The organism is Ruegeria discodermiae (genome assembly GCF_030758345.1).
Classification (GTDB): Bacteria; Pseudomonadota; Alphaproteobacteria; order Rhodobacterales; family Rhodobacteraceae; genus Ruegeria_C.
Window position 1 is genome coordinate 168228 of sequence record NZ_JAVAMO010000004.1, and the last position, 55697, is coordinate 223924.

58 protein-coding genes, 1 tRNA gene, 1 other RNA gene and 1 pseudogene (2 of these 61 cut by a window edge) are annotated in these 55697 nt (G+C 60.5%); 36 read left to right on the forward strand and 25 right to left on the reverse strand.

Going from position 1 to position 55697, the window contains the following annotated elements; all coding sequences use genetic code 11:
• The 4 genes and pseudogenes from Q5Y75_RS11950 to Q5Y75_RS11965 form a co-directional block, all read left to right on the forward strand.
• Positions 1-113, forward strand: the 3' portion of a protein-coding gene (locus tag Q5Y75_RS11950) for a DUF1127 domain-containing protein (RefSeq protein ID WP_306197586.1). Its footprint begins 97 nt before the window's first position; only the last 113 of its 210 coding nucleotides appear in the window; its start codon lies off the left edge, out of view; the stop codon is at positions 111-113.
• Positions 114-284: 171 nt separating this feature from the next.
• On the forward strand, positions 285-1064 hold the full coding sequence (locus tag Q5Y75_RS11955) for a Bax inhibitor-1/YccA family protein (RefSeq protein WP_306197589.1): 780 nt from the start codon (positions 285-287) through the stop codon (positions 1062-1064).
• Positions 1065-1304: 240 nt separating this feature from the next.
• A pseudogene (locus Q5Y75_RS11960) lies at positions 1305-1564 on the forward strand (IS5/IS1182 family transposase); the annotation flags it as partial.
• A 342-nt stretch (positions 1565-1906) separates the two neighbouring features.
• Complete coding sequence (locus Q5Y75_RS11965) at positions 1907-2914, forward strand: D-cysteine desulfhydrase family protein (protein WP_306197592.1); 1008 nt, start codon at positions 1907-1909, stop codon at positions 2912-2914.
• A 9-nt stretch (positions 2915-2923) separates the two neighbouring features.
• Here Q5Y75_RS11965 and Q5Y75_RS11970 read toward each other — a convergent pair whose 3' ends face one another.
• Positions 2924-3880, reverse strand: coding sequence for a LysR family transcriptional regulator (locus tag Q5Y75_RS11970; protein WP_306197595.1), 957 nt, complete (start codon positions 3878-3880; stop codon positions 2924-2926).
• Positions 3881-4007: 127 nt separating this feature from the next.
• On the opposite strand from Q5Y75_RS11970, the gene Q5Y75_RS11975 reads away from it, so the two are divergent.
• The 4 genes from Q5Y75_RS11975 to Q5Y75_RS11990 all read left to right on the forward strand — a co-directional run bounded on the left by Q5Y75_RS11975 (position 4008) and on the right by Q5Y75_RS11990 (position 9320).
• Entirely contained in the window at positions 4008-5018 is a 1011-nt protein-coding gene (locus Q5Y75_RS11975) for a TAXI family TRAP transporter solute-binding subunit (protein ID WP_306197596.1), read from the forward strand.
• A 97-nt stretch (positions 5019-5115) separates the two neighbouring features.
• Positions 5116-7329, forward strand: coding sequence for a TRAP transporter permease (locus Q5Y75_RS11980; RefSeq protein WP_306197597.1), 2214 nt, complete (start codon positions 5116-5118; stop codon positions 7327-7329).
• A gap of 4 nt (positions 7330-7333) precedes the next feature.
• Positions 7334-8608, forward strand: a complete 1275-nt coding sequence (locus Q5Y75_RS11985; protein ID WP_306197598.1) for an NAD(P)/FAD-dependent oxidoreductase — start codon at positions 7334-7336, stop codon at positions 8606-8608.
• Positions 8601-9320: an aspartate/glutamate racemase family protein gene (locus Q5Y75_RS11990; RefSeq protein ID WP_306197600.1), complete on the forward strand. Its 720-nt coding sequence runs from the start codon at positions 8601-8603 to the stop codon at positions 9318-9320. Before Q5Y75_RS11985 ends, Q5Y75_RS11990 begins: the two co-directional genes overlap by 8 nt.
• A gap of 41 nt (positions 9321-9361) precedes the next feature.
• Here Q5Y75_RS11990 and Q5Y75_RS11995 read toward each other — a convergent pair whose 3' ends face one another.
• A complete protein-coding gene (locus Q5Y75_RS11995) occupies positions 9362-9493 on the reverse strand; it encodes a hypothetical protein (protein ID WP_306197603.1) in 132 nt (43 codons plus the stop codon).
• A gap of 308 nt (positions 9494-9801) precedes the next feature.
• Between Q5Y75_RS11995 and Q5Y75_RS12000 the strand changes: the two genes are divergently transcribed.
• Positions 9802-10272 carry a GNAT family N-acetyltransferase gene (locus Q5Y75_RS12000; RefSeq protein ID WP_306197606.1) on the forward strand — a complete coding sequence of 157 codons (471 nt, stop codon included), beginning with the start codon at positions 9802-9804 and terminating at the stop codon, positions 10270-10272.
• 22 nt (positions 10273-10294) lie between these two features.
• Here the strand turns inward: Q5Y75_RS12000 and Q5Y75_RS12005 are convergent, their stop codons facing one another.
• The 4 genes from Q5Y75_RS12005 to rpmG form a co-directional block, all read right to left on the reverse strand.
• A complete protein-coding gene (locus Q5Y75_RS12005) occupies positions 10295-10804 on the reverse strand; it encodes a hypothetical protein (protein WP_306197608.1) in 510 nt (169 codons plus the stop codon).
• Between the two features lie 52 nt (positions 10805-10856).
• Entirely contained in the window at positions 10857-11339 is a 483-nt protein-coding gene (locus tag Q5Y75_RS12010; RefSeq protein WP_306197610.1) for a GNAT family N-acetyltransferase, read from the reverse strand.
• Positions 11336-11860 (reverse strand): AAA family ATPase, encoded by a 525-nt coding sequence (locus tag Q5Y75_RS12015; RefSeq protein ID WP_306197612.1) that lies wholly within the window; start codon positions 11858-11860, stop codon positions 11336-11338. The genes Q5Y75_RS12010 and Q5Y75_RS12015 overlap by 4 nt, the downstream gene beginning before the upstream one ends.
• A 75-nt stretch (positions 11861-11935) precedes the next feature.
• On the reverse strand, positions 11936-12103 hold the full coding sequence (gene rpmG, locus Q5Y75_RS12020; RefSeq protein WP_039682682.1) for a 50S ribosomal protein L33: 168 nt from the start codon (positions 12101-12103) through the stop codon (positions 11936-11938).
• A 234-nt stretch (positions 12104-12337) separates the two neighbouring features.
• Here rpmG and Q5Y75_RS12025 point away from each other — a divergent pair, with 234 nt between their 5' ends.
• Positions 12338-13018 carry a hypothetical protein gene (locus tag Q5Y75_RS12025; RefSeq protein WP_306197614.1) on the forward strand — a complete coding sequence of 227 codons (681 nt, stop codon included), beginning with the start codon at positions 12338-12340 and terminating at the stop codon, positions 13016-13018.
• A 69-nt stretch (positions 13019-13087) separates the two neighbouring features.
• On the opposite strand, the gene Q5Y75_RS12030 is transcribed toward Q5Y75_RS12025, so the two are convergent.
• The 7 genes from Q5Y75_RS12030 to Q5Y75_RS28490 form a co-directional block, all read right to left on the reverse strand.
• Complete coding sequence (locus Q5Y75_RS12030) at positions 13088-13795, reverse strand: DUF533 domain-containing protein (protein ID WP_306197616.1); 708 nt, start codon at positions 13793-13795, stop codon at positions 13088-13090.
• Positions 13796-14031: 236 nt separating this feature from the next.
• Positions 14032-14450, reverse strand: an RNA gene (rnpB, locus tag Q5Y75_RS12035) — RNase P RNA component class A.
• 118 nt (positions 14451-14568) lie between these two features.
• A complete protein-coding gene (locus Q5Y75_RS12040; RefSeq protein WP_306197618.1) occupies positions 14569-15234 on the reverse strand; it encodes an N-acetylmuramoyl-L-alanine amidase in 666 nt (221 codons plus the stop codon).
• 3 nt (positions 15235-15237) lie between these two features.
• Positions 15238-16014, reverse strand: coding sequence for a hypothetical protein (locus Q5Y75_RS12045; protein ID WP_306197620.1), 777 nt, complete (start codon positions 16012-16014; stop codon positions 15238-15240).
• Between the two features lie 35 nt (positions 16015-16049).
• A complete protein-coding gene (gene gatA / locus Q5Y75_RS12050; RefSeq protein ID WP_306197622.1) occupies positions 16050-17537 on the reverse strand; it encodes an Asp-tRNA(Asn)/Glu-tRNA(Gln) amidotransferase subunit GatA in 1488 nt (495 codons plus the stop codon).
• Complete coding sequence (gatC, locus tag Q5Y75_RS12055; protein ID WP_306197623.1) at positions 17537-17824, reverse strand: Asp-tRNA(Asn)/Glu-tRNA(Gln) amidotransferase subunit GatC; 288 nt, start codon at positions 17822-17824, stop codon at positions 17537-17539. Before gatC ends, gatA begins: the two co-directional genes overlap by 1 nt.
• Before the next feature lie 175 nt (positions 17825-17999).
• Positions 18000-18482, reverse strand: a complete 483-nt coding sequence (locus Q5Y75_RS28490; RefSeq protein WP_371933259.1) for an acyl-CoA thioesterase — start codon at positions 18480-18482, stop codon at positions 18000-18002.
• Here Q5Y75_RS28490 and Q5Y75_RS12060 point away from each other — a divergent pair.
• Complete coding sequence (locus Q5Y75_RS12060) at positions 18363-18764, forward strand: tautomerase family protein (protein ID WP_306197625.1); 402 nt, start codon at positions 18363-18365, stop codon at positions 18762-18764. The two genes, Q5Y75_RS28490 and Q5Y75_RS12060, sit on opposite strands and share 120 nt — an antisense overlap.
• A 330-nt stretch (positions 18765-19094) precedes the next feature.
• Here Q5Y75_RS12060 and Q5Y75_RS12065 read toward each other — a convergent pair whose 3' ends face one another.
• Entirely contained in the window at positions 19095-19772 is a 678-nt protein-coding gene (locus tag Q5Y75_RS12065) for a ceramidase domain-containing protein (protein ID WP_306197626.1), read from the reverse strand.
• Positions 19773-19829: 57 nt separating this feature from the next.
• Between Q5Y75_RS12065 and Q5Y75_RS12070 the strand changes: the two genes are divergently transcribed.
• Positions 19830-20522 carry a metal-dependent hydrolase gene (locus tag Q5Y75_RS12070; RefSeq protein ID WP_306197628.1) on the forward strand — a complete coding sequence of 231 codons (693 nt, stop codon included), beginning with the start codon at positions 19830-19832 and terminating at the stop codon, positions 20520-20522.
• A complete protein-coding gene (locus tag Q5Y75_RS12075) occupies positions 20522-21694 on the forward strand; it encodes a M24 family metallopeptidase (RefSeq protein ID WP_306197630.1) in 1173 nt (390 codons plus the stop codon). Before Q5Y75_RS12070 ends, Q5Y75_RS12075 begins: the two co-directional genes overlap by 1 nt.
• On the opposite strand, the gene Q5Y75_RS12080 is transcribed toward Q5Y75_RS12075, so the two are convergent.
• Positions 21691-22140 carry a nucleoside deaminase gene (locus Q5Y75_RS12080; protein WP_306197633.1) on the reverse strand — a complete coding sequence of 150 codons (450 nt, stop codon included), beginning with the start codon at positions 22138-22140 and terminating at the stop codon, positions 21691-21693. The two genes, Q5Y75_RS12075 and Q5Y75_RS12080, sit on opposite strands and share 4 nt — an antisense overlap.
• A 61-nt stretch (positions 22141-22201) precedes the next feature.
• Here Q5Y75_RS12080 and Q5Y75_RS12085 point away from each other — a divergent pair, with 61 nt between their 5' ends.
• The 13 genes from Q5Y75_RS12085 to Q5Y75_RS12145 all read left to right on the forward strand — a co-directional run bounded on the left by Q5Y75_RS12085 (position 22202) and on the right by Q5Y75_RS12145 (position 35613).
• Complete coding sequence (locus tag Q5Y75_RS12085; protein ID WP_306197635.1) at positions 22202-23023, forward strand: pseudouridine synthase; 822 nt, start codon at positions 22202-22204, stop codon at positions 23021-23023.
• A gap of 176 nt (positions 23024-23199) precedes the next feature.
• On the forward strand, positions 23200-24108 hold the full coding sequence (locus Q5Y75_RS12090; RefSeq protein WP_306197638.1) for a 5-bromo-4-chloroindolyl phosphate hydrolysis family protein: 909 nt from the start codon (positions 23200-23202) through the stop codon (positions 24106-24108).
• Positions 24109-24138: 30 nt separating this feature from the next.
• A complete protein-coding gene (locus Q5Y75_RS12095; RefSeq protein WP_306197641.1) occupies positions 24139-25329 on the forward strand; it encodes a toxic anion resistance protein in 1191 nt (396 codons plus the stop codon).
• Between the two features lie 6 nt (positions 25330-25335).
• On the forward strand, positions 25336-26310 hold the full coding sequence (locus Q5Y75_RS12100) for a DUF2927 domain-containing protein (RefSeq protein WP_306197643.1): 975 nt from the start codon (positions 25336-25338) through the stop codon (positions 26308-26310).
• Between the two features lie 27 nt (positions 26311-26337).
• Positions 26338-27486: an SPFH domain-containing protein gene (locus tag Q5Y75_RS12105; RefSeq protein WP_306197645.1), complete on the forward strand. Its 1149-nt coding sequence runs from the start codon at positions 26338-26340 to the stop codon at positions 27484-27486.
• A 24-nt stretch (positions 27487-27510) separates the two neighbouring features.
• Entirely contained in the window at positions 27511-27987 is a 477-nt protein-coding gene (locus Q5Y75_RS12110; protein ID WP_306197647.1) for a protein tyrosine phosphatase family protein, read from the forward strand.
• Positions 27987-29093: a TFIIB-type zinc finger domain-containing protein gene (locus tag Q5Y75_RS12115; protein ID WP_306197649.1), complete on the forward strand. Its 1107-nt coding sequence runs from the start codon at positions 27987-27989 to the stop codon at positions 29091-29093. The genes Q5Y75_RS12110 and Q5Y75_RS12115 overlap by 1 nt, the downstream gene beginning before the upstream one ends.
• 45 nt (positions 29094-29138) lie before the next feature.
• Entirely contained in the window at positions 29139-29783 is a 645-nt protein-coding gene (locus Q5Y75_RS12120) for a nitroreductase (RefSeq protein ID WP_306197651.1), read from the forward strand.
• 19 nt (positions 29784-29802) lie between these two features.
• Complete coding sequence (gene dtd, locus Q5Y75_RS12125; protein ID WP_306197964.1) at positions 29803-30252, forward strand: D-aminoacyl-tRNA deacylase; 450 nt, start codon at positions 29803-29805, stop codon at positions 30250-30252.
• Positions 30253-30605: 353 nt separating this feature from the next.
• On the forward strand, positions 30606-32198 hold the full coding sequence (locus tag Q5Y75_RS12130; RefSeq protein WP_306197653.1) for an ABC transporter substrate-binding protein: 1593 nt from the start codon (positions 30606-30608) through the stop codon (positions 32196-32198).
• A gap of 12 nt (positions 32199-32210) precedes the next feature.
• On the forward strand, positions 32211-33167 hold the full coding sequence (locus Q5Y75_RS12135) for an ABC transporter permease (RefSeq protein WP_306197655.1): 957 nt from the start codon (positions 32211-32213) through the stop codon (positions 33165-33167).
• Positions 33164-33979, forward strand: coding sequence for an ABC transporter permease (locus tag Q5Y75_RS12140; protein WP_306197658.1), 816 nt, complete (start codon positions 33164-33166; stop codon positions 33977-33979). Before Q5Y75_RS12135 ends, Q5Y75_RS12140 begins: the two co-directional genes overlap by 4 nt.
• Positions 33976-35613, forward strand: coding sequence for an ABC transporter ATP-binding protein (locus tag Q5Y75_RS12145; protein ID WP_306197660.1), 1638 nt, complete (start codon positions 33976-33978; stop codon positions 35611-35613). The genes Q5Y75_RS12140 and Q5Y75_RS12145 overlap by 4 nt, the downstream gene beginning before the upstream one ends.
• 67 nt (positions 35614-35680) lie before the next feature.
• Here Q5Y75_RS12145 and Q5Y75_RS12150 read toward each other — a convergent pair whose 3' ends face one another.
• The gene (locus Q5Y75_RS12150; protein WP_306197662.1) at positions 35681-36238 is read right to left on the reverse strand and encodes a TlpA family protein disulfide reductase; all 558 of its coding nucleotides are present in this window, start codon (positions 36236-36238) and stop codon (positions 35681-35683) included.
• Positions 36239-36355: 117 nt separating this feature from the next.
• Here Q5Y75_RS12150 and Q5Y75_RS12155 point away from each other — a divergent pair, with 117 nt between their 5' ends.
• Positions 36356-37195, forward strand: coding sequence for an alkaline phosphatase family protein (locus Q5Y75_RS12155; RefSeq protein ID WP_306197663.1), 840 nt, complete (start codon positions 36356-36358; stop codon positions 37193-37195).
• Positions 37196-37237: 42 nt separating this feature from the next.
• Here Q5Y75_RS12155 and Q5Y75_RS12160 read toward each other — a convergent pair whose 3' ends face one another.
• From Q5Y75_RS12160 to Q5Y75_RS12190, 7 genes are all read right to left on the reverse strand, one after another.
• Positions 37238-38161 (reverse strand): alpha/beta hydrolase, encoded by a 924-nt coding sequence (locus tag Q5Y75_RS12160; protein WP_306197664.1) that lies wholly within the window; start codon positions 38159-38161, stop codon positions 37238-37240.
• Positions 38162-38173: 12 nt separating this feature from the next.
• Positions 38174-40063 (reverse strand): acyl-CoA synthetase, encoded by a 1890-nt coding sequence (locus Q5Y75_RS12165; RefSeq protein WP_306197666.1) that lies wholly within the window; start codon positions 40061-40063, stop codon positions 38174-38176.
• Positions 40064-40225: 162 nt separating this feature from the next.
• Complete coding sequence (locus tag Q5Y75_RS12170) at positions 40226-42034, reverse strand: ABC transporter transmembrane domain-containing protein (protein ID WP_306197669.1); 1809 nt, start codon at positions 42032-42034, stop codon at positions 40226-40228.
• 272 nt (positions 42035-42306) lie between these two features.
• Positions 42307-42380: transfer RNA gene (locus Q5Y75_RS12175), tRNA-Gly, on the reverse strand.
• A gap of 155 nt (positions 42381-42535) precedes the next feature.
• Complete coding sequence (locus Q5Y75_RS12180) at positions 42536-43528, reverse strand: MBL fold metallo-hydrolase (protein ID WP_306197671.1); 993 nt, start codon at positions 43526-43528, stop codon at positions 42536-42538.
• Positions 43529-43651: 123 nt separating this feature from the next.
• Positions 43652-44605 (reverse strand): LuxR C-terminal-related transcriptional regulator, encoded by a 954-nt coding sequence (locus tag Q5Y75_RS12185; RefSeq protein ID WP_306197674.1) that lies wholly within the window; start codon positions 44603-44605, stop codon positions 43652-43654.
• Between the two features lie 110 nt (positions 44606-44715).
• Positions 44716-45636, reverse strand: a complete 921-nt coding sequence (locus Q5Y75_RS12190; protein ID WP_306197677.1) for a LysR family transcriptional regulator — start codon at positions 45634-45636, stop codon at positions 44716-44718.
• Between the two features lie 167 nt (positions 45637-45803).
• Between Q5Y75_RS12190 and Q5Y75_RS12195 the strand changes: the two genes are divergently transcribed.
• From Q5Y75_RS12195 to Q5Y75_RS12235, 9 genes are all read left to right on the forward strand, one after another.
• On the forward strand, positions 45804-46820 hold the full coding sequence (locus Q5Y75_RS12195; protein ID WP_306197680.1) for a TRAP transporter substrate-binding protein: 1017 nt from the start codon (positions 45804-45806) through the stop codon (positions 46818-46820).
• Positions 46821-46892: 72 nt separating this feature from the next.
• A complete protein-coding gene (locus Q5Y75_RS12200; RefSeq protein ID WP_306197682.1) occupies positions 46893-47453 on the forward strand; it encodes a TRAP transporter small permease in 561 nt (186 codons plus the stop codon).
• Positions 47453-48793 carry a TRAP transporter large permease gene (locus Q5Y75_RS12205; protein ID WP_306197684.1) on the forward strand — a complete coding sequence of 447 codons (1341 nt, stop codon included), beginning with the start codon at positions 47453-47455 and terminating at the stop codon, positions 48791-48793. The genes Q5Y75_RS12200 and Q5Y75_RS12205 overlap by 1 nt, the downstream gene beginning before the upstream one ends.
• 21 nt (positions 48794-48814) lie before the next feature.
• A complete protein-coding gene (locus tag Q5Y75_RS12210; RefSeq protein ID WP_306197685.1) occupies positions 48815-49306 on the forward strand; it encodes a universal stress protein in 492 nt (163 codons plus the stop codon).
• Between the two features lie 33 nt (positions 49307-49339).
• Positions 49340-49726, forward strand: a complete 387-nt coding sequence (locus Q5Y75_RS12215; RefSeq protein WP_306197687.1) for a nuclear transport factor 2 family protein — start codon at positions 49340-49342, stop codon at positions 49724-49726.
• 30 nt (positions 49727-49756) lie between these two features.
• Positions 49757-51163 carry an NAD(P)/FAD-dependent oxidoreductase gene (locus Q5Y75_RS12220; protein ID WP_306197689.1) on the forward strand — a complete coding sequence of 469 codons (1407 nt, stop codon included), beginning with the start codon at positions 49757-49759 and terminating at the stop codon, positions 51161-51163.
• 42 nt (positions 51164-51205) lie between these two features.
• On the forward strand, positions 51206-52984 hold the full coding sequence (gene xsc / locus Q5Y75_RS12225; RefSeq protein ID WP_306197691.1) for a sulfoacetaldehyde acetyltransferase: 1779 nt from the start codon (positions 51206-51208) through the stop codon (positions 52982-52984).
• Between the two features lie 137 nt (positions 52985-53121).
• On the forward strand, positions 53122-54156 hold the full coding sequence (locus Q5Y75_RS12230; protein WP_306197693.1) for a YeiH family protein: 1035 nt from the start codon (positions 53122-53124) through the stop codon (positions 54154-54156).
• 58 nt (positions 54157-54214) lie between these two features.
• Positions 54215-54580, forward strand: a complete 366-nt coding sequence (locus Q5Y75_RS12235; RefSeq protein WP_306197695.1) for a cupin domain-containing protein — start codon at positions 54215-54217, stop codon at positions 54578-54580.
• A 31-nt stretch (positions 54581-54611) separates the two neighbouring features.
• On the opposite strand, the gene Q5Y75_RS12240 is transcribed toward Q5Y75_RS12235, so the two are convergent.
• Positions 54612-55376: an SDR family oxidoreductase gene (locus tag Q5Y75_RS12240; protein WP_306197967.1), complete on the reverse strand. Its 765-nt coding sequence runs from the start codon at positions 55374-55376 to the stop codon at positions 54612-54614.
• A gap of 2 nt (positions 55377-55378) precedes the next feature.
• Positions 55379-55697, reverse strand: the end of a protein-coding gene (locus Q5Y75_RS12245; RefSeq protein WP_306197697.1) for a zinc-dependent alcohol dehydrogenase. The gene runs 722 nt beyond the window's last position; the window shows 319 of its 1041 coding nt (coding positions 723-1041); its start codon lies beyond the right edge, outside the window; its stop codon occupies positions 55379-55381.

Genomic DNA, 55697 nt, shown 5'->3' on the forward strand with positions numbered 1-55697 from the left:
GATTGCTGCAACTGGACGATGCCGCGCTCAAGGATATCGGCATCACCCGTAGCGAGGCCTTGGCTGAGGCGCGCCGCTCGTTCTGGGACGCGCCAGAGACCTGGCGGTCGTGAGCCTGCCTTCCCGGGCGATCCTGATTGGCCGGATCGCCCGGATTATTGGTGAAAACTCGCCAGATTTCCGACGGAAATACTTGAATTACCTCGTCAGCTTGCCGATATTCCCAAGGAAAGCTGCCGGTCACTCGCCGGCGGGGAGAGAGTTTTTGCTGATGGAGAGCTTTAATGGCTGAATTCGACACGATCCGGTCAACGGCGGCAGGCGCACGCACTGCCGAGATTGACGCGGGTCTGCGCGCGCATATGAACAAGGTCTACGGCACGATGTCCGTGGGCATGCTGATCACCTTTGCCGCTGCCTGGGCGATCTCGGGGCTGGCGGTCACCTCCGATCCGTCGGCGGCCACGGCGCAGCTGCGCGAGGGGCTGTACCTGACCTCGTTCGGTTATGCGATCTACGGCTCGGCCCTGAAATATCTGGTCATGTTCGCCCCGCTGATCTTCGTTTTCGGCTTCAGCGCTGCGATCAACCGGATGTCGGCGGCCACGGCGCAGACGGTGTTCTATGCATTCGCCGCTGTCATGGGCCTGTCGATCAGTTCGATCTTCCTGGTCTTCACCGGCCAGTCGATCATTCAGGTCTTCCTGATCACCGCGATCGCCTTCGCGGGCCTGTCTCTTTGGGGCTACACCACCAAGAAGGACATCTCGGGCTGGGGCAGCTTCCTGATCATGGGCGTGATCGGCCTGATCGTGGCGTCGATCATCAACATGTTCTGGCCGATGCCGGGCATGGCCTTCGCGATCTCTATCCTGGGCGTTCTGATCTTTGCGGGCCTGACCGCCTATGACACCCAGAACATCAAGACCACCTACCTGCAGATGGCCCATGCGGGCGATCAGGAATGGCTGGGCAAAGCCGCCATCATGGGCGCGCTGAGCCTCTATCTGGACTTCATCAACATGTTCATGTTCCTGCTGCAGCTTTTGGGGAACCGAGAGTAAAGCTCTCGTCACCTGAGCTTTTCGAAAGCCCCGCCGAACAGCATGTTAGGCGGGGTTTTTTTGTCGCTGAAGTAGCTCTTGAAGATCCAAGATACGCTTAAAACCTCACACCACAAAAGTGTAAGACGAGCAGCTCCAGGAAAGCATATATCTTCAGCTATATAGAGTGAGGCCTCGCATCGCAGCGGGGAAAACGGGCATCGGCGTACATCTGATCCATCAAGGAACGCGCTCGCTTATGTGAAAGCCACCCGCTCTATCCGACAAGTCGCGAACGGATCGAACAAGATCATGCTGAAACGTGTGAAGGCGAAGTTCGATCTGCATCCAGAACGGCTGATCGCAGACACCGCCTATGGTACTGGGCCACTTCTGGGTTGGTTGGTCGACCGACAGAATGCGCCGCACATCCCATCTTCGGCAAAGCAGGCCGATCCGATGGCACATGGTGCCGTGCTGACTTCGAGTGGGACGCCGAGAACGATCAATACATCTTTCCCGCACCGCAGCAAACGGGCAAAACCTGATCGGCATGGCGCTTGCGCCGTGTTCAGATCACTATTTTCTGCGCCGGCAGCACGTTGTTTTTCAACAGAACCGGCGTGTTTCGACCAGTCGCTGCAGTTGCGATGGCGAAATGTCGAAATCCGTCAAGCGACCTTTCGATATCCTATGTCTCGCTTAGAGATCTCGGTCATCCCGTTGTGTCCACCCCAACCCAAACCAATTTTGGGCAAGCAAAACATGATCAAGCAACCGCACAGGTGACTGGCAGCTCTTGGCAGAGTATCGCGTCATGATGTTTGATCCCCTAAAGCACCCCAAGATAGGCTGAACCAGGAATGAGCAGTTTAGATCCCCTCGCTTGCCGAGCGTCCCTTCTTCACGAGGAAACGCCGCTGCATCCGCTGCCTGCGATATCGGAATTGCTTGGCATTGATCTGCATATCAAGCGGGATGATCTGTGCGGCGCGCCTTTTGGCGGCAACAAAACCCGCCAACTTGAGCATTATCTGGGGGCCGCGCAGGCACAGGATGCCGATACGGTCCTGATTACCGGTGCCGTGCAGTCAAACTTCGTGCGGACCGCCGCCGCCGCGGCCATGTCGCTTGGAATGCAGGCCGTCGTGCAATTGGAAGATCGCGTGCCGGACGTGGACGCGTTCTATCGTCGCTCGGGAAACGTTCTCTTGCTGCGCGTTCTGGGCGCAGAGATCATGCATTATCCAGATGGTGAGGACGAGGCCGGTGCGGATGCCGCCTTGCGCGCCCGAGCCGAGGAATTGCATCTGGCCGGGCGGCGGCCCTATGTGATTCCGTTGGCAGTGGATAACCCACCCTTGGGGGCGTTGGGCTATCTGCGCTCCGGGCTCCAGATCGCTGGTGAGGACGCCGCCTTCGACTATGTGATTGTCGCCTCGGGCAGTGGCGCGACCCATGCCGGATTGCTTGCCGGGCTGCGCGCTGGCGGCAGCGCGGCACAGGTCATCGGCAGTTGTGTGCGCCGTGCGGCAGACCCGCAAAGGGCCAGGCTTGCCGAGGTTCTCAGGCGGCTGCGTGATCTGACCGAGGCTGCGAACGCGGCAAGTGACGCGGATATCGCGGTTTGGGATGGCGCGCTCACCCCTGGTTACGGGCGCCTCGGGCCGGTCGCTACAGATGCCATGCAACTCATGGCGCGACAGGAGGGTATCCTGCTGGATCCGGTTTACACCGCAAAAGCATTTGCTGCGATCCCCGCTCTGGTTGGGACCGGAAAAATCGAACCCGGCAGTCGCGTGCTGTTTGTGCACACCGGAGGCCTTGCCGCGCTATTTGGGTATCAAAATGACCTTGAGACCGCGTTTTGATCTTCAGCCCTATAGCTCCGGCTCGATCAGTTCGATCCTTGGGCTGGCGCCGACGCCATCGAGCAGCGCGATGACCTCGTCTCGCCAGCCGTCCTTGATCTGGCTGGCGAGTTGCGACAGGGGCCGGTAGAGCGGCGACAGCAGCGCATATTCATAGCGGAAAAGGCCATGCATCGGGCGGAACACCACCCGGCCTGCGGTCGAGTTCATCTCGGTCTCGGTCACCATGGTCAGCGGATCGACGATCGAAAAGCAGCGACCCGCGCTGATGAATTGCATCAGGGGCAGGAAGTACTGGCTGTCAAGAACGATATTCGCGCTCACGCCCGCCTGGCTCAGCGCCTCAATCGTCCTTTTGTGCATCACATGCGTGCTTTGCAGCGAGCCGAGGGGCACGCCGTCCAGATCGCAGCACTGGATCGCGTCATGTGCAGCGAGCGGATGATCGTGGGGTATCGCGCAATAACAATCGGCGGTGATCAGCTCTTGTTTATAAGTCTTGGACGCGCTGACGTCATCGACCAGATCGGCAAATCCGAAGTCGAAGCTCTGCGTTGCCGCCAGTTCCCGGATCTGAAGCGAGGTGCGTGACGAGAGCGATACCCTTATGTCCGGATTGTCCTGTGTGGCGCGGCTGATGTAGCGCGGCAGCAGAAAGGTCGAGGGACCCGGCATCGAGGCGATGTTGAGCTGCCCGCTCTGGCCACTGATCAGGCCTTTCATGGTGCCTGCCACCGCCGACAGGCGGTCGAGGATGTCGCTGGCCTCAGTCAGCAGGTAGTGGGCCTCGGGCACCGGCACCAGTTGCCGGCCTCGTCGCTCGAAGAGCTTGAGGCCCAGCGTATCCTCCAGCGAGCGAATCGCGAGGCTGACCGCAGGCTGGGTACGGCCCAGCTTTTTGGCGGCTTCTGACAGCGAAGCAGAGTTCATGACCGCCCGAAACGCGGTAATTTGGGACAGATTCATGCCTTTTTATAAGAAAAACTTTTATTGTACTAAAGTATTCAAATTTGTTTTTATCAAAAACTTCCCTCATCGTAGTTGCATGACAACCGGGCCAGCAAAGCCCGGACCAAACCAGAGGGAGACAACAATGACTTTGATCAAGACGTTCAGCGGCGCGCTGGTTGCCGCCGCGCTGACCACGGGCACCGCCTATGCGCAGGACCCGACCTTTTTCCGCATCGGCACCGGCAGCGCCGGGGGCACCTATTTCCCCATCGGCGGCACCATCGCCAACGGCATCTCCGCCCCTCCGGGCTCGCGCCCCTGTGACGAGGGCGGGCAATGCGGCGTGCCGGGCCTTATCGCTATCGCGCAATCCACCACCGCCTCGGTGTTCAACAACACCGCTGTCGAGAACGGTGAGCTTGAGGCCGGGCTGGCCGCCGCCGATGTGACCCGGTCGATGTATCTGGGCGAGGGCAAGTTCGAAGGCAAGCCGCATCCCAAACTGCGCGTGGTCGCCAACCTCTTCCCCGAGGATCTGCATCTGGTGCTGCCGAAAGGATCGTCAATCGACAACCTCGGCGATCTTGCGGACAAGCGCGTGGGCATCGCGCAGGCTGGCTCGGGTACGCAGGTGGCCGTATTGCAGATGCTCGAAGCCTGGGACGTCACCCGCGACAACATGGACGAGGCCGAGCTGAACAACAGCCAGTCCGCGGAACGTCTGGCCGACGGTCAGATCGACGCTTATTTCTACGCCGCCGGCTGGCCGGTTTCGGCCATGGTGCAACTGGCCACCACCAAGGGGATGGAGCTGCACAGCTTCACCGATGAAGATCTGGCCAAGATCAACGAGATCATTCCGGCCTATATTCCGTCCGCTATTCCGGCAGGTGTCTATGAAGGCGTCGATTATGAGGTGAAGACCCCGGCGGTTTCGGCCTTGCTGGTCGTCTCCTCGGACCTGTCGGATGAGTTGGTCTATGGCATCACCGAAGCCATGTGGAATGACAACACCCGCAAGCTGCTGGACAATGGCCATGCCAAGGGCAAGCAGATCACGCCGGACACGGCGCTTGATGGCATTGCCGCGCTCGGCGTGCCGCTGCATCCGGGGGCGGAGAAGTTCTACAAGGAAGCAGGGCTTCTGCAATAAAGCCACATCTCCCCGGCTTTATTGATCGACGGGCGGCGGGCCCACCTGCCTGCCGCCCGACTGATCCTTCACGACATATCTTGCGAGAGGGCGGGCCATGAGCAACGCGCCAGATCAGAACACCCCCGAACTGTCGGCCGAAGACTTGGCCGCCATCGAGGAAAAATTCGACGAGGGCGCGGCGACGCGTCAGGTGACGGATCGGTTTGGCCTGTTCCTGCGCTATTTCTCGCTGCTCTTCGCGACCTATCACTACCTGACGGCAGGGTTCGGTCTGCCGCCCGATTACTGGCATATGGGCTGGCACCTGTCGGGCCTCTTTATCCTGATCTACTCGCTCTATCCGCATATCAAGACGAAATCCTCGTTCGACCTGAAGACCGGCGCCTTCCGATTGGGCGGGGTGCCTTACCTGGACGTCATCCTGATGGTGCTGGGGGTGATGTCGGCGCTCTATATCGGCATGGCCTGGCACGGTATCCCGTTTCTGGGGATCGAGGAACAGACTTTCCGCATGGGCAACCCCAACACCTATGATCTTGTGTTCGGCTGTATCCTGATCGTGCTGGTGTTGGATATCGCACGGCGCACGCTGGGCTGGATCCTGCCCTTCATCATCTGCATTTTCATGGCCTATGCGCTGTTCGGGCCGCTCTTTCCCGGCATTCTCACGCATCCGGGTGTGAAGTTCAAAACCTTTGTCTCGTCGATGTATTTCCCGCAGGAGGGCATCTTTGGCGTCACGCTCTGGGTGGTTTCGACCATTGTGTTCCACTTCGTGCTGTTTGGCGTGATCGCGCAGCGCACCGGGCTGGGACAGCTCTTCATCGACAACGCCACCATTCTGGCCGGGCGCTATACGGGCGGTCCTGCCAAGGTCTCGGTGGTGTCTTCGGCCTTCTTCGGCACCATCTCGGGCTCATCGGTGGCCAACACGGTGTCTACGGGCGCGCTCACCATCCCCAACATGAAACGGTTGGGCTATCCCGGCCATTTCGCGGGCGGGGTCGAGGCCGCGGCCTCTGCCGGTGGCCAGATCACCCCACCGATCATGGGGGCCGCTGCCTTCATCATGGCCGAGTTTCTGGAGGTGCCCTACACCACGATCGTGATCGCCGCGATCTTCCCTGCGCTCTTGCACTATACCGGCGTGTTTGCCGTGGTGCACCTGATGGCCAAGCGGTTGAAGCTGGAAGGCATGACAAAAGACATGCTGCCCAAGTTTGCCGAGGTCTGGCGCGATGGCTGGGCCAATATCGTGCCGCTCGTCGGCCTACTGGTGGTGCTGTTTTCCGGCTATACGCCTTACATGTCCGCCTTCTGCGGCATCTCGCTGGCGCTGGTCGCAGGTATGAGCCGGTTCAGACAGCCGATCACCTGGGTCTATCCCGCCTTCTTCATCGGCTTCGTGATCTGGAAATACATGGGTGACGGGTTCGACCTGCCCATGGCGCTGATCCTGATCGCAGGGGCTATGATCGCCAGCTTCAACCCGCAAGAACGCACGACGATCCCGCAGATGACCGACACCATCGAGACCGGCGTGAAATACGCGCTGGCTGTGGGGGCTGCTGCGGCTGCCGTGGGCATCGTGATCGGGGTGATCAACACGACCGGCGTTGGCTTCCGCATCGGCTTTATGGTGACCCAGGCCGCATCGAACCTTGGCAGCGATCTCTATGCGCTCTTCAATATCGGCGGGTTCGAGCTATTTCAGGTCGAGGACCTGACACTCTTCATCAGCCTCGTCTTCATCGCGCTGGCCTGTATCCTGATGGGGGCAGGGGTTCCGACCACGGCGCTCTACATCATGCTGGTTTCGGTGGCGCAGCCCGCGCTGGCGCAGCTGGGTATTCCGCCCATCGCGAGCCACATGTTCGTGCTCTATTACGGGGTGGTGGCCGAGATCACGCCACCGGTCTGCACCTCGGCCTATGCCGCCGCCGCCATCGCCAATTCCAACCCGTTCCGCACCGGCATCTCGGCCTTCTCACTGGGGCTGGGCAAGGTGGTGGCCCCCATGGCCTTCGTCTATGCGCCGGTCCTGCTCTTCGTGTCCTCGACCGGGTTCGACCTGTTCGAGTTCACCTATACCGCCGCCAGCTGCATCGCCGGGGTTCTGGCCCTGTCGGTCGCGGTGGTCGGCTACTGGCTGGCCCCGATGGGCGTGGTGTTCCGCATCCTCATGGCCGTGGCCGGGCTGGTCTTCATCGCGCCTTCGCCACAGGCCGATCTGGTGGCGCTGCTGATCGCAAGCCCCGCAATCCTGAGCCAGCTCCTCGCGCGTCGCGCCCAGGCCAACCCGGTCTGACCACATGGCCCAAGACGTAACCATCCTGGGCGCAGGTGCCGTTGGCATTTGCACCGCCCTCTCGCTGGCCGAGCGTGGCCTGTTGGTACGGCTGATCGATCGGGGCGATCCGGGGCAGGAGACAACCTTCGGCAATGCCGGTGTGATCTCACCCTGGTCTTTCATCCCGCAATCGCTGCCGGGCCTCTGGCGTCAATTGCCAAAGCTGATGATGGGGAAGCACCGCCCTCTGAGCGTGCGCGCCCGCTACTGGCCACGAATGGTGACATGGGGGTTGGCGTTTCTGCGTCAGGGCACCCCCGCCCGCGTTCAGCAGGTCGCCGACGCGATGGAGACGCTTTGCGCGCCGTCAATCGACCTCTACCGCCGTCATTTGCGGGGCACCGGCGACGAGGCGCTGATCCGCGATTGCGCTTATGTTCACGCCTTCCGAGATGGCAGCCGCGCCTCTCTCGATGCGATCGATTACCGTATTCGGCGGGACAAGGGCGGGCAGTTGGAACTTGTTGGCGGCGATGAATTGCGGCGGATTGAACCAGCGCTGTCACCGGATTTCAGGGCCGCCGTTCTGATCCATGGACAGGCACGGGCACTCTCACCCGGGCGACTGGCCTCGGTGATGGCCGACAAGGCGCGCGACCTTGGTGTCGAGATTCTGCGGCGCGACATCCGCGCATTGCGACGGGACGAGACCGGTTGGCGGATCGAGTGCAGCGGGGAGAGCTACGCCGCAGAGCGCGTGATTGTCGCGATGGGGGCATGGTCGGCTGATCTGCTGCGTCCGCTGGGCATTGCCGTACCCCTGGCCAGTGAGCGGGGCTACCATCTTGAGTTTCCCGATCCGGGGATCGAACTGACCAACTCGGTGACGGATACCGATGCGAAGTTCGTCGCCAGCAGCATGGAAGGCGGGATGCGCGTCGCGGGGCAAGCCGAGTTCGGCGATATCGATGCGCCACCCAATCCAAAACTAGAGACCCGCATGCTGGCGCAGGCGCGTGCGGCGTTTCCGGACCTGAACGCATCTGTCCCAAGCGTCTGGATGGGGCGGCGACCCTCTTTTCCAGACAGCCTGCCGATGATCGGCCCGTTTGAGGGGCATCCAGGGCTGTTCGCCGGGTTTGGCCATTCCCATTACGGTCTGATGATGGCGCCCAAGACAGGCGAGCTGCTGGCCGATCTGCTGACCGAGCGGGTCCCGAACATCGATCTCGCGGCCTGTTCCACGACCCGGTTCTCGCGGGGTCTTATTCCCTTCTCCGAGGCTCATCATGGCTGATCAAAGCGCGCCCATCGGCATCCTATGCCTCGACACTGCCTTCGCCAAACCGCCTGGCCATATCCGCTGCGCGAACAGCCTACCGTTCCCGACGATGAAGGCGGTGGTCAAGGGCACGACAATCGCCGAATTGCTCGACCGGCCCAGCGACGCCTTCTTCGCGCCTTTCCTCGACGCGGCTCGCGATCTGGAGCGTAAGGGCTGCGCTGCGATCACCGGCAGTTGCGGTTTCATGGCGCTCTACCAGAATGAACTTGCGCAGGCGGTTTCCGTTCCGGTCTTTGCCTCAAGCCTCATCCAGATCCCGTTGATGCACCAGATGGCGGGTGGGCGCGGCAAGGTTGGTGTCATCACCGCGAAACGCGGCGCGCTGACCATCCGGCATTTCGAAGCGGTTGGTGCCGGTGACACGCCGGTCGCCATCGCTGGCATGCAGGATCAACCCGAGTTTTCGGATGTCATCCTTAACGACAAGAGACCCGAGATCGACGAAAGGCGGCTTACGGGCGAACTTGTCTCGGTCGGCACCGATCTGATGCGGAAAAACCCGGATGTGCGGTCGATCGTGTTGGAATGCACCGATCTCCCGCCCTACGCCCATCACCTTCAGCGCGCCCTCGGCGTGCCGGTGGCCGATCTGACGAGCCTGGCCAGGATGGCGCATGACATCGTGGCACGCACCCCGTTTGTCGGGCGGGTCTGTTACAACTAGGTCTGACAGATGGTACCGAGCGCAGCGTTGAGCGCTTCAGGTTAGATCCGTGCGGGTTGTTGATAAGGCAAGCTCGCTTCAAGCAGAATTTGCAGCTCTGGCCGCCAGATCGTGATCAGCGAGATGTCTCGGAACGACGACATCTCGGGCGCGCGGCGTAAGATCAAAGTCATCAAGCAGATCGTCCAAAAGCAGTCAGTTCAATCGGACCAGTTCATTTGATGACGGGCAGTCTCTCGAAAGGGCTTGGAAACATGGCTGCGGCAGACTCGGAAACTCCGCCGCATGATTAGATTTAGAGCATTTAGGCTTGAACCTGAATCGCTGGTATTCCCCTGAAGCGTGATCTGTGATTCATCCTGTTTGGGAGGATGGCTTATGTCAGCAGCATTGCCGGACGCGCTTCGGGCGCGGTCTCAGAAATACATCGAGGACGGGTTAAGCGAACCCGCCCTTTTCTTTTGCCACAAGGATCGATGCGATGGATATCGTCGAACTGCAAAGCACCGACGCGCCACGGCTGTTGCCGCTGCTGCATCAGGTTCATGACCTGCATGTCACCCACCTGCCGACACGCTACCGCCCGATCGCCCGCAATTCGGAAGCGGTGGGCTGGCTGGCAGACTGGCTCGCGCGCGACGGGGTTTATGCCTTTGGGGCGATCTTTGATGATGCGCTGGCGGGCTATGCGGTGTTTGAGATCGAACACAAACCCGAAACGGTTCTGAAACACCCCTGCACCAGAGCGATGCTTCAACATATCTGCGTCGATGCCGCCTATGGCAGACAGGGAGTGGCAAGAGCGCTGTTCGAGGCAGCAAAGACCCATCTGGCCCCGATGGGGATCAGGGACTACGGCACTACCTATGCCAGCTTCAACACGGCCTCCGCCGCGCTGATGGCATCCCTCGGGTTTCACCCAACCCTGATCTATGCGGAGTATCGCCCCTGAGACGGGGCGCAGTCGCCTGGCTTCAACGGCAATTGAGCGGCACTGCCAGACCTTCGGTCCGTCGGCTAGATCTGCCCTTCTGATAGACATTGCCCGCCGTTAGGCAACCGGTCAGGCGCGGTACCGCCGCCCCGAAACTGGCTGTTGTCACCGGCGTGATCTCAAACACGGAATTCTGCGGCGCACGCAGGACAGCGAACAAAGTCCCGTTCACCTTAACCGAGCTGAGCATCAGAACGCGGTCGAAGCCACCCACTTCAACGGCATTGCCAACAACCCGCCCGCCATTGTCGATCGCGACCAGCGCTTGCCCACCCTGATCCGGCGCATCGCTGATCACCTGCCGCGTGGGCAGTTCCGCAAATGCGACCGGGACCGAAAGGCTGCGCCCGAAATACACCTCGGTATCGCGGGTTGAAAGCGTACGCGGTTCGCCGTCGATACCGGTGAAGCCAACGCCTTTTCTGGGTGCGGCTTCAGAACAAGCGGCAAAAGACAAGACGGCGAGGGCAGGCAGCAGGAAGTGTTTCATGGCGCTCAGACTTTTGGGTCAGGTGCCAGTGAGGGTAACGGCACCACCCCCGTCATGACAAGCGGTGCCGCATACGAATGGCCGGGAAGCTGATGCCTGCCTGCAACGGCACTTGCATCGGACCTTCGCTTTGAAACCCCATCGCGGCGTAGAAATCCGCCGCTGTACGGGTCGACCAGCACTCTATCTCGCGGATGCCCGCAGCGCGCGCCTCGGCCAGGGCATGTGTGAGGATCGCGCGTCCCACACCCCGGCGCAGCGCCCGGTGATCGGTGACCACATGACGGATATGACCGAGGGTCCGCCGGCGGCGATCACGCGTCCACCCGCCTGCCCCAAGTATCACGTCCTCCTCCTCGGCCACGTAATAGGTGCCACAGCCAAACAGCGCAGGTTGCGCGCGGCTGATTAGCGGCAAAGCCGTGACCAGCACCGAGGGCGGATAATCCGGCTTGAGCAGGCGAGGATAGCTGCGCGCCAGAAGCGCGTCGACAGCGGCCATATCGGACCGCTCGGCAGCGCGAACCCGGATCATCGCTTGCCCTTCAGGGTTCCGAGATAGGCCGAAACCTGCGCCGGAGTGCCAAGATGGTGCCTACTCTGATCCGGGCGCGCCTGATCATAGACTTGCTGTAACCGCGCGCGGCTGGACCGACGGGTCCGCCAGATGAAGCGATAGAATGCGGGCGTTTCGCTGTGCCAGCCCTCGATACAGCCTTCGGCCATGTCGGGGCGGTTCTGGCCGCGATTGCGGATCATCCGTTTCGTCACGCGCCACAGGCGCAGCCCCACCGGCAGATCCAGCCAGATCAGTGTATCTGCGCAGGTCAGCCTGTTGTCATAGGTGGCGGACAGACCGCCTTCGAAAATCCATTGCTCGCGTGCTTCGATCTCGTGCGCCATGACGATCTTTTCGGTGCGCGGGCGTTCGACCCAGCCCGGCAGCCAATGCAGATGATCCATGTGATAAACCGGCAGGCCCGTTGCCGCAGCCAGATGCCGCGCCAACGTGCTTTTGCCGGACCCCGGCTGCCCGATGATCATCACCCGTTGCATCAGAACGCTCCGAAACGAAAAAGGGCCACGCAGTAACGTGACCCTTTCCGGTGTCTTTTCCAGTGAAGGAAAGGCTTACTTGATCTTGCCTTCCTTGTACTCGACATGCTTGCGGGCCACCGGGTCATATTTGCGCACAACCATCTTTTCGGTCATGGTGCGTGCGTTTTTCTTGGTCACGTAGAAGTGGCCCGTACCTGCGGTCGAGTTCAGACGGATCTTGATAGTCGTCGGTTTCGCCATGGTCTTTACTCCTGCGCCCGAAAGACGCGCAGGCGCTTCCGGTTGAATTCCTATGAGCGTGCGCTTTTACCCGCAGTGCCTCCCGAGTCAACCAGATTCTGCATCTGCGGCGGTATATCTGCATGCGGTCCACGACGGTGACGGCGCGGCACGATCTTTTTCGCATAGCTGCCTTACTTACGCCATCGTGACGGGGTGACTCTCGGGGTGATCTTTTTTTCGAGGAGTCGCCTGATGCGCCATATCCTGATTGCCTCAGCGCTTGTGCTGACCGCCTGTGCAGCCCCGGATGCCGGTGTCAGCAACAGAACCCTTCCGCGCGCCATGCAACCCGGCGGCCCGGCTTCGATTATTGGTCAGGACCCGCCAGCATTGATCACACCCGTCGCTGCGCCTGCATCTCTTGCAGCAAGCGGGACAACGCGGCGCCTTTCGGCGAATGAAACTGTGACGGTGACGCGAACCGGTCCGAACACCGTGGTCGAGACCTATCGCTATGGCAGCGGGCCGCAAACGACATCCCCAGCGGCGACCACAGCGGCACTTCAGACACCCGACGGGACGTCTCGCGTGCCTGTCTACCAGCTCGCCCCGTTGCCTTCCACGCCATATCTGAACCGTAAAATGGACCGCGTGATCAAGGCTGCTCGAAAAACAAGCGGTGTCCCGGTCTCGACTGGGGAGTATAGCGGAACCTTGAGACGGCTGGATTTCGGGACCACGAGCTATGCGGTATATGACCCGGTCACGCTGGGCCTCAAAGGTACCTTCAACCCGCGCAAAGCTGTCGTGGATCTTGCCCAACTGGCCCGCGTGCAAACCGGCTGCACGGGCGCGGAACGTGGGGACGCGGCCTTGGGCAATAGCGGCGCTTTCAACAAAGCCCTGGTGGTTCCCATTTCCTGTACAAGATGACGCCACTTCTGGGCCGCAACTTGCCGTGCGGCCCAAGGACCATGCATGAACAGGAGAACGGAGAGGGGCTTATCCGTCCAGGGGCACACCCATCTGGGCATGGATCTGACGTCGTGCGGCGTCGCTCAATCCAAGTGATTGGGCGAGCATGTTCAGGTATTGCGCCTCGGCGCCGGTATCGATGCGCATAACGGCGAGTGAGGTCGCGTATACTTGGGTGGCAGCGGCCCCCTGTGCCGCCTGCGCAAGCCCCACGATGTCGAGCGGCGCGGCAAGCTGTTCTTGGACAAAGGCGCGCTCCTCATCGCTGATATCGTCGCCCAGCGCGTCCAGGATGACCTGCCGCTCGGCATCGTCGATCTCACCATCCGCCTTGGCCGCCTGGATCATCGCCCGCAGCATGAGTTTCGCCTGCTCCTCCATCGCGGTCTCGGCGGGCGTGCCCCGAAACATCGCACTCATCATGTCAGCCGATTGCTTGCCCCCCGAGAGTGCCGCGCCCTGCATCGAGGACATCAGCCCGCCAAGCCCGGCCATCGCCGCGCCCTGAGCGCCCGCGCCGGTAAACTGGTTCAGCATGTTCTGGATCTGCTCGGTCGCGCCGCCAAGGCCGAACTTCTCAGCCATCGCACTGATCTGGTCGCTTCCCATCTGACCCTGCGCGCCCGAGAACATGTTTTGCAATCCGGCCATGCCCCCCATCTGCTGGTATTTTTCCATGCCTTTGGCAGCAGCAAAACCAACAGCAACCGAGGCCAGCGTTTTCATGAAGCTCATTGTAAATCCTCCTCCAGAACAGACCACCAGTGTAGCGACAGGGCTTCATCATGACCATGACGCTCTGTTGTGACAGAACGTGGAAGGCTCAGGGGGTGTCGCGGTCCCGACAAGACACGCCTGTTTTAGGCGTCTGCAACGCGGTCATTGCCGATGTATCACGTAAGATATTTGCACCCGGAAAACCCGCTTCAAGGCAAAACCTTTACCCGCATGTTCGACCAGCACATACGTGAGCGCGCGGAGGGCCTGTAAGCCGGATCCTGTTCCGGGGTTGCCCCCTTCGATGACCATTCATCTAGGGTGCCCGTTGCCGGGCACCTCCAGCTGCCAACCCGACCCCTCTCGGCTGAAGCGAGCCTAGCGGCGGTTTCGGCTTGCGCCGACCTGCCCGCGTGGGGGTCCTATTTGGCATTGCTCCCGGTGGGGCTTGCCGTGCCGCCGCTGTTGCCAGCAGCGCGGTGGGCTCTTACCCCACCGTTTCACCCTTACCCCGGCGTGTTGCCGGAGGCGAACCTTCGACGAACCGGGGCGGTTTCATTTCTGTGGCGCTTTCCGTCGGGTTGCCCCGCCCGGGCGTTACCCGGCACCGTTGCTTCAGGGAGTCCGGACTTTCCTCGTGAGGGTGACCCCACGCGGCCATCCGGCCCTCCGCGCAGGGGCGGACCTATGCCGCAGGGCGTCTGGCGTCAAGCGTCGAACGCGCCGGCGCGCTGACACCCTTGGCCTGAGGCCAATTCACCCCGGGATACTTTAGCCAGACAAAGAGCGGATCAGGTCCAGAGAGCGGTATGCCCCAAGGGCGTAAAATCGGCAGGCACAAGCGGTCCGGACCCCCAGGGGCGGTATCTGAGGCGGACGGCAGCCAGAAGGGTGTCATCGTCAACATTGCTGGTGAAGCCGATGTCGCGCGCCAAGGTCCGAAAGTGATCCATCGGCGCATCCTGTGGCCCATCGCTATGGCCACGCTGGGCCGCCAGCTGCTGGCGCTCCAGCCGTTGCCAGTCGAAGCGCGGGCCGGGATCGATCTTGCGGCCCGGTGCCATATCGGAATGGCCGATGACGTTCTCGGGCGAGATATCCCAGCGGGACAATATGACGGGCAACAGCACCTCAAGCGCGGCCATCTGAGCTTCGGCAAAGGGGGTTGCGCCGGTATTGTCCAACTCGATCCCGATGGAGCGGGAGTTGATATCAGTCAGCCCCCGCCATTCCCCTGCCCCGGCATGCCAGGCGCGGTCCTCTTCGCGCACCATCTGCCATGTGGTGCCATCCGCGCCGATTAGGTAATGGGCGGAGACCTCGGCCTCGGGCAGGCAAAGCCGTTTGAGCGCCGCTTCCGCGCTGGTCATAGCGGTGTAGTGGATCACCACAAAGGCGGGCCTCAGCCCGTCCCGGCGCAGACCGAAATTGGGGGACGGATGCCAGAGCGGCGCCACGCCTCAGTTGCTGACGGCGTTGCGGTAGGGGCTCGGGTCCCAATCGCAGGCATAGCCATCGCCATCTGGGTCGAGCCCTTTACGGTCACGCTGCGGACCGCCGCCTTCGAGGAATGCGATCTGCGCGAGGTCGGGCGAGGCGAACCCTGCGCAGTTGCGCTGCGCCTTGGCCTGCAGGTTGAACCCTGCCCGCGAATAGACCTTGGTACCTTTCGGGTGCGACGTGCTGAGCGCATATTGCACGATATTTGGCTGCGCCGACCCGCTGCGCTCGGGCACGGCAGTCGGGGCCACCAACTGGTAATTGGCGCGGTTCTGCGCGATCCGCTGCGCATCACTCTCGATGGTCTGGCGGCTCGAGACGGCGCTGAAGTCGTTCTCGTCCGAAATGCCCGCATTGTCGACCAGTTGCGGTGCCGGGTTCGACGGGCTGGCCTGAACAGGCGCGACGCCGGAATTGCCCTGCGATTGTTGCAGCGCATAGGCGGTTTCGCGGGCGATATCCTCGGCGCTGCCGGTGGCGGGCGAGGAGGTGCCCGTTCCGGACACGCCCGGCGTCGGATTTGTGGTGGCCGAGAGCGGAGCGCCGGTCGCGCCAAGTGTTTCCGATGATACCGCAGAGGGCGGCGCAAACGGGTCGCCGGTCACGGTCTGACCGGCCAGCGCCGCCTCGCGCTGCGCCTGATAGGTGGGGGTGTTGAACCCTGCCCCGGAATCGGGAACAGTTGACTGACAGGCCGCCAAAATCCCAAAAACGGGAACCAGATAGAGTACACGCATGACCATCGTCCTGCTGATTTTGTTTCGGCGGGTATCTACCACCATTTCCCGGCTTTGGCCACAAAACCGGCGGCAGACTCCAGCGCATAGGCCGTATTCAGCAGATCACCCTCTTCCCAGGGGCGTCCAATCAGTTGCAAACCCAATGGAAGCCCTTGTTTATCGAGCCCGGCAGGCACCGAGATACCCGGTAGACCGGCAAGGTTCACGGTCACGGTGAAGACGTCGTTCAAGTACATTTGAACGGGATCAGCATCGGTCATCTCGCCAAGACCAAAGGCCGCCGAAGGGGTGGCGGGCGTCAGGATCGCGTCGATGCCTTGGGCAAAGACATCCTCGAAATCCTTCTTGATCAGGGTGCGAACCCGGCGTGCGCGGTTGTAATAGGCATCATAAAAGCCCGCCGACAGCACATAAGTGCCGATCATCACCCGGCGCTGCACCTCGTGACCAAAGCCTTCGGCGCGGGTTTTCTCGTACATCTCGGTGATGCCGTCGCCCTGCGATAACTGCGCTCGGTGGCCATAGCGCACGCCATCATATCGTGCGAGGTTCGACGAGGCCTCAGCCGGTGCGATCACGTAATAGGCAGGCAGCGCGTATTTGGTGTGCGGCAGCGAGATATCGACGATCTCGGCACCCGCAGCTTTCAGCATCTCGGTCCCATCGGCCCACAGCTGTTCGATCTCGGCGGGCATACCCTCCATGCGGTATTCTTTCGGGATACCGATCTTCTTGCCCTTGATGTCACCGGTCAGCATCACCTCGAAATCCGGCACCGCCAGATCGGCGGAGGTGGAATCCTTGGGGTCATGGCCACACATCGCTTCCAGCATGATGGCCGCATCACGCACCGACTTGGTCATCGGTCCGGCCTGATCCAGCGAGGAGGCAAAGGCGATGATGCCCCAGCGCGAGCAACGGCCATAGGTGGGCTTGATGCCGGTGATGCCAGTGAAAGCGGCAGGCTGGCGGATCGAGCCGCCAGTGTCAGTCCCGGTCGCGGCCAAACACAGATCAGCGGCCACGGCACTGGCCGAGCCGCCCGAGGAGCCACCCGGCGTCAGCGGCGCATCGTCATTGCCGCGCCGCCATGGGTTGACCACGTTGCCATAGGTCGAGGTCTCGTTCGAAGAGCCCATCGCGAATTCATCCATGTTGAGCTTGCCCAGCATGACGGCGCCCGCATCGGCCAGTTTCTGGCTGACGGTGGATTCGTATTCGGGTTTGAAGCCCTCAAGGATCGCACTTGCGGCCTGGCTTTCCACACCCTTGGTGCAGAACAGGTCTTTGATGCCGACGGGCAGGCCACACATGGACGGCGCATCGCCTGCCTTGATCCGGGCATCGGCCGCCTGCGCGCGCTCCATCGCGATCTCGGGTGTCTTGTGCACAAAAGCGTTCAGCGCACCGGCATTTTCGATGGCGTTCAGGCAGGCTTCGGTCAGTCCGACAGAGGTGGTTTCGCCCTTGCGCAGCAGGTCGCGGGCCTCAGCTAGGCCCAGAGTGTTCAGTTCAGTCATTATTCTACCACCTTCGGAACCGCGAAAAAGCCCTCGCGCGCATCGGGGGCATTGGCCAGCACCTTGTCCTGCTGGTTGCCGTCGGTCACCACATCCTCGCGCCGTTTCAGGCGCATCGGCGTCACCGAGACCATCGGCTCGACACCGTCGACGTCGACCTCGTTCAGTTGCTCAATGAAGCCGAGGATCGTATTGAATTCTGAGGCCAGCGCCGGCAGCGCGTCATCCTCGACCTTGATCCTGGCCAGCTTGGCCACTTTGGCGGCGGTGCTTTGGTCAATCGACATCGGTTTCCCTCATATGCGTCAGGGGGCGTTTACCGCCGCACGCGCCGGGTCGCAAGGGCTGGAGAGTGCGTTTCACTCCGTAAACGGGGCACCGCCGAGACCGCGCACGCCGTGCGCCCACCGGGTCGCGAGCGCCCGACGGGTTAAACTGCGGTCGGGCAGACAGAGCCGCCGTTCAGGCCGGGCTCTCCAACCACTCGGTTGCACATTCGCGAACGTCATCGGGTATCTCTGTGGCTTGACGGGTTTCAAGGCTCAGCAGCACGCATTTGAATTCGGTCTCAAACGCCAATTTATCGCCATCCGTTCTGAAAAGCCGATGCCTGAAGGTCATTGATTTGGAACCGATCGCGACAACTGACGTCTCCAACCTTATGGAGTCGCCCGCCGTGAGTTCAGCGCGGAAATCGCTCTGGGCATGGACAACGGCGAAGGAAACCCGGCGGCCCCGTCTCATGTCATCTGCGGTCAGCCCCATTTCGGATTGGATTGCAAACACGCCGTCGGAACAAGCGGCAAAGTATCTCGAAACGTTCATATGACCAAGAAAATCGCTATCCGTTGGATCGACCACAGAACGAAACGAAACCAATGCCGGCATGTGAATGCTCCTCTCAAAATGCAGGGAACTTTTACAAAACTGAGCTTCCTGTGTCATCTTACCAGACGTTGGTCGCGTGCCCACTGGCACTTTGGCAAATCAAGGGAAACGGAGAATGCGATGCCCTCAATAGAAATTCAGGTGCTCGAAGGCGTGTTTTCGGCGGAAGAAAAAGGCAGAATAATACAAAAGGTCACGGATGCTTTTGGCGAAGTCGCTGGTCAAACGATAAAGGCTGGAACGTCTGTCCGGTTGCTGGAAGTCAGCAGCGGCTCTTGGGGGTATGCGGGAAACGTTCTGACAACGCAGGACGCTTTGGAGATGCGCGCACGGGGTTGACCATTCGTTTTGGTGTCCAGTGTGTGAGCGGCGGCCTTGGGCTGATTGTGTCTAAAAGCTCAAAACTGGAAAGCCCGAATTTTCCGCGTATTGCGATCAATCGAAAAAGAGTCCCCCCAACATCGATGATGGCCACAAAGACACCCTCTGGCGGTCGGAAATCACCGCTGGACAGGACATTCCATTAGATTCCCTTCCCGCCCCCAAACGCATTGGAAATCCGGAATTGACCCGAGATATCGGCATCGCCTGAGCAATAGACACAATCCGGGCTCGCACGAGAACCGGCCCATCGCGGTCGCAGAACTCAACCGCCTCGATCCGGTCGCCTTACATCCGGGTCGCAACGGGCGTGCTGTTCGCGTGTCGGCGCATGTGACGGCGGTAAACATCGATCATCCAACCCAGCATGATTGCGTTCAGAATGTGCCAAAGTAAATGCGTGCCCATTGGCAACGCTTCACAAAGCGGGACGTCCAATGAACGCAAGGTGATCGATACGATCAGGATCGCCGCGCCGAGGGCCATACCCCGCGCGGTATCCGGCATGCGCGCCCTGAGAAAAAACGCGAAGATCAGTATCAGCAGCGGCACCGGCGCATAAGCTGCGGAGCCTCCAAGCCCCGGCACCAGTTGAAAAAGCGGCACGGTCAATGCCGCATAAGGCAGGAACAGCGCGGTCAGGCCCAGAGCGGGCCACAGGCTCAGCCCCAGAAAATCGCGATTGACCCCGTAGAAATAGACCAGAATGAACAATAGGATCGGCACCACATCCGCCATAGCCGCCCAGACTTGCGCATGGGTGTGGAACAGATAGCTGCCCACTCCGATCGCCGCCAGAAGCGCCACCAGCACCATCGCCAGTGGCAGGCCCTGCCCCCGCACCCTACGCCACATGATAAACGCCGCGATCAAAAAACAGACATTGGTCACGGCATTGATCGGCTCGGCCCAGTAGCTTGGGTCAAGCCGTTCACAATATCCATCTATTTCGCGCATCCACTCCATGGATTTTTACTTAGCGGATGCTAGGCTGCCGCCAACAGGAAAAAAGGGAGTGACCTCATGGACATCATCTGGCTCGGCCATGGCAGCTTTCGGATCGAAACTGGCGACAAGGTTTTGCTGCTTGATCCGTGGCTGACCGGAAACCCGGCGCTGCCCGAAGACAAGCATGACGACGCCATCGCCGGGACCACTCATATCCTGCTGACCCATGCCCATTTCGACCACGTGATCGACATCTTGCCGCTGGCCAAAAAGCTGGGCGTCCCTATTTTGGGCCAATACGACCTGATGGGATATTGGGGCGAGGCAGAAGGCATCGAAACGGTGGGCTTCAACAAAGGTGGCACGATCGATTTGGGCGGCATTAGCCTGAGTATGGTGCCCGCCTCGCACAGCTCGACCTTTTCCACCCCCGAGGGGCTGCGTACCGGCGGTAGCGAGGTGGGGTTCATGCTGCGTGCTGAGGGCAAGACCGTCTATATCTCTGGCGATACCGACATCATGGCCGATATGGACTGGATGGGAGACTATTACAAACCCGATATCGGCGTGCTGAGCGCGGGCGGCTATTTCACCATGGACATGAAGGGCGCAGCCTATGCGGCCAAGCGCTATTTCAACTTCCAAACGGTGATCCCCTGCCATTACAAGACCTTCCCGATCCTTGAGCAATCGGCGCAAGACCTGATCGACGGGCTGCCCGGGGTCGACGTGATCGAGCCGGAGATCATGCAGCCCATTTCGCTCTGATGCCGGCGTCGGATTTCTCGCAGGCTGAGTACGATCAACGCATTGGCAAGACCCGTGCGGCCATGTCCGCACAAGGTATCGACACGCTGCTGGTCACCGATCCCTCGAACATGGCCTGGCTGACCGGCTATGACGGATGGAGCTTTTACGTGCCGCAGATGGTCATTCTGCCCGCATCCGGTTCACCACTCTGGTGGGGGCGCACGCAGGACAAGCCCGGTGCCGCGCAGACCACATGGCTGGACCCGGCGGATCTGCATGACTGGCCAGAAGAGCATGTCCAACATCCCGACCACCATCCTGTTGAGGCGCTTGTGGCATTGCTGCGTGATCGGGGCTGGACGCACAATCTCGGTGTGGAGATGGACAATTATTATTACTCCGCAGCCAGCCATCGGGTCTTGCAGCAGGCCTTCGGCGACGCGGCGCTCACGGATGCGACCGCACTGGTGAACTGGCAACGCGCCGTCAAAAGCCCGGCCGAACTGGCTATGATGCGCAAGGCCGGGCAGCTTTCGACGCATATGCACAGGGTTTTGCGTGAAGGGTTTCGCGAAGGCGTTCCCAAGCATGAATTGGTGGCTCAGGTACAGGCGGCGGGGGTCGCAGGGTTGCCTGGCTTGCCTGGCGACTACCCCGCTATCGTGCCGATCGCGCCTTCGGGCAAAGAGGCGTCGGCCTCTCACATCACATGGAACGATCGCCCGCTGACCCGGAGTGAGGCGACATATTTCGAAATCTCCGGGTGCTTTCATCGCTATCACTGCCCGGCAAGCCGCTCGCTGTTTCTGGGCACGCCTCCGGACGATATCCGCCGTGGCGAAGCGGCGATCCTGACCGCGATAGAAGACACGCTCGCCGCCGCCCGCCCCGGCGTGACCTGCGAAGAGATCGCCGCCTGTGTCTATGCGAGCTTCGAGCGCGCGGGCTATGTCAAAGCCAACCGCACCGGCTATCCCATCGGGCTCAGCTATCCGCCCGATTGGGGCGAGCGCACGATGAGTCTGCGTCCCGGTGACACAACCCCCCTGCAGGAGAACATGACATTTCACCTGATGCCCGGCCTCTGGACGCCGGATTGGGGGCTGGCAATCACCGAGAGCTTTGTGGTGACAGCTGAGGGTGGTCGCCCGCTCGCTGATATTCCGCGCGATCTGGTGGTGCGGCCCTAGCGGCGGCCGCCGAAGAAACGGGTCAGCAGAGCGGCCGCCTCGGCCTCGTTAATGCCGTCATATACCTCTGGCTTATGATGTGCCTGAGGGTGGCTGAACACGCGCGCGCCATGGGCAACGCCACCCGATTTCGGATCGGCGGCGCCATAATAGATGCGCCCGATCCGGGCTGAGGCCAAGGCGGCGGCGCACATCGCGCAGGGCTCCAGCGTGACATAAAGGTCATGGCCCGGCAGCCGTTCCGACCCGGCAGAGGCACAGGCCGCGCGCAGGGCCAGGATTTCGGCATGCGCGGTGGGGTCGTTCAACTCCCGCGTCCGGTTTCCGGCAGCGGCAACCACCGTGCCGTCGGGCGCAACGATCACCGCACCCACCGGCACCTCGCCGCGGTCGGCGGCGGCGCGCGCTTGATCCAGCGCCTGTGCCATATGGGATCGGAACACCATGCCCCTGACTGCCGCACATCTTCGGGTTTCGCAAGCGGGGCAAATGGTCTAAAGCCCGGCCATGAGCACCACACCCCCTCCCGGCGACCGGATCGCCAAGGTTCTGGCCCGCGCCGGGATCGCCTCGCGCCGCGAGGCCGAACGCATGATCGGCGCAGGACGCGTCACGGTGAACGGCAAGGTAATCGACAGCCCGGCCCTGAACGTCACCGCCAGTGACAAGATCACCGTTGACGGCAAACAGGTGGGCGAGCCTGAACCTGCACGGCTCTGGCTCTACAACAAACCCACCGGGCTAGTGACCACGACCAGCGACGAGAAGGGCCGCAAGACCATCTATGACGACCTGCCCGAGGAGTTGCCCCGGGTGATGAGCGTCGGGCGGCTTGACCTCAACTCCGAAGGGCTGTTGCTGCTGACCAATGATGGCGGCGTCAAACGCAAGCTGGAACTGCCTTCGACCGGGTGGCTGCGCAAATACCGTGTGCGGATCAATGGCCGCCCCAAGGACGAGGATTTCGCACCGCTGCGCCAGGGTCTGGTGATCGACGGCGAGCGGTTCCAGAAAATGATCGTGACGCTGGACCGCCAACAAGGCGCAAATGCCTGGGTGAGCGTCGGCCTGCGCGAAGGCAAGAACCGCGAAATCCGCCGTGCGATGGAAGATATCGGCTTTGCCGTAAACCGTCTGATCCGGGTGTCTTATGGGCCCTTCCAGTTGGGAAACCTCAAACAGGGCGAGGTTGAAGAGGTGCGCCGCCGGGTGCTACGCGACCAGCTTGGGCTGGATGCCGAAAGCAAACATTCCGACAAGCCAACAGGCAAACGCCCCACCAGGCCGCAACGTCAACGTAAAGGCGGGCCTAAAAACCCCCGCTCGTGAGGGCTTTAGCGCAACCTTCCCCCTAGCAAGGTGCGCCTGCATCGCCTAGATTCGCGTCAACGAAGCCGCAATCGGGGGAGTCATGTCTCAATCTGGCATCCAGAAGGCCGCCTTTATAGGGCTTTTGATCCTGATGCTGGGTGTCGCCACCGGCTGGATCGGCGGGCTCTGACGCTATGGCACAGAAATTCGGCGGGAAATATAGCCCGCAATCACAGGACGACGACGCCCAAACGGCACCCTCGCGCGGCCAGTTCGACGGGGCGCGAGTTGATCCGGCGGGATTCCGCACAAATATCCTGTTCCTGCCGCCGCTACTGATCGCCTTCTTTTCGCTGAATGATGGGGCTGTGGGGCTGACCATGGGGCTGGTGGCTGCTGCCCTGCTGGTGCTGGCGGCCTGGCTTCTGCGCGAAGGGCTGCGCGCCGAAAGCGCCTATCGCGCCCGCAAGGTGGCCCGGCGCCCAGCCTTTCCGCGCAAGATTTTCGCCTCTGCCCTGACCGGGCTGGGTATCGGGCTGACCGCCTATAAGAACGAGATGATGGATGCGGGCACGGCCAGCCTGCTGGCCCCGCTGCTCTATGGTTTCGCAACGGCCGCGCTGCATGGCACCGCATTTGGCCTTGACCCGATGAAGGATAAGGGAATGGAAGGCATAGACACCTTTCAGCAGGACCGTGTCGCCCGTGCGGTGGATGAGGCGGAAACGCTGCTTGCTGACATGAGCGATGCCATCAAACGCGCCGGTGATCGCAAGATCGAAGCGCGGGTCGAACGGTTTCAGACCACCGCGCGCGAGCTGTTCCGCACGGTTGAGGAAGACCCCCGCGACCTGACCGCCGCGCGCAAATACCTGACTGTCTATCTGCGCGGCGCCCGCGACGCCTCTGTCAAGTTTGCCGACATCCATGCCCGCACCCGCGACGCGCAGGCGATGGCCGACTATACCGCGCTGCTGGACGATCTTGAGCAGAACTTCGCCGCACGCACCCGCAAGATGCTGCTGGATGATCGCAGCGACCTGACTGTCGAAATAGACGTGCTGCGCGAGAGATTGCAGCGCGAAGGTGTGCGGCTGGACTGACCGGCACGCGTTTGAATAAGGGAGTTTTTCATGTCCGATACCGTTCGAAAGAAGGCCGAAGAAGCGACCGCGATCGTCGATGAGGTGACCGCCATCACATTGCCGGAACCGCAAAACGCGGTCGTGCCTCTGGAAGAGGCCGACGAACCGGTCAAGGCCGAGATTCGGCAACGCATGGACGAGATCAACATGGATGACACGAACTCGATCGTGTCCTTCGGGTCCGGCGCGCAGGCGGAGTTGCAGGAAATCAGCCAGGCCATGCTCGCGGATGTGCGCAACAAGGATGTGGGCCCGGCGGGGGATTCCCTGCGCAACATCGTAACCACGATCCGCGGCTTTTCGGTGAGCGAATTGGACGTGCGGCGCGAGGCAAGCTGGTGGGAAAAGTTGCTGGGCCGCGCCGCGCCCTTCGCCAAGTTCACCGCGCGTTTCGAAGAAGTGCAGGGCCAGATCGACAAGATCACCGATGACCTGCTGGGCCATGAACATACGCTGCTGAAAGACATCAAATCGCTCGACCTGCTTTATGACAAGACGCTGGGCTTTTATGACGAACTGGCGCTTTACATCGCGGCAGGCGAGGAAAAGCTGACCGAACTCGACAGCACCGAAATCCCCGAAAAAGAAGCCGCGGTCGAGGCCGCGCCCGAGGAAGAACAGGTGATGAAAGCGCAGGAGTTGCGCGACCTGCGCGCCGCGCGTGATGATCTGGAACGCCGGGTGCATGACCTGAAACTGACGCGGCAGGTGACCATGCAATCCCTGCCCTCGATCCGGCTGGTGCAGGAGAATGACAAGTCGCTGGTGACCAAGATCAACTCGACCCTGGTCAACACCGTCCCGCTTTGGGAGACCCAACTGGCGCAGGCGGTCACCATCCAGCGCAGCGCCGAGGCGGCAGCGGCCGTGCGCGACGCCAATGACCTGACCAATGAGTTGCTCACCGCCAATGCCGCCAATCTACGCGAGAGCAACAAGATGATCCGGCAGGAGATGGAGCGCGGCGTCTTCGACATCGAAGCGGTCAAGCAGGCCAATGCCGATCTGATCGGCACCATCAACGAAAGCCTGCAGATCGCTGACGAAGGCAAGGCCAAACGCGCCGCCGCCGAAGAGGAGCTCAAGAAGATGGAGACTGAGCTGCGCGACACGCTGGCCTCGGCCAAAGCGCGCAAGGATGGTCTGGGCGACACAGCCTCCACAGCGGTCCCCGGCTGACTTTATATGGGGCACGCTCGGGCAGATACGCGGATCGGGGTGGCCCGGATCGGGGCCGCCGCCCTGCTCCTGGCGCTGCTCGGGGCATGTGAGCAGGGCCTTCAGACCTCGCTGACGCCACCCGCCCGCCCGGACGGGCTGGTCCCGACAGAGCCCGTTGTTTTTGCACCCTCGGCCAAAAGCCAGGATTTGGCGCGCTATTATGAGAAGGTGCAGAACGATCTGCTGACCCGAGGGCTGCTGCGCACTGATGGCGGCGGCCCCGACACGCCCTATGATTCCGAAGATCTTGTGCGCAATTTCGAGGTGATCGCGTTTTTTGACGAATATTCCCCGGCCGCCGTGCCGCTGTCCAGCCGTCGCGCCAGCGGGAGGCTGAGCCGCTGGTCGGGACCGGTGCGGATCAGCACCGAGTTCGGCGCCTCGGTGCCGCTGGAGCGACGCGAGCAGGACGCGCGCAATGTCTCCAACTTCGCCGATCGGCTCGCGCGGCTGACCAAGCACCCGATCACCGCCAGCAACCGCAACCCCAATTTCCATGTTTTCGTGGCTGGCGAAGACGACACAGAATTTGTTCAGCAGCGTCTGAAACAGATCATCCCCTCGATCAGTGCAAACGAACTGGCGCTGTTCGATAACCTGCCGCGCTCGTTTTATTGCCTTGTCGTCGCGGTGTCAGCCAATGGCGCGCCGCAGAACTACACGCGAGCGGTAGCGTTGATACGGGCAGAGCATCCCGATCTAGTCCGGCTTAGCTGCATTCACGAAGAGATTTCGCAAGGGCTTGGCCTGCCCAATGACAGCCCCGCCGCGCGGCCCTCGATCTTCAACGATGACGACGAATTCGCATTGCTGACCAGCCACGACGAGAAATTGCTGACAATGCTGTATGACCCGCGCCTGCGACAGGGCATGACCGCCGATCAGGCGCGGCCCGTGTCCGAGGTTATTGCGCGGGAACTGATGGGACCTTCATCATAGGCCCGAAGACAGGAGAAAGACTGAACCATGGGTATTTTTGATTTTCTTTCCGGTGAGTTCATCGACGTCATCCATTGGGTCGATGACACCCGCGACACCATGGTCTGGCGGTTCCAGCGCGAGGGGCATGAGATCAAATACGGCGCCAAGCTGACCGTGCGCGAAGGGCAGTCGGCGGTGTTTGTGCATGAGGGGCAGTTGGCGGATGTGTTCACGCCGGGGCTCTATATGCTCGAAACCAACAACATGCCGATCATGACGACGCTGCAGCACTGGGATCACGGCTTCAAAAGCCCGTTCAAATCCGAGATCTATTTCGTCAACACGACCCGGTTCAACAACCTCAAATGGGGTACCAAGAACCCGATCATGCTGCGCGATCCGGAATTTGGACCCACCCGCATCCGCGCCTATGGCACCTATACGGTGCGGGTGAAGGACCCCGCCAAGTTCCTGATCGAGATCGTCGGCACCGATGGCGAATTTACCATGGACGAGATCAGCTATCAGATTCGCAACATCATCGTGCAGGAGTTTTCCCGCGTTATCGCAGGCTCGGGCATTCCGGTGCTGGATATGGCCGCCAACACCGCCGATCTGGGCAAGCTGATCGCGGCTGAGGTCTCGCCCGTTGTCGATGCCTACGGGCTGGAGATGCCGGAATTCTACATTGAAAACATCTCACTGCCGCCCGCAGTCGAAGCGGCGCTGGACAAGCGCACCTCGATGGGTCTGGCGGGCGATCTGGGCAAGTTCACCCAGTATTCCGCCGCCGAGGCAATGACCGCCGCCGCCAACAATCCCGGCGGGGGTGGCGGTATGGGCGCAGGGCTTGGCATGGGAATGGGCGTGGCCATGGCGCAGCAGCTAGGGAACATGGCAGCGGGTCAACCGTCAGGCCCGTGGGGGGCGCCTGCCCCCGCTGCCGCGCAACCGGCTGCGTCTGTGGCACCGCCGCCCCCGCCGCCGGTCGAGCATGTGTGGCATATCGCGGTTGACGGCCAGACCTCGGGGCCGTTTTCCAAGGCCAAGCTGGGGCGGATGGCAACCGCTGGCGAGATCACCCGCGAGACCTATGTCTGGACGGCTGGTCAGGATGGCTGGAAGCGCGCCGAGGACGTGCAGGAAATGGCGCAGCTATTCACTATACTGCCACCTCCTCCGCCGGGCGCCTAAGCGCAAGAGCAGGAAGGCCGATCCATGGCACAACTGAATGACATTCTCAATTTCCGGCAGGTGAGTGACCGGCTCACCCTGTCGGGTCAGCCCACCGAAGACCAGATCGCCGCACTGGCCGAGGCCGGAGTAACGGATGTCATCAATCTTGGGCCGCATGACAACAAGGGCGCCCTGGCGGATGAAGCGGGCTGCGTCGCAGCCGCAGGAATGGCGTATCACTATATCCCCGTGGATTTTAATGCCCCGCCGGAACAGGACTACACCGCCTTCACCGATACCATGGCCGCGCTTGGCACCGCGCGCGTGCATGTGCATTGCATTTACAACGCACGCGTATCGGCCTTCATGTTGCGCTATGCCCGCGAAGGGCACGGCGACGCCCCTGCCGCCGAAGCGCTCATGGAGGGTATCTGGCGACCGGGCGGTGTTTGGGCTGCCTTCCTTGGACACGAGGCCGATATCGACCAACCTAACCGTTATCTGGGCTACGACTATTGATGACCCAAGACCTAAGCGCGCCCCTGTCCGAACACCGCTTTCCTTGCGATCAGTGCGGGGCCGATTACCGCTTCGACCCGGCCAGCGGCGCGCTGGTTTGCGGGCATTGCGGCAACACCGACCAGATCAATGCCGGGCCGTGGAAAAGTGGCGGCCTGCGCGAGCTGGATTTTGATACCGCCATGGCGCAAGCCCTGCCCGAGGCCGAGATCGAAGAGACCCGCGTGCTCTCCTGCCCCAATTGTGCGGCGCAGGTGGAGTTCGACCCCGACACACATGCCGCAGAATGCCCGTTCTGCGCCACGCCGGTGGTGACCGACACTGGCGTCAACCGCCATATCAAGCCGCGCGGCGTGCTGCCCTTTGCGCTGGATGAGCGTAGTGCGCAGAAAGCCATGTCGGACTGGCTGGGCGCGCTCTGGTTCGCGCCCAGCGGGCTGAAAGAATACGCTCGAAAGGGACGCAAGATGCAGGGTATCTACGTGCCCTATTGGACCTTTGATGCGGATACCAAATCGCGCTACCGGGGTGAGTGCGGGGTCATCTATTACGAAACCCGCACGGTCATGCGCGATGGCAAACGGGTGCAGCAGCAGGTGCCCAGGGTCCGCTGGACCCCCAAATCGGGCCGCGTGGCGCGGTTTTTCGACGATGTACTGGTACTGGCCTCACGCTCTTTGCCAAAGAAATACACCGACGCGCTGGAGCCGTGGGACCTGCCCGCGCTGGAGCCCTATCAGCCGGAATATCTGGCCGGGTTCCGGGCCGAGGCCTATACGGTCGAGCTGAAAGAAGGCTATCGCGAAGCGCGCAACCATATGGATCGCGTGATCGAGCGCGATGTGCGCTTTGACATTGGCGGCGATCGGCAGCGCGTGCATGGGGTCGAAACCACCGTCTCCGACGTGACCTTCAAGCATATCCTGCTGCCGGTCTGGCTGGCGGCCTACAAGTTTCGTGGCGAGACCTATCGGTTCGTGGTCAATGGCCGCACGGGCCGCGTTCAGGGCGAACGTCCCTGGTCGGCGATCAAGATCGCCATTGCGGTGACACTTGGCCTGCTGGTGGCGGCCGGTGTTGGGTATGTGGTCGCAACCAACCAGTAGCGCATGGAAGGGAGGCGGATGGAGTTGCAGGCATTGGATAGGTTGATGGCAGAGCGGCATTCCTGCCGGGCCTTCGCGCCAACCCAGATTGCCAAATCCGAGATTGAGCAGATTCTGGCCACAGCCCGTCGCACGCCAAGCTGGTGCAACGCCCAGCCCTGGCGCGTCGATCTGACAAGCGGAGTCGCAACCGACAGGTTTCGCGCCGCTTTGAGCGAAGAGGTGCAAGGCGCAGCACCCAATCCCGATCTGCCCTTCCCAAGCTCTTATAGTGGCGTTTATCAGGACCGGCGGCGGGCCTGCGGCTGGGCTCTCTATGAAGCGGTGGGGGTCATCAAGGGCGACCGCGCGGGATCGGCACGCGAGATGATGCGGAACTTTGCGTTGTTCGACGCTCCCCATTGCGCCATCATCTCAAGCCCGGCGGAACTGGGTGCTTATGGCGCGATGGATTGTGGCGGCTTTGTCACCGCATTTTGTTTGGCAGCTCAAGCGCTTGGCATCGCAACCATTCCGCAGGCGGCGGTGGCCAGCTATGGCCCGTTCCTGCATCGATATTTCGACATTCCGCAGGATCACCTGATCTTATGTGCCATCTCGTTCGGGTATTCCGATACGAAACACCCCGCCAACGGATTTCGCACCGAGCGGGCGGAACCGGATGAGTTTACCCATTGGCACGACGATTGAACAGAAGGCGGCAGGCACAATGCGCGCATTGATCCAAAGAGTGTCAAAGGCCTGCGTCTCCGTAGACGGAGAGACTGTCGGAAAGATCGGCGCCGGCCTGCTGATCCTTGTTTGCGCCATGCGCGGTGATGACGAGGGCGAGGCTGTGCAACTCGCCTCCAAAATCGCCAAGTTACGAATTTTTCGCGATGCGGCTGACAAGATGAACCGCTCGATACTGGATACAGGCGGCGCGGCGCTGGTTGTCAGCCAGTTCACGCTGGCCGCCGACACCAAAAGGGGCAATCGGCCGGGGTTTTCCGAGGCCGCCTCACCTGATGAGGGCAAGCACCTTTATGAGTTCTTCGCCGAGCAGCTACAGAGCCACGGCATCCCGGTTGAACGGGGCGTCTTTGGCGCGGATATGGCGGTTGAGCTTACCAATAGCGGGCCGGTCACGATCTGGATGGACAGCGCGGACCGGCGCTGATCCCTGTCAGGAGCGGCGGTATCGCCGGAATCATGGTGGCCGCAATGCCTGCATCAGGTCTCGGAGTGAGGCTACCGAGGTGCCGGTCTGGGGCGCATGGTCCGACAAAAAATGAAAACACCAAGTGAATTCCCCCCTGCCCGCCGCCCGACGGGCCGGGATTCAAGCTGGGAAACGACGGTATCGTTACGCGATGCGACACTCCGTTGCGAATTGAGCGCCGCTCAAGATCGCCCCCTGCGGGAATAATGGGACATTAAGCCTTGCCGGGCGGTGGGAAATACGCAAACCTTGACCCATCAATCAACAAAAACCGCGCGCCAAACGCGCAGATCATCAACCGGGAGATCTCGATGAACGACCAACTTGACTATTTGTCCGGCCGCGTGACGGCTGGGAAAATGACACGCCGCGAGTTCATGGGCAAAGCCGCCGCGCTGGGTGTGTCCGCAGCCGTCGCCAGCACCATGTTCGCCAAGGCCGCCAAAGCCGCCGATCCGGTCAAAGGCGGCACCTTCCGCCAGGGCATCCAGGGCGGCGAAAGCACCAACACGCAAGACCCGGCGCTTTATGCCTCCGACGTGCCGATCGCGGGTGGCTTCCACTGGGGCGAGACGCTGGTCGAGGTGGACAACAAGGGCCAGTTGAACGGGCTGGTTGCGGAAAGCTGGGAAGGCTCGGACGACGCCAAGACCTGGCGCTTCAAAATCCGTCAGGGTATCGAATTCTCCAACGGCAAGAGTGTTACCGCCGAGGACGTCAAGCGCACCATCGAGCGTCATACTAATGAGGATTCGAAATCGGGCGCTCTGGGCATTGTGCAGGGCATCGAGTCGATGAAGGTCGACGGGGATGTTATTGAGCTGTCTCTGGAATCCGGCAATGCCGATATGCCTTACCTGATCGCGGATTATCATCTGATCATCCAGCCCGATGGTGGTTTCGACAATCCCAACGCGGCGATTGGCACCGGGGCTTATGTTCTGGAATCCGACGAGCCGGGCGTGCGGATGCAGTTTGTACGCAACCCCAATTACTGGGCATTGGACAAATACGCACATTATGACGAATCCGAGATCCTGGTGCTGAACGACGCCACCGCGCGGACCGCTGCGCTGCAATCGGGCCAGGTGGACGCGATCAGCCGGGTCGAGCCGAAGATCGCTCAGTTACTGGCGCGGGCGCCCAACGTGACCGTCAACAATGTCTCGGGCCGGGGTCACTATGTGTTCATCGCTCATGTGGATACGGCACCGTTTGATTCCAACGAACTGCGTCTTGCGCTGAAATACGCCATAAATCGCGAGGAAATGGTCGACAAGATTCTGCGCGGCTATGGCGGTCTGGGCAATGATATCCCGGTCAACGCGGCCTACCCGCTGTTTGACGATACCATCCCCCAACGCGCGCATGATCTGGAAAAGGCCAAGGAGCATTACGCCAAGTCCGGCCATGATGGCTCGCCCATCATCCTGCGCACCGCTGATGGTGCCTTCCCCGGTGCCGTGGATGCGGCTGCCCTGTTCCAGCAATCGGCACAAGCTGCCGGTATCCCGCTGGAAATCAAGCGCGAACCCAATGATGGCTACTGGTCGGAAGTGTGGAACGTGCAGCCCTTCTGCGCCTCCTACTGGTCGGGTCGTCCGGTGCAGGACCAGATGTACACCACCGCCTATCTGTCCACGGCCGACTGGAACGACACCCGCTGGAAACGTCCCGAGTTTGACGAGCTGATGATCAGCGCGCGCGCCGAAACGGACGAGGCCAAGCGCAAGGAAATCTATTCCAAGATGGGTCGCATGCTGAACGAAGAAGGCGGTCTGATCTGCCCGATGTTCAACGACTTCATCGACGCGGTCTCGACCTCGGTGCAGGGCTATGAAGGCGACCCGAATGGCGAGCTGATGTACTGGAAGGCCCCCAAGAAGACCTGGAAAACGGCCTAAGGTCCGGACGGTATGCATCCCGTAGTGAAACTGGTTGCTCAGCGCCTCGTGCTGAGCACCCTTCTCCTCCTCGCCGCGTCGGTTCTGATCTTTGCAGGTACAACGATCCTGCCGGGCGATGTGGCCCAATCCATTCTCGGACAGTCCGCCACCCCTGAATCCCTTGCCAACTTGCGCGAGGAACTGGGGATGAACGACCCGGCGGTCACCCGCTATTTCAACTGGCTCTTTGCGGCCTTGCAGGGTGACCTTGGCACTGCGCTGACCAACGGGCGCGACATTGCCGAAAGCGTCGGGCAGCGGTTGTCGAATACGCTTTTCCTCGCCTTCTGGGCCGCCATCATCTCGGTCCCGCTGGCGATCCTGCTTGGCCTGGTCGCGGTGCGCTACAAGGATCGCTGGCCTGACAAGCTGATTTCGGCCGTGACACTTGCCTCGATCTCAATCCCGGAATTCCTGATCGGCTACCTGCTGATGTTCTTTCTAGCGGTGCAACTCGGGTGGTTCCCGTCGATCGCAATGATCAATGACGACATGGGTCTGCTGCAGAAGCTACAATCCATCGCGCTGCCGGTGATGGTTCTGACGCTGGTGGTGCTGGCACATATGATGCGCATGACACGCGCCGCCATTCTGAACGTAATGCAATCGGCATATGTCGAAACCGCCGAGTTGAAAGGCCTGAGCGGATTTCAGGTCATCTACCGCCACGCTTTCCCCAACGCCATCGCGCCTATCGTCAACGTTGTCATGATCAACCTCGCCTATCTGGTGGTTGGCGTCGTGGTGATCGAGGTGGTCTTTGTCTATCCCGGCATGGGGCAGTATCTTGTCGATCACGTGTCAAAACGTGACGTGCCGGTGGTGCAAGCCTGCGGACTGATCTTTGCAGCGGTCTATATCTTCCTCAACATGATCGCCGACATTGTCTCGATCCTTGCGAACCCGAGATTGAGGCATCCAAAATGAAGAACATCCCAATCTCTGCTCTGATCGGGCTGATCCTCACGGCCCTCTATTTTCTCATGGCACTGCTTGCACCGCTCATTGCCCCCTATGGCATGGCCGAGGTGGTGGGTGATGTATGGGAGCCGTCCTCATCCAAGTTCTGGCTCGGCACTGACAATATCGGGCGCGATCTGCTCAGCCGAATGATTTATGGCGGGCGCACCACGATCTTCATCGCCACCGCCGCGACCATCCTCAGCTTTGTGACCGGCTCGGTTCTGGCCTTCTTTGCCGCCGTGATGGGCGGCTGGGTGGATCAGGTTCTGTCGCGCTTTGTCGATCTGATCATGTCGATCCCGACGCTAATCTTTGCACTGGTGGTTCTGTCGGTGATGCCGGTGACCATCCCGATCCTGATCGTAGTCATGGGCTTGCTAGACTCGACCCGCGTTTATCGTCTGGCGCGTGCCGTGGCGGTGGATATCTCGGTCATGGATTATGTCGAGGCCGCGCGTCTGCGCGGTGAGAAAATCGGCTGGATCATCTTTCGGGAAATCCTGCCCAACGCGCTCAGCCCGCTGATCGCAGAAATGGGGCTGCGCTTCATCTTTGCGGTACTTTTCGTCTCGACGCTGTCGTTCCTTGGCCTTGGCGTGCAACCGCCCGAAGCCGATTGGGGCGGCATCGTGAAAGAGAACAAAGAAGGCATCGTCTACGGCATTCCCGCCGCCCTACTGCCGGCTGTCGCCATCGCCACATTGGCGATCTCGGTGAATCTAGTGGCCGACTGGGTGCTCAATCGCACCACATCGCTGAAAGGAGGCCGCGGATGAGCGATCCGCTTCTCAAGGTCCGCGACCTGAAGATTGGCGCAACCGTCTACCCGCCGGGCGAAAAGCCCCATGACATCGAGATCGTGCACGGGGTCAGTTTCGACCTCGCGCCCGGCAAGGTGTTGGGGCTAATCGGGGAATCCGGGGCCGGGAAATCCACCATTGGCCTCGCCTCGATGGCCTATGGCCGCGGTGGGGTGAAAATCACCGGTGGCGAGGTCTGGGTGAACGGGCGCGATATTCTCAAATCGCCGCTCAAGGACATCCGCAATCTGCGCGGGGCCGAGGTGACTTACGTGTCGCAATCAGCAGCGGCCTCGTTCAACCCGGCCAAGAAGATCATGGATCAGGTGGTCGAGGCAGCGGTCGAACAGAAGAAGTTCGGACGCAAAGAGGCCGAAGAACGGGCCCGCACGCTGTTTTCCAAGCTGGGCCTGCCCGACCCGAATAATATCGGTGAGCGCTATCCGCACCAGGTTTCGGGTGGCCAGTTGCAGCGCTGCATGACCGCGCTGGCGCTCTGCCCTGAACCCGACCTTGTGGTCTTTGACGAGCCCACAACGGCGCTGGACGTGACCACGCAGATCGACGTGCTGATGGCGATCAAGGAGGCTATCCGCGATACCGGAGTTGCTGCGCTCTATATCACCCATGACCTCGCGGTTGTGGCGCAGGTCAGCGATGACATCATGGTGCTGCGGATGGGCGACATGGTCGAATACGGCCACACAGATCAGATCATCAACCACCCGAAGGAAGACTACACCAAGGCGCTGGTCTCGGTCCGGTCCATCGAGCACGAAGAAAAACAGCCCACGCCGGAACCTGTGCTGAGCGTCCAGAACATCACGGCGCGCTACAAGGGGCTGAATTTCGACGTGCTCAAGAACGTGACCGTCGATCTGCACCCGGGCCAGACCCTGGCCGTTGTGGGCGAATCCGGATCGGGCAAGTCGACGCTTGCCCGCGTGATCACCGGGCTGTTGCCGCCCAGTGACGGGCAGATTGACTTTGCCGGGCGTACCCTGTCGCGCGATCTGGCCGGGCGCACCCGCGAAGACTTGCGCGAATTGCAGATGATCTACCAGATGGCCGATGTCGCGATGAACCCGCGCCAGACGGTCGGCACCATCATAGGCCGACCGCTGGAGTTCTACTTCAACATACGCGGCTCGGAAAAGCGCAAGCGGATCATCGAGTTGCTGGATGAGATCGAACTGGGCGAAAAATTCATCGACCGTTATCCTGCGGAGCTGTCCGGAGGTCAGAAACAGCGGGTCTGCATCGCGCGCTCGCTGGCGGCCAAACCCAAGATGATCATCTGTGACGAGGTCACCTCGGCGCTCGACCCGCTGGTGGCGGATGGCATCCTCAAGCTGCTGCTGGATTTGCAGAAGATCGAGGATGTGGCCTATCTGTTCATCACCCATGACCTTGCCACGGTTCGCGCCATCAGCGATTCAATCGCCGTGATGTATCAGGGCAAGGTGCAGCGCTATGGTTCGAAATCCGAAGTGCTGAGCCCACCCTTTGACGATTATACCGACCTGCTGCTCAGCTCTGTCCCCGAAATGAAGCTGGGCTGGCTGGAAGAGGTGGTCGCCCATCGCAAGATGGAAAGCGCCGGGAACTGAGAGCTGGGGATGCTTGAAAGGCGGCGGGGTTATCTCCCGCCGCTTGTTTGTTGAGCATGCCGGGGGTCTAAGACTTCGCGAAGCGCTCAAAATGGCCCGCCAGAATCGGCTCCAGCTCTTCCCGGTCGCGCATTCCCTGCAGGGTCTGCTGCAATTTCCCCTCGCCATCGAAGAGCAACAGAGTCACATGCGGCACACGGTGGAAATTGGCAAAGGCTTCGCCATCCGGTGTGGTAATATCCGCCACCAGATAAACCAGATCACATTCCCCGAACTGCTCCATCGCCTGCCGGGTCTCGCGCTGGAGTGCGTTGCAGGTTGGGCATTGCGGGTTATGGACCTGCACCACGCTGGGCTTGCCCTGCCCTACGCGGCTGAGGTCATATTCATGGGCCAGCGCGCGGAGCGAGCGGAGCGTGAAATATCCGCCGACACCCAGGGCAACCGCCCCGATCGCGCCGTTGCGCAGCAGTTTGAGCATATCGCGGCGCTTCACCTCTGGCTGCGCGGCTGCCGCGTCCTGGCGGGCCTTCTGCGCCTGTTTGCGTTTCGATTTCTTCGCCATGATCGCCGTATCCATCCCGGTGCCGGTCACGATCAGGATAGGTTCAACCGCGCCTGGCATACCTCACAATCCGGTCACGTGATATGACATCCAATTGAATAGCTCAGCGCTGCAATTTTCAATTGCCCGGCAGCAGCTTCGTCGCCACAAAGGCAACGAGGAACACGGAGGCCGGGGATGGACCGCAAACTTCTTCTGATCATTCTGGATGGCGTGCCCTGGCGCAACTTTCGCCGTCTCTTCGGCAATCTCGAAGGCTGGGTGGACAGCGGTGAGGCGCGGGTCTGGAAGCTACGCTCGGTCCTGCCCTCCACCTCGGCAAGCTGCTATGCTTCGATCCATACCGGCGTTGTGCCAGCCGAACATGGCTGTACCGGCAATGGCAACGTGTTCCGGCTACGCCACAAGGACATATTCTCGCAGATGCGCGATGCCGGCGGGGTGACCGGGGCGGTTGCGCATAGCTACTGGTCAGAGTTCTTCAACCGCCACCCGTTCGACCATGTGCGCGACGTGGAATATGACGAGCCCGACAGCACCACGATCAACCATGGCCGGTTTCACAGCATGACCGGCTATGGGCATGCCAACCAGATGACGCCCTGTGACCTCGACCTGTTTGCCTCGCTCACCAATCTCTGCCTGCGCTTCAGGCTGGATTACGGAATGCTGCACAGCTGTACGCTGGACAGCATGGGGCACCGGTTCCACCACGATTGCCATGAAATGGACCATGCCTGTTTCGTCATGGACGAGATGCTCGCCCCCTTTGTCCCGCGCTGGCGCCAGATGGGGTATGAGGTGATCGTGACGGCAGATCACGGCCAGGACGCGCGCGGCCATCATGGTGGGCGCGACCCGCTACAACAGGAAACGGCGCTCTACTATTTCGGGGAGGCTAAAGGGCCGGACTCCGATACGGTGATCGATCAGGTGCAACTGGCCCCGACCATCCTGACCCGGTTGGGCGCACCGGTGGCCGAGACGATGCGGGCCAAGCCCTTCCTGGGTGCATGATGGGCGACAAGGCGCTTTGACACGTCTTGGTGCCCAGTATGGTCAGTCATAGGGCCAGAGCCCCTGCCCCAGCGCTTCGATCGCAAGCGAGATCCGCTCGAAACTGGCACGGGCGCGAGCCACGGAATGGCGCGCGCGCAGATAGCCATGCACTAGACCCTCCTCGTTGACCCAGCAAACGGTTCCGCCCGCCGCCAGCAGCCGGTCGCGATAGTCGCGCCCGTCATCGCGCAGAGGGTCGCAATCGGCGGTAAAGATCATGGTTGCAGGCAGCCCCTCGAAGTTACTGTCCTGCAAAGGCGCGTAGGTCGGGTCATCACTTGGCGTTTCACCCAGCGTGCGAATGCTGTCATAAAACTTGACGTCCGAACGGCTGAGCATCGGCGCGTGGGCGTGCTCAAGATAGGAGCCCTGATCCGCATCGCCGCCCAGAACCGGGTAGATCAGCACCTGCCCCAGCAGGTTTTGCAGCCGTCCGCGCGCATGATGCGCAATGCAGGCGGCCAGCGTGCCGCCGGCACTATCACCAGCCAGCACCATCGGGTCGCCATAGGTATCCGCCGCCCATTCCAGCGCCGCCCAACAATCGTCGAACTGTGCCGGGTGCCGGTGTTCGGGGCAGAGGCGGTAGTCGACCGCAACCACGCGATATCCGGTCTGGGCGCATATCTCGGCGCAGATATCGTCGTGACTGTCCAACCCGCCCAGCACGAAACCACCGCCATGCATGTAAATGACCGTGCGCGTGGGCTGCCCGGCAGAATAGACACGGACCTGAACGCCATTGGCACTTAGATCCTCTGAGGAGATTCCCTCGGGGGTGTCCTGCCGAAAGGTGCGGCACAACTGGTCGTAGACCTGTCGCTGTTCTTCAATCGACAGGTCCACCGCATTGTCGGGACAACACTCCGCACTACGGCGGATGAAGTCCCGTGTCTCCGCATCTAGCAGCGTGTCATAGTCCATTCGCACTCCGGATCAGGCAGCCCATTCCCATGGGCGCGTATAGTCGCCCAGAATCTTGGATACATCCTCGTCCGAGGTGCCATATGCGTCAAGCTGCGCGACGAGGCCGCGTTTCTTGTCATCGATAACCGAGACGACCCGCGCCGCCACTTCGCCCTTTTCAAGCGCGGTATTGTAGATCCGGGTGATCGCTTCCTTGCGCAGATCGGGCTTGAAAATCTTGCCGACGGCGGTTTTCGGAAGCTCCGGCAGAATGGCGAGATGCTTGGGATGGGCTGCGCGCTCGTGGATGTGAACCTCGCAGTACTTCATCAGTTCATCGGAGGAAACGGAGGCACCGTCGACCAGCTCGACATAAACACAAGGCACCTCGCCCGCGTATTCGTCTGGCTGACCAATGGCGCCTGCAAAGGCGACGGCCTCGTGGCCCAATAGCGCCTCTTCGATTTCGGCGGGATCGATATTGTGGCCGCCGCGAATAATCAGATCCTTGGCGCGTCCGGTGATCCACAGATACCCGTCCGCATCCACACGGCCCAGATCGCCGGTACGCAGGTATTTGTCGTTATGGTACAGATCACGGTTCTTTGCCCCCTCGGTATAAGTATGACCGACAAACACACCCGGATTGGCGATACAGATCTCGCCGACTTCATCTGTGCTGGCCTCAACCGGGCCGTCAGCGGTATCCTTGTAAACTTTGACATCGGTATAGGGGAGCGGCACCCCGATCGAGCCGACTTTCTTTTCACCATCCGTGGGATTGCAGGACACAAGGCAGGTTGCCTCGGTCAGGCCATATCCTTCGACAATCGTGACGCCGGTGGTCTCTTCGAAGCGGCGGAACAATTCCAGCGGCAGCGGGGCTGATCCCGAAAACGCGGTCTTGATTGTCGATATGTCGGCGTCGACGGGGCGCTGCATCTTGGCTGAGATGGCCGTTGGGACCGTGATGACAAACGAAATCTTCCAGCGTTCGACCAATTTCCAGAAATTGTCGAACACCCCTTCGCCGCGATAGCCTTGCGGAGTTGGAAAGACCACATGTGCCCCTGAAGAGAGCGAGGCCATTACGATCACGTGACAGGCAAATACGTGGAACAGCGGCAGCGGGCATATGATGTTGTCATCAGGTCCAAAAAGCAGCGTCGCGCCCAGCCAGCCATTATAGATAATGCCGGAATATTTGTGCTGCGCCACTTTCGGCATGCCGGTGGTGCCGCCGGTATGGAAATAGCAGGCAACACGGTCCTCGGTCGCATCAGCGAAGGCCAGCTTGGTCGGCTGCTGCGACATTGCCTTGTTGAAGTTCATGTAATCCGCATGCGCTAGGTGTTCCTTATTCTCCAGCTTTGGACGGATCAGCGGCACGATCCAGGATTTCGGAGGTGTCAGGTAGCGATTGAGGTCCACCTCAAGAACCGTATCCACATGGGGCGCGTGGCGCACGGCTTCGGCCACTTTCTGGGCCACGTCGGTTTTCGGGAAGGGTTTGAGCGTCACCACGACCTTAGCGTTGGTTTCGCGCAGGATCGAGGCGATCTGCTCAGGCTGCAACAGCGGATTGATCGGGTTCACAATACCGGCAACCGCACCGCCCAGCATTGTGATCAGCGTCTCGTTACAGTTGGGCAGCACATAGGCGATCACATCCTTTTCGCCCACGCCCAAAGATCTGAACAGATTGGCGGCTTGCGTGACCTTATCCTTGAGCTCTGTCCAGGTCAGCGTCTCGGCTTTGTCGGTAGGCCCAGAGAGAATTTGAAAACTGACTGCATTGTTGTTTGGGTACTTTCCCGCAGTTGACGAGAGCAGCTGATAGAGCGTGACCGGAACCTCACGCTCTGCCCAGGGCATTTCATTTTCGATTGCATCCCGATCTGCAACACCCGCAAAGGTCATTTGAGTTCCTCCCTCTTATTAGCACAGCGGTGTAAGAGCCCGCCTGAATTCCGGCCAAAACCTGCAAAAAAGCGGGGGTCAGCACAAGGAACACCCTAACGTCAATTTAAGCGTGTGCGAGGGATTACCGCCACGTCATGTGACGATTTTATGGCGGCGAGGTTACTCTGCTGCAATCCCTTCGGTGAATTGAAGCCTTGCAAGCCGCGCATAAAGCCCGCCCTGAGCGACAAGTTCATCATGCTTGCCCTGCGCAACAATCTGCCCATTCTCCAGCACCACGATACGATCGGCTTTCTTCACGGTTGCCAAGCGGTGCGCCACGATCACCGTCGTGCGCCCGGCGCAGAGCACATCCACTGCCTGCTGCACCGCACGCTCGCTCTCGGCATCCAGCGCCGAGGTGGCTTCGTCTAGCAGCAGCACCGGCGCATCGCGCAGGATTGCGCGCGCAATCGCGATGCGCTGTTTCTGGCCGCCCGACAGCATCACACCACGCTCGCCCACATAGCTGTCATAGCCATCTGGCAGGGCCGCAATGAAATCATGCGCAGCAGCCGCGCGCGCCGCCTGCTCGACTTCCCCGTCGCTGGCCGAGGGTCGGCCAAAGCGGATATTGTCGCGCACGGAGGTCGCGAAAATCACCGGGTCCTGCGGAACCAGTGCGATGTGGCGGCGGAAATCGTTGCGGGTGAGTTGGTGCAAATCTATCCCGTCGAGCGTCACCCGCCCCTGGTCCGGATCATAGAACCGCTGCATCATCTGGATCACGGTGGTCTTGCCAGCACCCGAGGGGCCCACCAGCGCAACGGTTTCGCCCGGCGCAACGGTCAACGACAGATCGTCCAGCGCCAGATGTTCGGGGCGTGAGGGGTAACGGAAACTGACCGCATCAAGAGCAATCTCGCCCTTCACCGGCTCAGGCAGCTGCACCGGCGCGCCGGGATCCAGCACGGTGTCTTTCGCGTGCAAAAGCTCCACCAACCGTTCGGTTGCACCAGCCGCGCGCTGCAATTCGCTCCAGATCTCCGAAAGTGCAGCGACCGAACCCGCCATGATCACCGAGTAGATCACGAATTGGATCAGCGTCCCTTCGGTCATCGTGCCCACGCGCACCGCATTCGCACCCATCCACAACACGCCAACCACACCGCTGAAGACCAGAAAGATCACGATGACAGTCAGGATGGCGCGGGTACGGATGCGGACGCGCGACACCTCGTAGGAGGTCTCGGTCATTTCGGCGAATTGCGCGCGGCTCGCTGCCTCGCCGGTATAGGCCTGGACTGTCTGCACCGCGCTCAGCGCCTCTCCCGCGCTGCCTGACGAGGCGGCAATCCAGTCCTGGTTCTCGCGGCTGATCCGGCGCAGGCGACGGCCCAGCACCAGAATGGGCACGATCACGATGGGGATCAGCAGCAGGACCATGCCGGTCAGCTTGGCCGAGGTCAGCAGCATCAGGATCAGCCCGCCGAAAAACAGCAACATGTTGCGCAGAGCGATAGACACGGAGGAGCCCAGCACCGACTGGATCAGCGTTGTGTCGGTGGTGATCCGGCTGAGCACCTCACCGGTCATGATCCGTTCGAAGAACTCGGGGCTCATCCCGATGACGCGGTCAAACACGGCCATGCGGATATCGGCCACCACCCGTTCGCCCAGCCGGGTTACCAGCGCATAGCGGATGCCCGTGCCCAGCGCGAGGATGGCAGCGATCCCCAGCGCCGCCAGAAAATAGCGATCCAGCAGATCGCCGTTTTCGATGCGGAAATTATCGACCACCCGGCGCACCGCCAGAGGCAGTGTCAGCGACATCGCGGCGGTCAGAATCAGTGCCGCCACGGCCCCCGCCATCAGGCCTTTGTAGGGCAGCATGAAAGGCCAAAGCGCGCCCAGAACACCCAGCTTGCGTGAGCTGGCGCGCTCTTCGCTTGCATTTGGCGCGGGCTGAGCGGGTTTCGATCTGGCCATGCTATTGGTCTCACATTGCGGTCTTTACGGGGCGCTATAACCCGTTGGTCCCGCTTCATGGCCCTGCCGCCCCTGCAGGTCAAGCAAATGCGCGCGCAAGAGCATGCGGCCAAACCTCACAACCCCGCAACAGCCTGTGGCGAAGTCGGGTCTGCAATGCGCAAGCGGTCCGCTGCACAGAGCGCGGGATCAGCCATAGAAATCAATAAAGTCAGATAGTTACCCGTCTGAGACTTGGTTTTCTCATATAGTCGATATCGGGATGGAATTCTTGGAGCGGGTAGCGGGAATCGAACCCGCACCTTAAGCTTGGAAGGCTCTTATGATACCATTTCACCATACCCGCCAAGAACCAGTGCGTCCTAGAACAAGCACCGAGCGAGGTCAATAGCTGCCGTTTTTCGAATGCGGCTTGTCTGACATTTTGTTCCGCCAGCCCCCTCAAAAGGCAAACCGGCCCGCAAATCTGCGCGCCGGTTCACCCATGAGTGGCAGCGGGGGTCAGCTTGTGAGGGCGTTATGCCCAAAATACAGGAACTCGCGATCGCGCCCTGCAATATCTCCCGCTTCCAGGGAGAGGCTGGCGCTGTCCAGCATCTTGTAGCTCTTCTGGGATTTGACCCAGTCATCGGCGTTCTGAAGCGTGGTCAGCGTGTAGCTTGTAGTTTCATTGAGATAATGGGTGGGGATCACGATCTTGGGCTTGAGCTTTTCCACGATCGCGTTGCCCTGATCGTAATCCAGAATGTGCTGCGAGCCGTCCACCGGCAGGGTCAGCACATCGACCTGACCTATGGCGTCCCAGAATGCCTGCGGCGGGTCGTGGCGGTTGTCACCCCAGATCAGCGTCCGGATCCCGCCGGTTTCCACCAGATAGACCACCATATCCATATGGCTGACATTATCCGGCGGGCAAGCCTGCACGCCAAACTCTCCCAGCGCGTTGGTCCAGTCATACCAGCCCGGCGCGCGGCAGACATGTTTGTCGGCAAAACCGGTGATCTTGATATCGGCAAACTCGAAATTGCCGACCATCCGATCCAGCACCATGGTCGAGACCGGGCGGTGAATCGCATCATGATCGAAATGTGTATGGGTGGACATGCAGATATCCACCGGGGTTTCCGGGAATTCGTTCTTGAACCACAGCCCCCATGCACCCGAGGGGTCGTCACGCCAGGGATCGAACAGAACCGTGGCACCGCCCGGTGAGGTGATCTTGATCGCGCAATGGCCGAAATAGTCGACGCCAACAGCACCTTCCACCGAGTTGCCGGTGGTTTTCTGCAGCTCGATCACGCCGTTATTGTTGCCAGGCTGCGTCCAATCGGTGGATTGCGCCTTGGCGGAGGTGCTGCTCATCAACGTGGCGGCGCCCCCCACCCCGGCGGCCCCTGCGGCCATGAAGAACGAGCGGCGCGACAGGCCCGGCGCCATGTCGTCCGCGCTCCCGCGCATCAGCGTTGGCTTAAGATTCAGATCGTCTTTTTCCATTTTTGGATTTCCCTGTTGTCTCACGATCCGGGGATGTCCTCGGACAATGCCATCGTAGCAACCGGGGCATCTGATGAAGGTATCGAAAAACTATGGGGGAAACATGGGGAAAGCCCCCATGTTTTACTGAATGGACAACAGCAGGCTGCGCAGGTTCTGACCGCTGCGTTTCAGGCCGAGTTTGGCGCGGATATTGTTGCGATGAAACTCAATCGTGCTGGGCTCGCGCGAAAGGGTGCGGGCAATATCCTTGGTGGTCTGGCCGCGCATTATCATCTGGGCGATTTCCTGCTCGGCGGGGGTCAACGCCTCGAATACGGTAGTCAACTGCCCGCTCATATCCGAGGTGATGGATCTGAGGCTTTCCTCGGCAAGTTCCAGATAGGCGCGGCCCGCCGGGTCACCGTCAAGCCTACTGCGCAGCTTGGCAAGATGTGGAACGACCAGCCCCTTGATCTGGCGCAGTATCTTGGCGTCGTATTCTTCGCGCGACGTCTCGACGCTGCTCAGCAGAACGCGCAGTGCTGTATTGGCCTCTTCCAGATCCGAAGTGCGGTTGGCGACGCGCTGTTCCAGCTGATCCAGGGTCGCCTGCAATTCCGCCTCAAGCGCGATGCGGCGGTCAATCTCGATCAGCAATTCAAGATCCGCCTCGATGACCCGCGCAAATTCCTGCAACCCTTCGCGAAACAGCAGAGCGCGCCGGTTGCGCCGCGTATCCAGAACGCAGATCGTCCCAAAAACTGACCCGTCGGGCCATTTCAGCGGATAACCGATATAGAACCGCATCCCGTGTTCCATATCGTCGTTGTCGACCCAATCTGGATCGCAGGTGGCATCCTCGACCGTCAATTCGCCGTCGCGTTGCAAGACCCCGTAACAATAGAGCTTTTCGTTTAGCGTGAACTGGCACCCGGTGACATAGGGGTTGTCCTTGCTCCTACTGGTGACAAAGACCGAGTGATGCGGCTCGTGGGTGCGCATCACCAGACTGGCAGGGACATCAGCAACATTTGCGATCAAATCCACGATCCGTTGCCACTTGGCGATGGTGTCTTGCGAGATGTCGGGTTTCAAAGGGACGGCCCCGGATTTGTCTGGCAGATGAACCGGGCCAGTCTAGGGGCCAAGCCCGGTGTCAGGCAAGCGGCGCGGGGATCGCGTGCAAAGGCCGCACGCGCGACCAGCTATCTGGAATGCTCTTTTACCAGCGTCTGCAGGAACGTCTGCGTAATCCGCGGGGGCTCAGGGCTGCGCCGGTTGACTGCGGAAAAAGTGGCGCGATAGTGCAGCATCTCGGGCAGGATCATCTTCATCTGCCCCTGTTCCACAAAGCTCCTCGTAAAGTGGTCCGGCAGGAACCCGATATAGCGGCCTGACAGGATCAGGATCGACAGGGCATGTTCGCTCTGAACCTTGGCCGCGCGGCGCAGCTTGAGGGACTGTCCGAATTTTAGATTGGGAGAATTGACGCTAATGCCCGCATAACGCGCGGCGCGCACATCATCCAGGGTCAGATTCGCCTGATCGCGGTCAAAAAACGGATGTCCCTGACCGCAGAACAGATACATGTTCTCGGTATAGATCGGGACATAGTTCAGGCTTTTTGACACCCGATGTTCTGCGATAATGCCTACATCTACATCGCCGCTGAGTAATTTTGTTTCAATCACATTCGGCGGCTCAAGCGAAAGTTCGATCTGCACATCCGGTGCCAGCACGTTGAAAGTGCTGATCGCGCGGGCCAGATGAGAGTCGGGATTGGAGGCGCATTGATCAAACAGAGCGACATGGATTCGACCAACAAGATCCTGCTTTATTTCATTCACCTCGGACTGAAAGTCCGAGACGGAAAGCAGCAGTCTCTCGGCCGCAGCCAGCACCTTTGCCCCGTCTTCCGTTAATGAAAACCCGCCGGGACCCCGGTTGCACAGTTTCAGCCCCAATCGAATCTCAAGATTCGATAGGTACTTGGAAATTGTGGACCTTCCGATGTTGAGCTCGGTCTCGGCGGCTGAAAGGCCACGGCTTTCTACTACCGACTTGAAAATCCGTAATAAGTTTATGTCGGCCTCTCCGACTTTGGTTACAAGTGACTGCCGTGCCATGCAATGTTCGCCATTTATGAAACTTTACGCTCAATAGTTACCATTTTGGAAACCCGACTCACAAGCTACACGTGCGCCACCGGGGCAGATTCGGACTGGAAAATGCGCAGAGGAGCGCATTCCGGCGCGCACTCCGGATATCAGGACAAACATGCCGGAGGACATTCATGTCATTTCTCAAGCGGGTCTGCAGTACAACTGCGGCCATTTCCATTACTGCCATGCTCGTCGCGGGGGCAGCACATGCCAAGAATTTCAAGATCGCGGTGGGCGACAGCGGGGGCTCGAGCCAGGAGGCCACCGGCCTGGGCTTCAAGGCCGCGCTCGAAGAGCTGTCGGGTGGAAAGCACACAGCAACGCTGTTTCTGAACGGTCAGCTCGGGTCCGAGCAGGATACCGTCAACGACGCGGCCATCGGCACGCTGGACATGTCGCTACTGGCGATCAACAACATCACCCCGTTCTCGCCCACTGTCGGCGTGTTCACCCTGCCCTATGTCATCCTCAGCCTTGAGGATGCGGAAAAGCTGACCCAGGGCCCGATCGGTCAGGAACTGATTGAAAACACGATCAATGACGCCGGTGTTCGCATCATCGGCTGGACCTATACGGGTTTCCGCCGTCTTACGAACTCGAAAAAGCCGGTCAAATCGGTGGCCGACCTCGAAGGTCTGGTGATCCGCGTTCCCAAAAACGAGATCATGATCGACACTTACAAGGCATGGGGCATCAGCCCGACGCCGATGGCCTGGTCTGAAACCTTTGCGGGTCTGCAGACCAAAGTGGTCGACGGGCAGGACAACCCTTACACCACCATCAACGCGATGAAGTTCTATGAAGTGCAGAAATATGTGACGAACATCCGTTACATCTTCTCGATCGAACCGCTCATCATTTCCGAACAGGTCTTCCAGGAGCTTTCCGCAGAAGATCAGGAAATCGTCCTTGAAGCAGGCAAAGCCGCGACGCAGGCCTCTGCCGACTTCTTGCGCGCCAAGGAAGCCGAGATCAAAGAGATCCTGATCGAAAAAGGCATGGAAATCGTCGATCCCGAGAATGACGAAGCCGAGTTCATCGAGCTGGCGACCACCGCCGTGTGGCCAAAGTTCTATGAAAGCATCGGAGGCGTCGAAAAGCTGAACGCAGTGCTGGCCGAAATCGGTCGCGATCCGGTCTCTCAGTAACCGGTAACCGAGCATCCAACAAAAAAATTGCGGGGCACCATCTGGTGCCCCCAACAATAAATGGAGGGTCAGATGCCTAAATTCTGGGGAATTGTCGATAACCTGGAAAGCTATATTTGCCGCACGCTGCTGGCGATGTTCGTTTGCCTGTTGTTTCTTCAGGTCATCGTAAGAACGCTGTTTTCATTCTCGTTTTCCTGGGTCGAGGAACTGTCGATCTACATGTTCGTCTGGTTCGTCTTCTTTGGCGCCAGCTATGCCGCAAAGATGGGTGCCCATAACCGGGTCACGTTCCAGTTCAAGTTCCTGTCGGCGCGCGCGATCAAATACATCGAGGCCTTTGCGGATCTGTTCTGGATCTTCTTCAACGTCTATTTCGTCTATCTGGCGATCGATTTCATCTTCAATAAGATGAACCGGTTCCAGTCGTCGCAGACCCTCGGGTTCCACCTGAGCTGGGTCTATATCGTGCTGCCCATCGCCTTCACCCTGATGACCATCCGGGTGATCCAGGTGAACTATCGCAAACTGGTATTGGACGAAGAAATGGTCGACCCGGATTCGATCGACCTCGACGCTGTCAAAGCCGAAGCCGAAAGCCATAGCACCCCCAAATCTGAGGGAGACAAGTAATGGGCGCCGAAATCATCCCACTGCTGTTTGGCGGATTTCTGTTTCTGCTGTTCATCGGGGCTCCGATCACTGTGGCGCTTGGCGTCTCGACACTGATCACGTTCCTCTACCTAGGGGAAAACCCCATCAAATTCGTCCAGATCGCCTTTACCTCGGTCGGGTCCTTCCCGCTGATGGCGCTGCCCGCCTTCATTCTGGCCGGTGCGCTGATGGAAGCATCGGGCCTGTCACGGCGGCTGATCAATGTCGCCGAGAGCTTTGCCGGTCCCTTCACCGGCGGCATGTCTGCTGCAACCGTCATGGCGTGTCTGTTCTTTGGTGCGATCTCGGGGTCCGGCCCGGCGACCACCGCAGCTGTCGGCATGTTGATGATCCCGGCGATGATCGACCGGGGCTATTCCAAAGGCTTCGCCTCGGCCATCACCGCCTCGTCGGGCGGTCTGGGCATCGTCATTCCGCCCTCGATCCCGCTGATCATCTTCGGCATCGCCGCGCTCGGCATGCCGCCCCCGCCCGAGGCCGTGGAAGAGTTCGGTCAGTTCCAGACCGTTTCGATCCCGAAACTTTTCATCGCCGGATTCATGCCCGCCTTCCTGATCGCAGGCAGCCTATTGCTGATGAACTATATTCTTGCGAAAAAGAACAACTACACCGGCAGCACCGAAGGCTGGTCCGCGCGCCAGATGTGGTGCGAGATGTATCGCGGGTTCTGGGCGCTGATGGCCCCGGTGGTGATCCTTGGCGGCATCTATTCGGGCTATTTCACCCCGACCGAAGCGGCCATTGTGGCGATCTTCTATACGCTGATCGTGGGGGCGTTTATCTATCGGGAACTGTCCTGGAAAAGTCTATTCGGCGCGCTTGAAACCACCACATGGCTGACCGGCCGTGTGTTGCTGATCATGTTTACCGCAACCGTGTTCGGACGGCTTCTGGTCGAAAACCAGGTTCCCGCCGTGATCGCACAGGGCATGTTGTCCTTCACTGACAACATCTATGTGATCTGGACGCTGGTCATCCTGTTCCTGCTGTTTGTCGGCATGTTCATGGAGACACTGGCAACGATCCTGATCCTGGTGCCGGTGATGCTGCCGGTGGCCTATAGTGTCGGTATCGATCCGATCCACTTTGGCGTGGTGATGGTCTGTACGCTGGGCATTGGCTTCCAGACGCCGCCATTGGGTGAGAACCTGTTCATTGCGTCGGGGATCTCGAAAATCTCGATCGAAGAAATCTCGCTGCGGGCCCTGCCCTTTGCCTTCATCAACACGGTGGCGATCTTCGTCATAGCGTTCTTCCCCGAGATCTCGCTCTGGCTGCCGCGCGTGTTTGGGTACTGAGGTGGCTGAAAGGACTAACTCATGAAACAGAAGATCACACATATCCTCTTCGCCACCGCTTTGACGAAACACTCAAGCTACGCATTGACGCATGCGGCCAGTCTGGCGGAATCAACGGGGGCAAAGCTGCATGTTCTACATGTGGCCGAGCCGCTCAGCGACGATGCGTTGATCACGATGCGGATGTTTATGCAGGATGCGGGCTCTCGCTCTGAGGCACTGAAAGCCCGACATGACCACATGAAGGCGGTGTTGACCGAACGCCAGAAGGAATTCTGGGCAACCCTGCCCGAAGAAGACCGCGGCATTCAGGATCAGATCGAGTCGATCGAGATCATTGACGGGCATCCCGCCGAAGTGATCCTGCGCCGCGCCCGCGAGTTGAAATGCGACCTGATTGTGCTGGGGGCCCACGAACACGGGTTCTCGCAAACCTTCCTTGGTAGCGTCGCCAAGCGCGTTCTGCGCCGCGCCGAGATACCGACACTGGTCGTCCCGTACAGGGACGACTGAACCACAACCTAACGCTCTAAGAAAGAACAGAAAATGACCAAGACCCTAACCGCTAAGGATTTGGCGGATACCTTTGACTCTTTCAATCGTCACGATATTGACGGCGTGATGACCCATTTTGCCGATGACTGCGTCTTCTACACGGTCGGCGGCGAAGAGAAATATGGCAACAAGGTCGAAGGCGCAGCCGCCATCGCAGCCGCCTTTTCCGGCGTCTGGGCTGGCATGAAGGATGCCCATTGGGACCACCACAGCCATTTTGTGCATGGCGACCGCGCGGTGTCGGAATGGACCTTCTCGGGCACTGACGCCGATGGCATGCGCATCGAGGCCGAAGGAGCCGACCTGTTCACGCTGCGCGACGGTGAGATTGTCGTCAAACAGGCGCTGCGCAAATCCCGGCCCATGTTCAAGGCCTGAACCTCACCCTCTGTCCCGCGAGAATTCGTCATGGTTGATAATGCGATCCCCCGACACTGGCCCAAGTCCAGCTATGACCCCAAATACGATCCTATTGTTGATGCCGGCCCCGGCCATAACCGCGATCACGCGCCGACCTACTGGATCGGAACCGCCGGTACTCCGCCCGAGGATGACGGCCCCGTATCCGGCGATTTCGACACCGACGTGGTCGTCATCGGATCGGGCTATACCGGCCTGTCCACCGCCATACATCTGGCCAAGGAACATGGCATTCAGGCCGTTGTGCTTGAAGCCAACACCGTCGCCTGGGGCTGTTCGACCCGCAATGGCGGGCAGGCCCAGATTTCGTCGGGACGGCTAAAGCGGTCGCAGTGGATCCAGCGCTGGGGCGTGGATGTGGCCAAGGGCATGCATACCGAGGTCACCGAAGCGTTTGAGCTGTTCAACGACCTGATCGCGCAGGACGACATCAACTGTGATCCGCAGCCCGGCGGGCATTACTATATCGCCCACCGGGAAAAGGTGATGGCCGGTCTGGAAAGCGAAAGCGCGCTGCTGAACGACACGTTCGGCTACGGCTCTCGCATCCTGTCGCGCGAGGAGCTGCATGAAAGCCATGTCCGCGACCAGGAGGCCGCCGGCGCCATGTGGGAACCGGATGGCACCTGCATCCATGCGGGCAAGCTGGCCTTTGGCTATGTCAACATGGCCCGCCGTCTGGGGGCCAAGATCCACACGGCCAGTCCGGTAACCGGTTGGACCGTCAAGAAAGGCGTACATCATCTTCGCACGCCGGGCGGGACTGTGCGAGCCAAGAAAGTAGCGCTTGCCACCGCGGGCTACACACCTCCGGGTCTGAACAAAAGGACCAAGCATCGGCTGATGCCAATCCTGTCGAACTCGCTGGTCACCCGCCCCCTGACCGAGGCGGAACTGGCGGAATGCGGCATCCAGACCAAGTCACCCCTGACCGACACCCGCACCCTGCGCCACTACTACCGTCTGCTGCCCGATAACCGGATGCAGATCGGCAGCCGCAGTGCTCTGACCGGGCGCGACGCGGAAAACGACAAGCACCTGGCTCTACTGAAAAAGGGTCTGGCCCGGAAGTTCCCGGCGCTGGAAGATATCAATCTGGATTATTCCTGGTGGGGTTGGGTTGATGTCAGCCATGACATGATGCCCCGGATCTTTCAGCCCGACCCGGATCAGAGCGTCTATTATGCCATGGGGTATGGCGGCAATGGCGTGATGTACTCCGCGCAGGCCGGGCGCAGGATGGCCCAGCTTGTCGCGGGCGACAAATCGGACAAGGCGTTCTCGCTGCCGATCTTCACATCGCCGCTACCCAGCCATGGCCTGCTGACGCCCTTCCGCCGGATGGGTCAGCGGTTTGCCTATGTCTGGTACTACCTGAAAGACGAAATTATCTAAATATAACAGCGCCATAACGCGCTGCGCACAAGGATTCACACAATGAAAATGACCACCGAAGAGGCCTTCGTCAAAACCCTGCAGATGCACGGCATCGAGCATGCGTTCGGCATTATCGGCTCGGCCATGATGCCGATCTCGGACCTCTTTCCACGTGCCGGAATCACCTTCTGGGACTGCGCCCATGAATGTACTGGCGGCATGATGGCCGATGGCTTCACCCGCGCCACTGGCGAGATGTCGATGATGATCGCCCAGAACGGTCCCGGCATCACCAACTTCGTAACCGCCGTCAAAACCGCCTACTGGAACCACACGCCGCTGTTGCTGGTGACCCCGCAGGCCGCCAACAAGACCATCGGTCAGGGTGGGTTCCAGGAGATGGAACAGATGCGCATGTTCGCCGATTGCGTTGCCTATCAGGAAGAGGTCCGCGACCCGTCGCGCATCGCCGAAACCCTGAACCGGGTGATCATGGAAGCGCATCGCGCCTCCGCTCCGGCGCAGATCAACATCCCGCGCGATTTCTGGACCCAGGTCATCGATATCGAACTGCCGACCATTCTGGAATTCGAGCGCCCCTCGGGGGGTGATGCGGCCATCGCCGAGGCCGCCGAACTGCTCAGCAACGCCGAATTCCCGGTCATTCTCAATGGTGCGGGTGTGGTTCTGGCTGATGCGATCCCGGCCTCGGCAGCCCTTGCCGAGCGGCTGACCGCGCCGGTCTGCTGCGGCTATCAGCACAATGACGCCTTCCCCGGCAACCACCCGCTGCATGCCGGGCCGCTGGGCTATAACGGCTCGAAAGCGGGGATGGACCTGATCAGCAAGGCTGATGTGGTCTTGTGCCTGGGCACGCGTCTGAACCCGTTCTCCACCCTGCCCGGCTATGGCATCGATTACTGGCCCACCAATGCCAAGATCATTCAGGTCGATATCAACCCGGCGCGGATCGGGCTGACCAAGAAGGTCTCGGTGGGCATCATCGGCGATGCCAAGAAAGTGGCCGAGGGCATTCTGGCCCGTCTGGGCGACACCGCGGGTGACGCTGGCCGCGAGGCGCGTCAGGCGACCATCGCAACCGCGAAATCGACCTGGGCGCAGCAGCTGTCCAGCATGGATCACGAGGATGACGATCCTGGCACCACCTGGAACGAGCGCGCCCGCAACCGCCAGCCCGATCACATGAGCCCGCGCCAGATGTGGCGCGCAATCGACAGCGCGCTGCCGAAAAACGCGATCATCTCGTCCGATATCGGCAATAACTGCGCCATCGGCAATGCCTACCCGTCCTTTGAGACCGGCCGCAAATACCTCGCTCCGGGTCTGTTCGGCCCTTGCGGCTATGCGTTCCCGGCCATTCTGGGCGCCAAGATCGGTCAGCCGGATGTTCCGGTTGTGGGCTTCGCCGGAGATGGTGCCTTCGGCATTTCGATGAACGAGATGACCGCCTGCGGGCGAGATGACTGGCCCGCGATCACGCAGGTGATCTTCCGCAACTACCAGTGGGGCGCGGAAAAGCGCAACACGACCCTGTGGTTCGAAGATAACTTCGTCGGCACCGAGCTGGACCTGAATGTCAGCTATGCCGGTATCGCCAAGGCCTGCGGCGTCGAAGGCGTGCAAGTGTCCAGCATGGACCAGCTTACCGACGAGTTGAATAAGGCCATCGCCCGCCAGATGAAGGAGAACAAGACCACCTTCATCGAGGTACTTCTGAATCAAGAATTGGGCGAGCCCTTCCGCCGCGACGCGATGAAAAAGCCTGTTGCCGTAGCCGGAATCAACCCCGGCGACATGCGCTCCAAACGCGTGGCCTGATACTGATCCCTGCCGCCGCGATTTGGTTGCGGCAGGCTCAAACCGACACGAAAGCGCCCCAGCGGCGATAGACCAAATGACCGGCACCCTCCTGACCGCCTCGGTCAGCCGAGGGTGTCGTTTTGAGGATTAATAAGATGCAAACTGCAGATTTCGCCCGAACCAAAGTACAGGGCCTTTCGGGATTTTTGCAACAGAATGGGCAAGGCTTCCTTGTCTCTGCTGTTGTCGCGGCGGCGGCGCAGTTTTTGTCAGAGCATTACGGCGCACCCGCGATGCTGATGGCCTTGCTGCTTGGCATCGCCTTTCACTTTCTGGCAGAGGACGGCCCCTGCAAACCCGGTATCGAATTCACATCGCGCACCGTGTTGCGATTTGGTGTCGCCTTGCTAGGCGCGAGGATCAGCGTCGAGCTGATGGTTGGGCTGGGTGCCGGCCTGATCACCGTGGTTATCGTCGCGGTTCTGGCCACCATCTTCTTTGGCCTGCTTGGCGCGCGACTCTTGGGTCGAGGTTGGCGCTTTGGCGTGCTGACCGGTGGGTCGGTGGCAATCTGCGGGGCGTCTGCGGCGATGGCGATCTCGGCGGTGCTGCCCAAGAACGAGCATTCAGAGCGCAATCTGATCTTCACGGTTCTGGCCGTAACGGTGCTGTCGACCGTCGCGATGATCGTCTACCCGATCCTGACCGAAATCTTCGATTTCAACTCTGAGTATTCCGGGGTTTTCCTGGGCGGCACGATCCACGATGTGGCGCAGGTAGTTGGTGCGGGTTTCTCGGTCTCGGATCAGACCGGTGAGGTCGCGACCCTGGTCAAGCTGATCCGCGTGGCAATGCTCGCCCCGGTTGTTCTGGTGATCTCGATCCTGGTGCGCAAATATGCCGATGACAACACGACGGACGGCAAACGCCCGCCCGTGCTGCCCTTCTTTGTCGTCGGGTTCCTGATCTTTGCCGCGCTGAACTCGCTGGGCCTGATCCCTGCTGCCGTGGTGGATTTGATGAGCAGTCTCAGCCGCTGGGCCCTGCTTATCTCGATCGCGGCGGTTGGTATGAAAACCTCGCTCAAGCGCATTCTGGACGTTGGCGGTCAGGCCATTGTGCTGATCGTCGCCGAAACCATCTTCATCGCGATCTTTGTCCTCTTGGGCGTGGTACTGATCGGCCATTGATGCAGCATCATCCGCCCCATCCAGGAACGAATTCACGGAACGAAAAGGAACTCAAACCATGCAAACCCATGTCATCGATATCGCCAATGACACTCCGAAATCCACCGGCCAGCGGCGCCTGGCCGACCTGCCGGATCGCGTCGTCTCGGGCGATCCGCACCATAATACCGAGATCCAGTTCACCAGCCCCGACGGCAAGCTGACCGTGGGCACCTGGACATCGACGCCGGGCAAATGGCATGCCTTCACCGACAAGGACGAATATTGCTATATCGTCACGGGCCATTGCGCCCTGATCCACGAGGACGGCACCCGCCGGGAGTTCCGCGAGGGTGCCTCCTTCTTCATCCCGGACGGGTTTGTCGGGTTCTGGGACGTGATCGAAACCACCACGAAGCACTTCGTCATTCGGGACACCAAATAACCCCACCTCACGTGGCGGGGTCATTGCCCCGTCACCGGCCCATCCAGCCCCCATCGACCACCAGAATTTCTCCGTTCACATAGTCCGATGCGGACGAGGCAAGAAACACCGCCGGTCCGGCAAAATCCTGCGGCCTGCCCCAGCGCCCCTGCGGGATGCGCGCAAGGATCGCCTTCGAGCGGTCCGGATCATCCTGCAGCGCCTGGGTGTTGTCGGTGGCGATATAGCCCGGCGCAATGGCATTAACGTTCAATCCATGCGGTGCCCATTCATTGGCCAGCGCCTTGGTCAGTTGCCCGATCCCCCCCTTGGAGGCCGCGTAGCCCGGCACCGTGATCCCGCCCTGAAACGTCAGGAGCGAGGCGGTAAAGATGATCTTGCCCCGGCCCCGCTCGACCATCCCTCGCCCGATCTCGCGCGAGAGGATGAACTGGGCCGAGAGGTTCACCTCGATCACCTCGTCCCACCAGTCATCTGGATGCTCGGCGGCAGGCTTGCGTTTGATGGTGCCTGCATTGTTGACCAGAATGTCCGGCGCGACCACGTCAGCGGACAGTTGCGCGGCAAAACCCAGCACCGCATCGCGATCCGAAAAATCGCATTGATAGGCCCGAAAATCGCGCCCCATCGCCGTGACGGCCTGTTCCACATCGCTCCCCGAGGTCTCCAGCGTGGCCGAAACACCGACGATATCCGCCCCGGCCTCTGCCAGTGCCTCGGCCATGCCGCGTCCGATGCCACGTTTGCACCCGGTGACCAGCGCCGTTTTGCCGCTCAGGTCAAAGCTTGCCAAGATACTCATGCGTTTTCTCCTACCTTGATCAGGCTTTTCATCGCTATCGGGCTGCGGTCCAGCGCCTCGAAGGCGGTCTGAATTTCGGCGAGCGGGCTGACATCGGTGATCACCGTGTCGGCGTCGATGCCACCTTCGGCGATGAGTGCGATGGCCTTTTCGTAATCCTCGGGCTCATAGACCCGTGCGCCGATCAGCTTCAACTCGCGCCAGAAGAACTGGAACAGATCGATATTGGGTTTCTGCGCGTGGATGGCGACCATGACGATCCGCGCCCGCGTCGCGGCCGCTGCCGTCATCGCATCGACCCCGGGCTGCGTGCCT

Excerpts from the sequence above, each read along its gene's own strand:
- Q5Y75_RS12190 (WP_306197677.1), bottom strand. The coding sequence starts at position 45,636 with ATGGCACGGCAGTCACTTGTAACCAAAGTCGGAGAGGCCGACATAAAC.
- Q5Y75_RS12010 (WP_306197610.1), bottom strand. The coding sequence starts at position 11,339 with ATGATCCGGGTTCGCGCTGCCGAGCGGTCCGATATGGCCGCTGTCGAC.
- Q5Y75_RS12155 (WP_306197663.1), top strand. The coding sequence starts at position 36,356 with ATGGACCGCAAACTTCTTCTGATCATTCTGGATGGCGTGCCCTGGCGC.
- Q5Y75_RS12100 (WP_306197643.1), top strand. The coding sequence starts at position 25,336 with ATGGGGCACGCTCGGGCAGATACGCGGATCGGGGTGGCCCGGATCGGG.
- Q5Y75_RS12220 (WP_306197689.1), top strand. The coding sequence starts at position 49,757 with ATGGTTGATAATGCGATCCCCCGACACTGGCCCAAGTCCAGCTATGAC.
- Q5Y75_RS12095 (WP_306197641.1), top strand. The coding sequence starts at position 24,139 with ATGTCCGATACCGTTCGAAAGAAGGCCGAAGAAGCGACCGCGATCGTC.
- dtd (WP_306197964.1), top strand. The coding sequence starts at position 29,803 with ATGCGCGCATTGATCCAAAGAGTGTCAAAGGCCTGCGTCTCCGTAGAC.
- rpmG (WP_039682682.1), bottom strand. The coding sequence starts at position 12,103 with ATGGCGAAACCGACGACTATCAAGATCCGTCTGAACTCGACCGCAGGT.
- Q5Y75_RS11955 (WP_306197589.1), top strand. The coding sequence starts at position 285 with ATGGCTGAATTCGACACGATCCGGTCAACGGCGGCAGGCGCACGCACT.
- Q5Y75_RS12080 (WP_306197633.1), bottom strand. The coding sequence starts at position 22,140 with ATGGTGTTCCGATCCCATATGGCACAGGCGCTGGATCAAGCGCGCGCC.
- Q5Y75_RS12150 (WP_306197662.1), bottom strand. The coding sequence starts at position 36,238 with ATGCCAGGCGCGGTTGAACCTATCCTGATCGTGACCGGCACCGGGATG.
- Q5Y75_RS11990 (WP_306197600.1), top strand. The coding sequence starts at position 8,601 with ATGGCTGATCAAAGCGCGCCCATCGGCATCCTATGCCTCGACACTGCC.
- Q5Y75_RS11975 (WP_306197596.1), top strand. The coding sequence starts at position 4,008 with ATGACTTTGATCAAGACGTTCAGCGGCGCGCTGGTTGCCGCCGCGCTG.
- Q5Y75_RS12165 (WP_306197666.1), bottom strand. The coding sequence starts at position 40,063 with ATGACCTTTGCGGGTGTTGCAGATCGGGATGCAATCGAAAATGAAATG.
- Q5Y75_RS12075 (WP_306197630.1), top strand. The coding sequence starts at position 20,522 with ATGCCGGCGTCGGATTTCTCGCAGGCTGAGTACGATCAACGCATTGGC.
- Q5Y75_RS12170 (WP_306197669.1), bottom strand. The coding sequence starts at position 42,034 with ATGGCCAGATCGAAACCCGCTCAGCCCGCGCCAAATGCAAGCGAAGAG.
- Q5Y75_RS12085 (WP_306197635.1), top strand. The coding sequence starts at position 22,202 with ATGAGCACCACACCCCCTCCCGGCGACCGGATCGCCAAGGTTCTGGCC.
- Q5Y75_RS12045 (WP_306197620.1), bottom strand. The coding sequence starts at position 16,014 with ATGCGTGTACTCTATCTGGTTCCCGTTTTTGGGATTTTGGCGGCCTGT.
- Q5Y75_RS12120 (WP_306197651.1), top strand. The coding sequence starts at position 29,139 with ATGGCAGAGCGGCATTCCTGCCGGGCCTTCGCGCCAACCCAGATTGCC.
- Q5Y75_RS28490 (WP_371933259.1), bottom strand. The coding sequence starts at position 18,482 with ATGACACAGGAAGCTCAGTTTTGTAAAAGTTCCCTGCATTTTGAGAGG.
- Q5Y75_RS12110 (WP_306197647.1), top strand. The coding sequence starts at position 27,511 with ATGGCACAACTGAATGACATTCTCAATTTCCGGCAGGTGAGTGACCGG.
- Q5Y75_RS12140 (WP_306197658.1), top strand. The coding sequence starts at position 33,164 with ATGAAGAACATCCCAATCTCTGCTCTGATCGGGCTGATCCTCACGGCC.
- Q5Y75_RS11965 (WP_306197592.1), top strand. The coding sequence starts at position 1,907 with ATGAGCAGTTTAGATCCCCTCGCTTGCCGAGCGTCCCTTCTTCACGAG.
- Q5Y75_RS12235 (WP_306197695.1), top strand. The coding sequence starts at position 54,215 with ATGCAAACCCATGTCATCGATATCGCCAATGACACTCCGAAATCCACC.
- Q5Y75_RS12000 (WP_306197606.1), top strand. The coding sequence starts at position 9,802 with ATGGATATCGTCGAACTGCAAAGCACCGACGCGCCACGGCTGTTGCCG.
- Q5Y75_RS11970 (WP_306197595.1), bottom strand. The coding sequence starts at position 3,880 with ATGAATCTGTCCCAAATTACCGCGTTTCGGGCGGTCATGAACTCTGCT.
- Q5Y75_RS11995 (WP_306197603.1), bottom strand. The coding sequence starts at position 9,493 with ATGACTTTGATCTTACGCCGCGCGCCCGAGATGTCGTCGTTCCGAGAC.
- Q5Y75_RS12200 (WP_306197682.1), top strand. The coding sequence starts at position 46,893 with ATGCCTAAATTCTGGGGAATTGTCGATAACCTGGAAAGCTATATTTGC.
- Q5Y75_RS12060 (WP_306197625.1), top strand. The coding sequence starts at position 18,363 with ATGACCAAGAAAATCGCTATCCGTTGGATCGACCACAGAACGAAACGA.
- gatA (WP_306197622.1), bottom strand. The coding sequence starts at position 17,537 with ATGACTGAACTGAACACTCTGGGCCTAGCTGAGGCCCGCGACCTGCTG.
- Q5Y75_RS12180 (WP_306197671.1), bottom strand. The coding sequence starts at position 43,528 with ATGGAAAAAGACGATCTGAATCTTAAGCCAACGCTGATGCGCGGGAGC.
- Q5Y75_RS12210 (WP_306197685.1), top strand. The coding sequence starts at position 48,815 with ATGAAACAGAAGATCACACATATCCTCTTCGCCACCGCTTTGACGAAA.
- Q5Y75_RS12005 (WP_306197608.1), bottom strand. The coding sequence starts at position 10,804 with ATGAAACACTTCCTGCTGCCTGCCCTCGCCGTCTTGTCTTTTGCCGCT.
- Q5Y75_RS12025 (WP_306197614.1), top strand. The coding sequence starts at position 12,338 with ATGCGCCATATCCTGATTGCCTCAGCGCTTGTGCTGACCGCCTGTGCA.
- Q5Y75_RS12145 (WP_306197660.1), top strand. The coding sequence starts at position 33,976 with ATGAGCGATCCGCTTCTCAAGGTCCGCGACCTGAAGATTGGCGCAACC.
- gatC (WP_306197623.1), bottom strand. The coding sequence starts at position 17,824 with ATGTCGATTGACCAAAGCACCGCCGCCAAAGTGGCCAAGCTGGCCAGG.
- Q5Y75_RS12105 (WP_306197645.1), top strand. The coding sequence starts at position 26,338 with ATGGGTATTTTTGATTTTCTTTCCGGTGAGTTCATCGACGTCATCCAT.
- Q5Y75_RS12230 (WP_306197693.1), top strand. The coding sequence starts at position 53,122 with ATGCAAACTGCAGATTTCGCCCGAACCAAAGTACAGGGCCTTTCGGGA.
- Q5Y75_RS12135 (WP_306197655.1), top strand. The coding sequence starts at position 32,211 with ATGCATCCCGTAGTGAAACTGGTTGCTCAGCGCCTCGTGCTGAGCACC.
- Q5Y75_RS12195 (WP_306197680.1), top strand. The coding sequence starts at position 45,804 with ATGTCATTTCTCAAGCGGGTCTGCAGTACAACTGCGGCCATTTCCATT.
- xsc (WP_306197691.1), top strand. The coding sequence starts at position 51,206 with ATGAAAATGACCACCGAAGAGGCCTTCGTCAAAACCCTGCAGATGCAC.
- Q5Y75_RS12160 (WP_306197664.1), bottom strand. The coding sequence starts at position 38,161 with ATGGACTATGACACGCTGCTAGATGCGGAGACACGGGACTTCATCCGC.
- Q5Y75_RS12065 (WP_306197626.1), bottom strand. The coding sequence starts at position 19,772 with ATGGAGTGGATGCGCGAAATAGATGGATATTGTGAACGGCTTGACCCA.
- Q5Y75_RS12115 (WP_306197649.1), top strand. The coding sequence starts at position 27,987 with ATGACCCAAGACCTAAGCGCGCCCCTGTCCGAACACCGCTTTCCTTGC.
- Q5Y75_RS12015 (WP_306197612.1), bottom strand. The coding sequence starts at position 11,860 with ATGCAACGGGTGATGATCATCGGGCAGCCGGGGTCCGGCAAAAGCACG.
- Q5Y75_RS12090 (WP_306197638.1), top strand. The coding sequence starts at position 23,200 with ATGGCACAGAAATTCGGCGGGAAATATAGCCCGCAATCACAGGACGAC.
- Q5Y75_RS12215 (WP_306197687.1), top strand. The coding sequence starts at position 49,340 with ATGACCAAGACCCTAACCGCTAAGGATTTGGCGGATACCTTTGACTCT.
- Q5Y75_RS12130 (WP_306197653.1), top strand. The coding sequence starts at position 30,606 with ATGAACGACCAACTTGACTATTTGTCCGGCCGCGTGACGGCTGGGAAA.
- Q5Y75_RS12070 (WP_306197628.1), top strand. The coding sequence starts at position 19,830 with ATGGACATCATCTGGCTCGGCCATGGCAGCTTTCGGATCGAAACTGGC.
- Q5Y75_RS12205 (WP_306197684.1), top strand. The coding sequence starts at position 47,453 with ATGGGCGCCGAAATCATCCCACTGCTGTTTGGCGGATTTCTGTTTCTG.
- Q5Y75_RS11985 (WP_306197598.1), top strand. The coding sequence starts at position 7,334 with ATGGCCCAAGACGTAACCATCCTGGGCGCAGGTGCCGTTGGCATTTGC.
- Q5Y75_RS12030 (WP_306197616.1), bottom strand. The coding sequence starts at position 13,795 with ATGAGCTTCATGAAAACGCTGGCCTCGGTTGCTGTTGGTTTTGCTGCT.
- Q5Y75_RS11980 (WP_306197597.1), top strand. The coding sequence starts at position 5,116 with ATGAGCAACGCGCCAGATCAGAACACCCCCGAACTGTCGGCCGAAGAC.